53 protein-coding genes, 4 tRNA genes and 2 pseudogenes (1 of these 59 running past the window's edge) are annotated in these 56,009 nt (G+C 58.9%); 27 read left to right on the top strand and 32 right to left on the bottom strand.

Going from position 1 to position 56,009, the window contains the following annotated elements:
• From clpB to H8F23_RS29305, 7 genes and pseudogenes are all read left to right on the top strand, one after another.
• Window positions 1–712, top strand: the 3' end of a protein-coding gene (gene clpB, locus H8F23_RS14525) for an ATP-dependent chaperone ClpB (RefSeq protein ID WP_194934823.1). Its footprint begins 1,853 nt before the window's first position; only the last 712 of its 2,565 coding nucleotides appear in the window; its start codon lies off the left edge, out of view; the stop codon is at window positions 710–712.
• Window positions 713–1,009: 297 nt separating this feature from the next.
• Window positions 1,010–1,085: transfer RNA gene (locus tag H8F23_RS14520), tRNA-Asn, on the top strand.
• Window positions 1,086–1,094: 9 nt separating this feature from the next.
• Window positions 1,095–1,171 (top strand) — tRNA-Pro (locus H8F23_RS14515).
• 5 nt (window positions 1,172–1,176) lie between these two features.
• Window positions 1,177–1,252, top strand: a tRNA-Lys gene (locus tag H8F23_RS14510).
• Window positions 1,253–1,349: 97 nt separating this feature from the next.
• A tRNA-Pro gene (locus H8F23_RS14505) sits at window positions 1,350–1,426 on the top strand.
• Window positions 1,427–1,590: 164 nt separating this feature from the next.
• Window positions 1,591–2,361 (top strand): annotated as a pseudogene (locus H8F23_RS29310) (MCP four helix bundle domain-containing protein); the annotation flags it as partial.
• Complete coding sequence (locus H8F23_RS29305; protein ID WP_407692562.1) at window positions 2,353–3,216, top strand: methyl-accepting chemotaxis protein; 864 nt, start codon at window positions 2,353–2,355, stop codon at window positions 3,214–3,216. The pseudogene H8F23_RS29310 and the gene H8F23_RS29305, both read left to right, overlap by 9 nt.
• 63 nt (window positions 3,217–3,279) lie before the next feature.
• Here the strand turns inward: H8F23_RS29305 and H8F23_RS14495 are convergent, their stop codons facing one another.
• The 5 genes from H8F23_RS14495 to H8F23_RS14475 form a co-directional block, all read right to left on the bottom strand.
• Window positions 3,280–3,687 (bottom strand): HvfA family oxazolone/thioamide-modified RiPP metallophore, encoded by a 408-nt coding sequence (locus H8F23_RS14495; protein ID WP_016986236.1) that lies wholly within the window; start codon window positions 3,685–3,687, stop codon window positions 3,280–3,282.
• 282 nt (window positions 3,688–3,969) lie between these two features.
• Complete coding sequence (locus tag H8F23_RS14490) at window positions 3,970–5,268, bottom strand: NAD(P)/FAD-dependent oxidoreductase (protein WP_016986237.1); 1,299 nt, start codon at window positions 5,266–5,268, stop codon at window positions 3,970–3,972.
• A gap of 63 nt (window positions 5,269–5,331) precedes the next feature.
• Window positions 5,332–5,505: a DUF3094 domain-containing protein gene (locus H8F23_RS14485; RefSeq protein WP_007909875.1), complete on the bottom strand. Its 174-nt coding sequence runs from the start codon at window positions 5,503–5,505 to the stop codon at window positions 5,332–5,334.
• 51 nt (window positions 5,506–5,556) lie between these two features.
• Window positions 5,557–6,084 carry an MOSC domain-containing protein gene (locus H8F23_RS14480; RefSeq protein WP_194934821.1) on the bottom strand — a complete coding sequence of 176 codons (528 nt, stop codon included), beginning with the start codon at window positions 6,082–6,084 and terminating at the stop codon, window positions 5,557–5,559.
• Window positions 6,081–6,707, bottom strand: coding sequence for a DUF1780 domain-containing protein (locus H8F23_RS14475; RefSeq protein ID WP_007909887.1), 627 nt, complete (start codon window positions 6,705–6,707; stop codon window positions 6,081–6,083). Before H8F23_RS14475 ends, H8F23_RS14480 begins: the two co-directional genes overlap by 4 nt.
• Window positions 6,708–6,837: 130 nt before the next feature.
• Here H8F23_RS14475 and H8F23_RS14470 point away from each other — a divergent pair, with 130 nt between their 5' ends.
• The 3 genes from H8F23_RS14470 (at window position 6,838) to H8F23_RS14460 (ending at window position 8,272) form a co-directional block, all read left to right on the top strand.
• The gene (locus H8F23_RS14470; RefSeq protein ID WP_194934820.1) at window positions 6,838–7,305 is read left to right on the top strand and encodes an FAD/FMN-containing dehydrogenase; all 468 of its coding nucleotides are present in this window, start codon (window positions 6,838–6,840) and stop codon (window positions 7,303–7,305) included.
• Window positions 7,302–7,991: an energy-coupling factor ABC transporter permease gene (locus H8F23_RS14465; protein ID WP_194934819.1), complete on the top strand. Its 690-nt coding sequence runs from the start codon at window positions 7,302–7,304 to the stop codon at window positions 7,989–7,991. The genes H8F23_RS14470 and H8F23_RS14465 overlap by 4 nt, the downstream gene beginning before the upstream one ends.
• A gap of 65 nt (window positions 7,992–8,056) precedes the next feature.
• Window positions 8,057–8,272, top strand: a complete 216-nt coding sequence (locus H8F23_RS14460; protein ID WP_007959584.1) for a hypothetical protein — start codon at window positions 8,057–8,059, stop codon at window positions 8,270–8,272.
• Between the two features lie 6 nt (window positions 8,273–8,278).
• Here H8F23_RS14460 and yacG read toward each other — a convergent pair whose 3' ends face one another.
• From yacG to pilB, 5 genes are read right to left on the bottom strand one after another with little or no spacing between them, the layout of a single operon-like run.
• Window positions 8,279–8,479, bottom strand: a complete 201-nt coding sequence (yacG, locus tag H8F23_RS14455; RefSeq protein WP_095048684.1) for a DNA gyrase inhibitor YacG — start codon at window positions 8,477–8,479, stop codon at window positions 8,279–8,281.
• Window positions 8,476–9,099 (bottom strand): dephospho-CoA kinase, encoded by a 624-nt coding sequence (gene coaE, locus H8F23_RS14450; RefSeq protein ID WP_194934818.1) that lies wholly within the window; start codon window positions 9,097–9,099, stop codon window positions 8,476–8,478. The genes yacG and coaE overlap by 4 nt, the downstream gene beginning before the upstream one ends.
• Window positions 9,096–9,968 carry a prepilin peptidase gene (locus tag H8F23_RS14445; protein ID WP_194934817.1) on the bottom strand — a complete coding sequence of 291 codons (873 nt, stop codon included), beginning with the start codon at window positions 9,966–9,968 and terminating at the stop codon, window positions 9,096–9,098. The genes coaE and H8F23_RS14445 overlap by 4 nt, the downstream gene beginning before the upstream one ends.
• Before the next feature lies 1 nt (window position 9,969).
• Window positions 9,970–11,187, bottom strand: a complete 1,218-nt coding sequence (locus H8F23_RS14440; RefSeq protein ID WP_093434875.1) for a type II secretion system F family protein — start codon at window positions 11,185–11,187, stop codon at window positions 9,970–9,972.
• Window positions 11,188–11,189: 2 nt separating this feature from the next.
• Complete coding sequence (pilB, locus tag H8F23_RS14435) at window positions 11,190–12,890, bottom strand: type IV-A pilus assembly ATPase PilB (protein WP_194934816.1); 1,701 nt, start codon at window positions 12,888–12,890, stop codon at window positions 11,190–11,192.
• Between the two features lie 226 nt (window positions 12,891–13,116).
• Here pilB and H8F23_RS14430 point away from each other — a divergent pair, with 226 nt between their 5' ends.
• Complete coding sequence (locus H8F23_RS14430; protein ID WP_093434881.1) at window positions 13,117–13,548, top strand: pilin; 432 nt, start codon at window positions 13,117–13,119, stop codon at window positions 13,546–13,548.
• A 295-nt stretch (window positions 13,549–13,843) separates the two neighbouring features.
• Window positions 13,844–14,200: a BON domain-containing protein gene (locus tag H8F23_RS14425; protein WP_034153878.1), complete on the top strand. Its 357-nt coding sequence runs from the start codon at window positions 13,844–13,846 to the stop codon at window positions 14,198–14,200.
• 272 nt (window positions 14,201–14,472) lie between these two features.
• Here the strand turns inward: H8F23_RS14425 and H8F23_RS14420 are convergent, their stop codons facing one another.
• From H8F23_RS14420 to dksA, 16 genes are all read right to left on the bottom strand, one after another.
• Window positions 14,473–14,769 carry a DUF2845 domain-containing protein gene (locus tag H8F23_RS14420; protein WP_093434887.1) on the bottom strand — a complete coding sequence of 99 codons (297 nt, stop codon included), beginning with the start codon at window positions 14,767–14,769 and terminating at the stop codon, window positions 14,473–14,475.
• Window positions 14,769–17,720, bottom strand: coding sequence for a DUF748 domain-containing protein (locus tag H8F23_RS14415; protein WP_194934815.1), 2,952 nt, complete (start codon window positions 17,718–17,720; stop codon window positions 14,769–14,771). Before H8F23_RS14415 ends, H8F23_RS14420 begins: the two co-directional genes overlap by 1 nt.
• Before the next feature lie 132 nt (window positions 17,721–17,852).
• A complete protein-coding gene (locus H8F23_RS14410) occupies window positions 17,853–18,869 on the bottom strand; it encodes a class I SAM-dependent rRNA methyltransferase (RefSeq protein ID WP_194934814.1) in 1,017 nt (338 codons plus the stop codon).
• A 134-nt stretch (window positions 18,870–19,003) separates the two neighbouring features.
• Window positions 19,004–19,876: an oxygenase MpaB family protein gene (locus H8F23_RS14405; protein WP_194934813.1), complete on the bottom strand. Its 873-nt coding sequence runs from the start codon at window positions 19,874–19,876 to the stop codon at window positions 19,004–19,006.
• A gap of 51 nt (window positions 19,877–19,927) precedes the next feature.
• Window positions 19,928–21,865 carry an acetate--CoA ligase gene (gene acs, locus H8F23_RS14400; RefSeq protein WP_194934812.1) on the bottom strand — a complete coding sequence of 646 codons (1,938 nt, stop codon included), beginning with the start codon at window positions 21,863–21,865 and terminating at the stop codon, window positions 19,928–19,930.
• A gap of 266 nt (window positions 21,866–22,131) precedes the next feature.
• Entirely contained in the window at window positions 22,132–23,796 is a 1,665-nt protein-coding gene (pgi, locus tag H8F23_RS14395) for a glucose-6-phosphate isomerase (RefSeq protein WP_194934811.1), read from the bottom strand.
• Window positions 23,797–24,027: 231 nt separating this feature from the next.
• Window positions 24,028–24,408 (bottom strand): aspartate 1-decarboxylase, encoded by a 381-nt coding sequence (gene panD / locus H8F23_RS14390; RefSeq protein WP_003205654.1) that lies wholly within the window; start codon window positions 24,406–24,408, stop codon window positions 24,028–24,030.
• Between the two features lie 206 nt (window positions 24,409–24,614).
• Window positions 24,615–25,475, bottom strand: a complete 861-nt coding sequence (panC, locus tag H8F23_RS14385; protein WP_038369035.1) for a pantoate--beta-alanine ligase — start codon at window positions 25,473–25,475, stop codon at window positions 24,615–24,617.
• A complete protein-coding gene (gene panB, locus H8F23_RS14380) occupies window positions 25,472–26,272 on the bottom strand; it encodes a 3-methyl-2-oxobutanoate hydroxymethyltransferase (RefSeq protein ID WP_194934810.1) in 801 nt (266 codons plus the stop codon). Before panB ends, panC begins: the two co-directional genes overlap by 4 nt.
• 397 nt (window positions 26,273–26,669) lie before the next feature.
• A complete protein-coding gene (gene folK / locus H8F23_RS14375) occupies window positions 26,670–27,155 on the bottom strand; it encodes a 2-amino-4-hydroxy-6-hydroxymethyldihydropteridine diphosphokinase (RefSeq protein WP_194934809.1) in 486 nt (161 codons plus the stop codon).
• Between the two features lie 4 nt (window positions 27,156–27,159).
• A complete protein-coding gene (locus tag H8F23_RS14370) occupies window positions 27,160–28,560 on the bottom strand; it encodes a polynucleotide adenylyltransferase PcnB (RefSeq protein ID WP_194934808.1) in 1,401 nt (466 codons plus the stop codon).
• A 733-nt stretch (window positions 28,561–29,293) separates the two neighbouring features.
• Window positions 29,294–30,730 (bottom strand): sigma-54-dependent transcriptional regulator, encoded by a 1,437-nt coding sequence (locus H8F23_RS14365; RefSeq protein ID WP_095048667.1) that lies wholly within the window; start codon window positions 30,728–30,730, stop codon window positions 29,294–29,296.
• A gap of 22 nt (window positions 30,731–30,752) precedes the next feature.
• On the bottom strand, window positions 30,753–33,707 hold the full coding sequence (locus H8F23_RS14360; RefSeq protein WP_194934807.1) for a sensor histidine kinase: 2,955 nt from the start codon (window positions 33,705–33,707) through the stop codon (window positions 30,753–30,755).
• Entirely contained in the window at window positions 33,691–33,867 is a 177-nt protein-coding gene (locus H8F23_RS14355; RefSeq protein WP_003176118.1) for a hypothetical protein, read from the bottom strand. The genes H8F23_RS14360 and H8F23_RS14355 overlap by 17 nt, the downstream gene beginning before the upstream one ends.
• Window positions 33,868–33,944: 77 nt before the next feature.
• Complete coding sequence (gene gluQRS, locus H8F23_RS14350) at window positions 33,945–34,841, bottom strand: tRNA glutamyl-Q(34) synthetase GluQRS (RefSeq protein ID WP_194934806.1); 897 nt, start codon at window positions 34,839–34,841, stop codon at window positions 33,945–33,947.
• A gap of 198 nt (window positions 34,842–35,039) precedes the next feature.
• On the bottom strand, window positions 35,040–35,483 hold the full coding sequence (gene dksA, locus H8F23_RS14345; protein WP_008080850.1) for an RNA polymerase-binding protein DksA: 444 nt from the start codon (window positions 35,481–35,483) through the stop codon (window positions 35,040–35,042).
• Between the two features lie 334 nt (window positions 35,484–35,817).
• Here dksA and H8F23_RS14340 point away from each other — a divergent pair, with 334 nt between their 5' ends.
• Both H8F23_RS14340 and sfsA read left to right on the top strand, forming a co-directional pair.
• Window positions 35,818–36,990, top strand: a complete 1,173-nt coding sequence (locus H8F23_RS14340; RefSeq protein WP_194934805.1) for a pyridoxal phosphate-dependent aminotransferase — start codon at window positions 35,818–35,820, stop codon at window positions 36,988–36,990.
• A complete protein-coding gene (gene sfsA / locus H8F23_RS14335; RefSeq protein ID WP_194934804.1) occupies window positions 36,990–37,703 on the top strand; it encodes a DNA/RNA nuclease SfsA in 714 nt (237 codons plus the stop codon). The genes H8F23_RS14340 and sfsA overlap by 1 nt, the downstream gene beginning before the upstream one ends.
• Here sfsA and H8F23_RS14330 read toward each other — a convergent pair.
• The gene (locus tag H8F23_RS14330) at window positions 37,700–38,017 is read right to left on the bottom strand and encodes a Rieske (2Fe-2S) protein (protein ID WP_194934803.1); all 318 of its coding nucleotides are present in this window, start codon (window positions 38,015–38,017) and stop codon (window positions 37,700–37,702) included. The two genes, sfsA and H8F23_RS14330, sit on opposite strands and share 4 nt — an antisense overlap.
• A gap of 166 nt (window positions 38,018–38,183) precedes the next feature.
• On the opposite strand from H8F23_RS14330, the gene H8F23_RS14325 reads away from it, so the two are divergent.
• The 4 genes and pseudogenes from H8F23_RS14325 to H8F23_RS14310 all read left to right on the top strand — a co-directional run bounded on the left by H8F23_RS14325 (window position 38,184) and on the right by H8F23_RS14310 (window position 41,732).
• Window positions 38,184–39,056 carry a heme/hemin ABC transporter substrate-binding protein gene (locus H8F23_RS14325; protein WP_194934802.1) on the top strand — a complete coding sequence of 291 codons (873 nt, stop codon included), beginning with the start codon at window positions 38,184–38,186 and terminating at the stop codon, window positions 39,054–39,056.
• Entirely contained in the window at window positions 39,053–40,090 is a 1,038-nt protein-coding gene (locus H8F23_RS14320; RefSeq protein WP_194934801.1) for a FecCD family ABC transporter permease, read from the top strand. The genes H8F23_RS14325 and H8F23_RS14320 overlap by 4 nt, the downstream gene beginning before the upstream one ends.
• Window positions 40,090–40,857 (top strand): heme ABC transporter ATP-binding protein, encoded by a 768-nt coding sequence (locus H8F23_RS14315; protein WP_194934800.1) that lies wholly within the window; start codon window positions 40,090–40,092, stop codon window positions 40,855–40,857. Before H8F23_RS14320 ends, H8F23_RS14315 begins: the two co-directional genes overlap by 1 nt.
• A 21-nt stretch (window positions 40,858–40,878) precedes the next feature.
• Window positions 40,879–41,732 (top strand): annotated as a pseudogene (locus H8F23_RS14310) (ChaN family lipoprotein).
• 227 nt (window positions 41,733–41,959) lie between these two features.
• Here H8F23_RS14310 and H8F23_RS14305 read toward each other — a convergent pair.
• From H8F23_RS14305 to H8F23_RS14290, 4 genes are all read right to left on the bottom strand, one after another.
• Window positions 41,960–42,760, bottom strand: coding sequence for a Crp/Fnr family transcriptional regulator (locus H8F23_RS14305; RefSeq protein WP_095125442.1), 801 nt, complete (start codon window positions 42,758–42,760; stop codon window positions 41,960–41,962).
• A gap of 16 nt (window positions 42,761–42,776) precedes the next feature.
• Window positions 42,777–43,049: a TfoX/Sxy family protein gene (locus H8F23_RS14300; protein WP_003228231.1), complete on the bottom strand. Its 273-nt coding sequence runs from the start codon at window positions 43,047–43,049 to the stop codon at window positions 42,777–42,779.
• A 287-nt stretch (window positions 43,050–43,336) separates the two neighbouring features.
• Window positions 43,337–43,681, bottom strand: coding sequence for a pentapeptide repeat-containing protein (locus H8F23_RS14295; RefSeq protein WP_007909940.1), 345 nt, complete (start codon window positions 43,679–43,681; stop codon window positions 43,337–43,339).
• A 90-nt stretch (window positions 43,682–43,771) separates the two neighbouring features.
• Window positions 43,772–45,328 (bottom strand): bifunctional aminoglycoside phosphotransferase/ATP-binding protein, encoded by a 1,557-nt coding sequence (locus tag H8F23_RS14290; protein WP_194934799.1) that lies wholly within the window; start codon window positions 45,326–45,328, stop codon window positions 43,772–43,774.
• 118 nt (window positions 45,329–45,446) lie between these two features.
• Between H8F23_RS14290 and mrcB the strand changes: the two genes are divergently transcribed.
• From mrcB to H8F23_RS14275, 3 genes are read left to right on the top strand one after another with little or no spacing between them, the layout of a single operon-like run.
• Window positions 45,447–47,771 carry a penicillin-binding protein 1B gene (mrcB, locus tag H8F23_RS14285; RefSeq protein ID WP_194934798.1) on the top strand — a complete coding sequence of 775 codons (2,325 nt, stop codon included), beginning with the start codon at window positions 45,447–45,449 and terminating at the stop codon, window positions 47,769–47,771.
• A 16-nt stretch (window positions 47,772–47,787) separates the two neighbouring features.
• On the top strand, window positions 47,788–48,537 hold the full coding sequence (locus H8F23_RS14280) for a hypothetical protein (RefSeq protein ID WP_194934797.1): 750 nt from the start codon (window positions 47,788–47,790) through the stop codon (window positions 48,535–48,537).
• On the top strand, window positions 48,537–48,872 hold the full coding sequence (locus H8F23_RS14275) for a YqcC family protein (RefSeq protein WP_116255844.1): 336 nt from the start codon (window positions 48,537–48,539) through the stop codon (window positions 48,870–48,872). Before H8F23_RS14280 ends, H8F23_RS14275 begins: the two co-directional genes overlap by 1 nt.
• 105 nt (window positions 48,873–48,977) lie before the next feature.
• Here H8F23_RS14275 and H8F23_RS14270 read toward each other — a convergent pair whose 3' ends face one another.
• The gene (locus tag H8F23_RS14270; RefSeq protein WP_194934796.1) at window positions 48,978–49,394 is read right to left on the bottom strand and encodes a DUF4124 domain-containing protein; all 417 of its coding nucleotides are present in this window, start codon (window positions 49,392–49,394) and stop codon (window positions 48,978–48,980) included.
• A 399-nt stretch (window positions 49,395–49,793) separates the two neighbouring features.
• Here H8F23_RS14270 and H8F23_RS14265 point away from each other — a divergent pair, with 399 nt between their 5' ends.
• From H8F23_RS14265 to msrQ, 6 genes are all read left to right on the top strand, one after another.
• The gene (locus H8F23_RS14265) at window positions 49,794–51,518 is read left to right on the top strand and encodes an acetolactate synthase 3 large subunit (protein WP_194934795.1); all 1,725 of its coding nucleotides are present in this window, start codon (window positions 49,794–49,796) and stop codon (window positions 51,516–51,518) included.
• 2 nt (window positions 51,519–51,520) lie between these two features.
• The gene (gene ilvN / locus H8F23_RS14260) at window positions 51,521–52,012 is read left to right on the top strand and encodes an acetolactate synthase small subunit (protein WP_003176102.1); all 492 of its coding nucleotides are present in this window, start codon (window positions 51,521–51,523) and stop codon (window positions 52,010–52,012) included.
• A 48-nt stretch (window positions 52,013–52,060) separates the two neighbouring features.
• On the top strand, window positions 52,061–53,077 hold the full coding sequence (ilvC, locus tag H8F23_RS14255) for a ketol-acid reductoisomerase (protein ID WP_007909969.1): 1,017 nt from the start codon (window positions 52,061–52,063) through the stop codon (window positions 53,075–53,077).
• A gap of 149 nt (window positions 53,078–53,226) precedes the next feature.
• Window positions 53,227–54,084, top strand: a complete 858-nt coding sequence (gene pssA, locus H8F23_RS14250) for a CDP-diacylglycerol--serine O-phosphatidyltransferase (protein WP_016983477.1) — start codon at window positions 53,227–53,229, stop codon at window positions 54,082–54,084.
• Between the two features lie 63 nt (window positions 54,085–54,147).
• Complete coding sequence (gene msrP, locus H8F23_RS14245; protein WP_194934794.1) at window positions 54,148–55,161, top strand: protein-methionine-sulfoxide reductase catalytic subunit MsrP; 1,014 nt, start codon at window positions 54,148–54,150, stop codon at window positions 55,159–55,161.
• The gene (gene msrQ, locus H8F23_RS14240; RefSeq protein WP_194934793.1) at window positions 55,161–55,784 is read left to right on the top strand and encodes a protein-methionine-sulfoxide reductase heme-binding subunit MsrQ; all 624 of its coding nucleotides are present in this window, start codon (window positions 55,161–55,163) and stop codon (window positions 55,782–55,784) included. Before msrP ends, msrQ begins: the two co-directional genes overlap by 1 nt.
• Window positions 55,785–56,009 lie beyond the last annotated feature (225 nt).

Genomic DNA, 56,009 nt, shown 5'->3' with positions numbered 1-56,009 from the left:
GGCCGAGTTCCTCTTTGATACGGAAGAGGCGATGGTGCGAATCGACATGTCCGAGTTCATGGAGAAACATTCCGTGGCTCGCCTGATCGGTGCGCCACCGGGATACGTCGGCTACGAAGAGGGTGGTTACCTGACTGAGGCGGTGCGTCGCAAGCCTTATTCGGTGATTCTGCTGGACGAAGTCGAGAAGGCGCACCCGGATGTGTTCAACATCTTGCTGCAAGTGCTCGAGGATGGTCGCCTGACCGACAGCCATGGCCGCACGGTGGACTTCCGCAATACCGTGATCGTCATGACCTCGAACCTGGGGTCGGTACAGATCCAGGAACTGGTCGGTGATCGCGAAGCGCAGCGTGCTGCCGTAATGGATGCACTGACGTCGCACTTCCGTCCGGAGTTCATCAACCGGGTCGATGAAGTGGTGATCTTCGAGCCTTTGGCGCGGGATCAGATCGCGGGTATTACCGAGATTCAGTTGGGCCGTCTGCGCAGCCGTCTGGCCGAGCGCGAGCTGAAGCTGGAACTCAGCCCGGAAGCGATGGACAAGCTTATCGCCGTTGGCTACGACCCGGTGTATGGCGCACGTCCTTTGAAACGGGCAATTCAGCGCTGGATCGAAAACCCGCTGGCGCAGTTGATCCTCTCGGGTCACTTCATGCCGGGCGACACGGCAACCGGCACTGTCGAGAACGACGAAATCGTTTTCAACTGAGCCTGAGCGCCAATGAAAAAAGGAGGGCCCCACATTGTGGGGCCTTTTTTTTCGTTAGGCTGTTGAACTCAAAGGAAAAGGCTTGTAAAGTGCGCCCCGCAGTCAGTCGCCAAGACGGTCTCAGCTCACTGAGTTGAAATCTGAAATAAGTTGCAAATCATTAACTTGAAAGCAATTTAGGGGGTTGACAGAGGTGTTCTAGGTTGTAGAATAGCGCGCCTCAGACACACGAACGCAGCGATGCGAACGAGTGGCTAGATGCAGTAAGTTTCACCGTTGTAAATTGAAATATGTAGTTCCGTGATAGCTCAGTCGGTAGAGCAAATGACTGTTAATCATTGGGTCCCAGGTTCGAGTCCTGGTCACGGAGCCAATTTCAAGCCGGGGTATAGCGCAGTCCGGTAGCGCGCCTGCTTTGGGAGCAGGATGTCAGGAGTTCGAATCCCCTTACCCCGACCATTTTTGGGTCGTTAGCTCAGTTGGTAGAGCAGTTGGCTTTTAACCAATTGGTCGTAGGTTCGAATCCCACACGACCCACCATTTTTGAAACCAGTTTGCGCTGGGATCGAATCTTAAGATCAGAGGCCAAAAGCGCTGATCGAAGAAGGCGATCTTTGAAAGGTCGCCTTTTTTTTACCGGGGTATAGCGCAGTCCGGTAGCGCGCCTGCTTTGGGAGCAGGATGTCAGGAGTTCGAATCCCCTTACCCCGACCATATTAAAAATCCTCGTATCGAAAGATACGGGGATTTTTTTTGTCCGACAAAAACTCATTTCCCCTTCAAGTCATCATACAACCTGCCGATAGCCCGCTAACACGAGGGGACTGCCATGGCTTCGCCCCTTGAATCTGGCCAATACAAGAATAAGGGCGTTCGTCATGTTGCTTCGTCAGTTGAATATTGCTCCCCGGGCAGCCCTGGGGTTCGCCCTGATCGCGGTGTTGGTGGCCTTGCTCGGCGTGTTTGCGCTGGGGCAGATGTCGAGCATTCGCGATAGTGAAGTCGCAGTAGAAAACCAGTGGCTGCCGAGCATTCGTGGCGGCGACGAGATCCGCGAGATCATGCTGCGCATCCGCACCATCTCACTGCGCATGGCGCTGGATCAGGATGCGAACAATATCGCCACCTACCGCAGCCAGATGGACACCCGCGACAAGGAGCTGAGCGAGAAAATCGCCGCTTACGACAAACTGGTCAACACCCCGGAAGGCCAGCAGCTATACGACCAATTCAAAAAGACCTTTGCCGCGTATCGCAGCGGTATCGCTCAATCTTTCGCCCTCGCCGAGCAAGGCAAGCGTGATGAGTTGACCAGGTTGTTGCTGGTCGACATGAAAACCGTCGTCGATGGCTCCGGCAAACAACTCAACGATCTGGCGGATCTGTTCGCCAAACAGGTCGCCGCGGAAAGCCAGAAGTCCGCTGCGCACTACGAAAACTCGCGCATGATTGTCAGCTTGTTCATTGCCTTGGCCGCGCTGGCCACGGTGGCACTGGCGATGATGCTCACTCGCAGTATCGTTCGCCCGCTCAGCAGCGCCGTGAGTGCCGCCGAAAGTGTCGCGCAGGGGGATCTGACCCGGCCGATCGAAACCCATGGCAATGATGAAGTCAGTCGTTTGCTCAAAGCCTTGGCGACCATGCAGCAGAACCTGCGCGAGACGCTGCAGGGTATCAGTGGTTCGGCGACGCAACTGGCGACCGCTGCCGATGAACTCAATGCGGTAACACTCGACAGCACCCAGGGCCTGCAACAACAGAACACCGAAATCGAGCAAGCCGCGACGGCCGTCAACCAGATGACGGCCGCAGTGGAAGAGGTCGCACGCAATGCGGTGTCGACGTCTGACGCGACCCGTCAATCCAGCGAGTCGGCGCATCTGGGCCAGGTGCGGGTCAGTGAGACCGCCACGGCCATCAATGCACTGGCCAGCGACGTGCAACAGACCGGTGAGTTGGTGCAATCACTGGCCAATCAATCGCAGGACATCGGCAAAGTGCTCGACGTGATTCGGGCGATTGCCGAGCAGACCAATTTGCTGGCGCTCAACGCGGCGATTGAGGCGGCACGCGCCGGGGAGAGCGGGCGAGGCTTTGCCGTAGTCGCCGATGAAGTACGCGCGCTGGCCTATCGCACGCAGCAATCGACGCAGGAGATCGAGCAGATGGTCCAGGGCATGCGCAGCGGTTCGAGCCTGGCGCTGGATTCGATGCAGGCCAGTACCGCGCGTGCGACGACCACGCTGGCCTTGGCTGAGCGTGCCGGTGAGGCGCTGCAAACCATTACCGCGTCGGTGCATGAGATCCATGAACGCAATCTGGTGATCGCCAGCGCAGCTGAAGAACAAGCGCAAGTAGCCCGGGAAGTGGATCGCAACCTGGTGAACATTCGTGATTTATCGGTACGTTCGGCCGCCGGTGCCGACCAGACCAGTGCCTCCAGCCACGAGTTGTCGAAACTTGCCAATGCCTTGCAGGGCATGGTGCGGCGCTTCCAGTTGTAAACGGGCAGACGTGAAAATGCCGCGTTTCTCTCAGGAGAAGCGCGGCTTGTTTTTTACTGTCGATCAAGCGCCGTCTTGATCTTTCAGGTGCTCGAACAAGCCTTTTGGCATCTTCTTGCCGTTGGCTTCAAAGTTGGCCTTCACGTTGTTGTAGGCCTCTTGCTCGTCGATGAAACCGTCGTGGTTGGTGTCGATCTTGTCGAAGTCGGACTTCGGCGCGACTTTCAGAAATTCGGCGCGCGAGACCTTGCCGTCACCGTCGCTGTCTGTCTTGGCCATCGAAGCATCGCCGCATTTGCCTTCACCGCATTTGCCTTCCGGCGCTTTCACCGAGGTTTCCGCCGACGCAACCATGTAGCCCTGCGCCAGTGGTTGAGCGGCAAACACCGAACCGGACAACATCAGGCCGCCCGCCAGCGCGGCGCCGATCAGGCCAATGGATTTTTTACCGAGGGTCGAAGTACGGGACATTTACATTCTCCTGGGCTGCACTGCGCAACCACACGTTAAGGACGATTGCCTGAGCAGGTGTTGCTCGGGTGTGGCCATTAAGCGGTGGCGGTGTATCGCGACTGTGTCGCGCAGCGGGGGAGTTTGTAAGCGAAGGGCGATAAGGAGGGCGCAGATACACTACGAGACAGAATCACAAATCAAATGTAGGAGTGAGCCTGCTCGCGATAGCGATTTGTCATTCAACAATGATGTTGACTTACAAATCGCTATCGCGAGCAGGCTCGCTCCCACAGGTTTACATCAATGCAGTTTCAGACGCGGTTCAGTGCCACGGCCAATCTTGCTGCCCAGCATCAGCATCGCCGTGCGGAACGGCCCGTACAGCGCCATCTGGTGCATGCGATACAGCGACACGTAAAACATCCGCGCCAGCCAGCCTTCGAGCATCACGCTGCCGGTGAGGTTACCCATCAAGTTACCCACAGCCGAAAAACGCGACAGCGAGATCAGCGAGCCGTAGTCGGTGTACTTGTACTCCGGCAAGGTCTTGCCTTCGATGCGCAGTTTCAGCGATTTGGCCAGCAGCGACGCCTGTTGGTGTGCGGCTTGGGCACGCGGCGGCACATTGCGATCGGTACCCGGTTGCGGGCACGCGGCGCAGTCACCGAAAGCAAAGATGTTCTCGTCGCGGGTGGTTTGCAGCGTCGGCAGCACTTGCAGTTGATTGATGCGGTTGGTTTCCAGGCCGTCGATGTCCTTGAGGAAACCCGGCGCGCGAATGCCCGCCGCCCAGACTTTCAGGCTGGCCTTGATCTCGTTGCCATCGGCGGTGATCAGGCTGTCGGCGGTCACTTCGCTGACCGAAGCGTTGGTCATCACGTTGACCCCGAGCTTTTCCAGGGTTTTGTGCACCGGCCCGCTGATACGCTCTGGCAGGGCAGGGAGTACCCGTGGGCCGGCTTCGATCAGGGTGATGTGCATGTTTTCCGGTTTGATCCGGTCCAGGCCATAAGCCGCCAGTTCATGGGCGGCGTTGTGCAGTTCTGCCGCCAGTTCCACGCCTGTGGCGCCGGCACCGACAATCGCCACGCTGATCTGCTCGACCACATCGGTTTGCCCGGCATGGGCACGCAGATAGTGATTAAGCAATTGCTGGTGGAAACGCTCGGCCTGTTTGCGCGTGTCGAGGAACAGGCAGTGCTGCGCCGCGCCCTGAGTGCCGAAATCGTTGGTGGTGCTGCCGACGCTGATTACCAGCGAGTCGTATTGCACTTCACGTGCAGGCACCAGTTCTACGCCGTTTTCGTCGTAGGTGGCGGCCAGCTGGATTTTCTTCTGTGCGCGATCGAGCCCGCTCATGCGCCCTAGCTGGAACTCGAAGTGGTTCCATTTTGCCTGGGCAACATAGTTGAGTTCGTCTTCGGAGGAGTTCAGCGATCCGGCGGCCACTTCGTGCAACAGCGGTTTCCAGATGTGCGTCAGGTTGGCGTCGACCAGCATCACACTGGCCGTGCCGCGCTTGCCCAGAGTCTTACCCAGACGGGTAGCCAACTCCAGACCGCCGGCGCCGCCGCCGACAATAACAATACGATGGGACATAGGGATAACTCGCAAGGTTTTTAAAGGAAATCGGTGCGGTTACCCAAGCGAGCGCTAAGCTGCTCATAGCGTCAGGTAACTGATAAATCGGCTCAACAGGCCCAGACCAATGGTCACTGCCAGCACCAGCACGAGGAGCATCCACGGCCGGAAAGGCCGGCGCTCGACTCGATGTTGGGACAGTTGCAGGTACTCTTCGACATGTTTCTGGTCTTCGGGGTTCAGGCGGCTGGTCATATTTGCCTCGTCAGGTAGACGTTGCTGAATGGGCAGAAGCTACAGCGGTTTTTATCCGGGGTTGAACGCAGCATAGCCGCTGTCCGGAACCGGTTCGACGCTCACCCGGTCTTCGAGGCGAATGATCCCGCTTTGTAACACCCGCGCGGTAATTCCGCCATGGCCGCGCACCGCTTGAAAGGTGCCCGGGCCGAGGTTGTGCTGCAGGCGTGCGCAGGGCTGACACCAGCCCGTGGTTTCGAATATTGCCTGACCGATGCGAAAGCGCCGACCCTTGAGACTAAACAAATTGATACCGCTGATAACCAGATTGCGCCGCAGATCTTCAGGCCTGACCGGTTGATCATCAGGGCGCCCCATCAATGCGCTGATCACCGCCAGATGTTCCCACTGGATCAGGGTCACCTGCCGCGCGTTACGCACACCGGGACGGGCATGATCGCCGGTCAGTCCTGCTTCCAGCCGCGCCTCCACGGCATCGAGTTCGATCATCGGCCCGCGCGACTCGGGGCGCACGCCAATCCAGCGCACACATCCAGTCTGCGGTACATCGGCGATCAATTGCTGAAGGGGGGTCACAGGCTGATTCCCACATCAAAAACGATGCTGCGACCGAGGTTGCTGCGCAGAAAATCCGGCGCGTCCGGGTGGGCGAACAGCACGCGGGCGAAGGTCGGGCCGACGAGCGACAGCGAGCGCCAGCCCTGACGCAGGTATTCGGTGGGCGGGGGGAAATGGCTGTTCAAATCCAGTACTTCTCGTTTGAGGCTGGCGAAGGCGATGATGTCCAGTTCGCCGAGATCCATGCCGCGTTCTTTGTAGTTGTGTGCTTTTTTGCGCAGGGTCGGCGCCAGTCGCAGCAGGAATTCATTGGCCGGGATCCGTTTCGGCTTGGCTTCGCGGCGCACCAGTTGGCTGAGGGAAAAGGCGCTACGTCGTCGCTGCAATTCATCGCGCCATTCGTCGTTAAGCCGACGGCCCTCGTCGAGCACGAAGAACACCTCGAAATTGGCATCGCGAAACAGCACGTCCGGCGGTTCGCCGGCCGGCGCGAATTCGTCGGCGCGGTAGGGAATGTTCAGGCCTTGCAGCAGGCGCTGGCAGACCCAACGCTCACGCTCCCATTTGCGGGCATTGGACAGAAAGGCGTTGGCCTGCTCGGCCGCGATGGTCAGCAGGCGTAAATAATCTGAGTCATCCATAAGCCCAAGCTTAGCGTTCAAATGCGACAAGCTGAAAGCGTTCCGCGGCAAAGTGCATCAGTGGGCAGTGGAGAAGGGCGGTGTAGACTCATGGAAATCGATTATTTGCGCCAAACCGTGAGGACTCATCGTGAAATTTCGCTGGCTGCTGCTGTTTGCTGTTTTTCCGCTGTGTGCCCATGCGCTCGAAACCGGTGAGCGTCTGGCTCCCTGGACGTTGCTCGATCAGTACGAGCAACCCTTCACCCTCGATAACAGCACCACCTCGCTGCTGGTGGCACGGGATATGGACGGCGCCAAGCTGATCAAGGAAGCGTTGAAGGACCAACCCAAGGGCTATCTGGAGGCCCGTCACGCAGTGTTCGTTGCCGACATCCAGCGCATGCCGGCGCTGATTGCCAAAATGTTTGCCGTACCGGCGATGCGCGACTACCACTATCGGGTCATGCTGGATCGAGAAGGACGGGTTGCGTCGCGCTATCCCGGCGCGGAAGGCCAGGTATTGTGGTTGCAACTCAAGGACGGTCGATTGCTCTCGCAACGTGAGTACGCCAACGCGGGTGACCTGCGCGAGGCACTGGAGAAGGCGCGTCCATGATCGGCGTCGAGGTGCTGGCGACTGAAAGTCTGTTGCTGGGCTGGCTGATTTATCTGCCGGTTTTGCTCTGGGCGATCGCGCGTGCGCCGTGGGTCGAGTTGTTCAGCGACAGCCGGCGTCAGCATCTGCTGTTCGGCACCGTGTTTGCGTTGTTTCTCTTGTGGTTGATGCGCAGGGATTTCGACACGGGCGTGTCGTATCACTTCCTCGGCATGACGGCGGTAACCCTGTTGCTGGACTGGCCGCTGGCGATCGTTGGCGGGCTGGTGGCGCAGATCGGCCTGGTGCTGCTCGGGCGTCAGGATCTCGCAGCGATGGGGGTCAATGGCGCCTTGTTCATTTTGCTGCCGGTGCTGGTCACCGAGTGTGTGGCGATCCTCGTCGAGCGTGCTCAGCCACGCAATCCGTTCGTGTACATCTTCTGTTCCGGCTTCTTTGCCGCCGCGCTGTCAGCCCTGTTGTGCCTGATCCTGAGCCTGACGCTGCTGTGGTACGACGGCCTCTTCGCCATGCCGGAATGGCTGGAAGACTTCATCGGTTACGTGTGGCTGATCATTTTCCCCGAGGCGTTCATCAACGGCATGATCGTCAGTGCCCTGGTGGTATTCAGCCCGGAATGGCTGGAGACCTTCAACCGCACACGCTACCTTTCGGCGCCGTGGAAGGACGACGATCCGAAGTCTTGATCCACATCAAACCCGCTGCGCGCGGGAAATTTCATGCTCGCGCAAATCCCTTCAGGAGCATCGGCATGAGTGTTTACGAGTGGGCCAGGCAGGAAACCCGGCAGAGTCTGGAGATGGCGCAGGAAGTGGGTTTTGACCCGGGGTTGAGTTTGCGCGCCTTGCTCAGTGCGGTGGTGCAGCAGAGCAAGGCCGTGCGCAACGCCGAAGACCTGGCCGACGAGTTGCGCTTTCTGGCGGAAAACCTCGACGACGATCAGGACTACGGCTTTATGCGGCCCTGATCGAGATCAGTGACGCGGATCGAAGTCGCCGGAAAACAGTTCGTCCTCGGCATCCGGTGCGACCGGAATCTTGTGTTCTTCCGACGCCCAGGCGCCGAGGTCGATCAGCTTGCAGCGATCAGAGCAGAACGGCCGAAACTTGTTTTCGGGGATGAATTCCACGGGGGCGCCGCAGGTCGGGCATTCAACGGTGGGGATCTGGCTCATGCTTGGCCTCCGGATAAAGTCAGGTAAAAGTGATGCAGACGCTCGACCTCGCTGTGCAGCCAGGCGAGGTCGCGGTCGTTGACCACTACGTCGTCGGCGCGGCTCACTCGCTCTTCGCGGCTCGACTGAGCCTTGAGGATCGCCTGAACCTGCGCTTCGCTGGTCTGGTCTCGCTGCAAGGTGCGTTCGATCTGCAATTGTTGCGGAGCGTCGATCACCAGAATGCGCTGGGTCATCGCGTATTGCCCGGATTCGATCAGCAGCGGCGACACCAGAATCGCGTAAGGCGATTTTGCCTGCGCCAGGTGATGAGCGATTTCCTCGGCGATCAACGGATGCAGCAGGGCTTCGAGCCAACGGCGTTGCTCCGGCACTTCAAAGATCAGTTTACGCAGGGCGGCGCGGTCCAGCGTGCCATCGGCCTGCAGCACACCGGGGCCGAAGTGTTCGGCAATCTGCGCCAGCGCCGGACGCCCCGGCTCAACCACCCAGCGTGCCGCGTGATCGGCATCCACCACGTGGACACCCAGATCAATGAAGTGCTGAGCCGCTGCGCTTTTGCCGCTGCCGATGCCGCCAGTGAGGCCGAGAATCCAGGGTTTTTCCACAGGGGTATTCATTTCAAACCGACAAACTGCCAATAGAAGGCGGTTATTTGACCACCCCAGAGCAAGGCAATCCAGCCGGCAATTGCCAGATAAGGGCCGAAGGGGATTGGCGTCGAGGTTTTCTGCTCCCGCAGGCGCAACAAAATCACCCCGATAATGGCGCCGACCAGTGATGACAACAGAATCGTCAGCGGCAGAATCTGCCAGCCGCCCCATGCCCCCAGCAGCGCCAACAGCTTGAAATCACCATGACCGATGCCGTCCTTGCCGGTCAGCAGCTTGAACAGCCAGAACACTGACCACAGCGCCAGATAACCGGCCACCGCCCCCCACAACGCATCGTGCAAGGTCACGAACAGGCCGAAACTGTTGACGATCAACCCCAGCCACAGTAACGGCAGCACCAGCACATCGGGCAATAGTTGATGCTCGGTGTCGATCAGACTCATCGCCAGCAGACCCCAGGTGAGGACGATCAGCAGGCACGCCGGCCAACCGAAGCCCAAGTGCCAGGCGATGAAGGCCGAAAGCAGCCCACAGGCCAGCTCGGTCAACGGATAACGTTTGCTGATCGGAGCGGAGCACGCTGAACAGCGCCCGCGCAGCCATAGATAACTGAGCAGGGGAACGTTCTCCCACGGGCGAATCCGGTGGGCGCAATGCGGGCATTCGGAGTGCGGCAGCATCAGGTTGTAGATGGGTTGCGAGGCCTCGCCGGGCAAACCGAGCACATCGTGTGCCTGTTGGCGCCAGTCGCGTTCGAGCATTTTTGGCAGGCGCCAGATCAGCACATTGAGGAAGCTGCCAATCACCAGACCCAGCAGCAGGGCGGTGCCGACAAACGCTAACGGATACACGGCAAACAGTTCGTCGATAGGCATGTCAGATCGCTGAGCCGAGTTGGAAGATCGGCAGGTACATGGCCACCACCAGCCCGCCGACGATCACCCCCAGCACGACCATGATGAACGGCTCCATGAGGCTGGTGAGGTTGTCGACCATGTTATCCACTTCTTCCTCGTAAAAGCCCGCTACCTTGTCGAGCATGTCATCCAGGGCGCCGGACTCTTCGCCAATCGCGGTCATTTGCACGGCCATGCTGGGAAAGACCCCGGTGCTGCGCATCGAGAAATTCAGCTGCATACCGGTGGACACGTCCTGGCGAATGCGCAGCACGGCTCGCTTGAAGACCACGTTGCCGGTGGCGCCGGCCACTGAGTCGAGGGCTTCCACCAGCGGCACACCGGCGGCAAATGTGGTGGACAAGGTTCGAGCGAATCGCGCCACGGCGGACTTGTACATCAGTGTTCCCACCAGTGGCAGTTTCAGCAGCCAGGTGTCTTTGCGATCGCGCAAGGCCTGGGATGTTTTTAGCGCGTGGCGGGTGCCGAAAATCGCTGCGACCAGTGCAGCGAGAATCGCCCACCACCATTGCTGCATGAATTCCGACAGGCTGATCACCATCAGGGTGAACGCCGGCAGTTCGGCACCGAAACCGGAAAACACTGACTGAAATTGTGGCACTACTTTGACCAGCAGAATCCCGGTGACAACAGCCGCGACCAGCACCACGGCGGTGGGATAGGTCATGGCTTTCTTGATCTTGGCTTTGAGGCTTTCGCTTTTTTCCTTATAGGTCGCGACGCGTTCGAGCAGGGTGTCGAGGGCGCCGGACTGTTCGCCGGCATCGACCAGGTTGCAATACAACTCGTCGAAATACTGCGGTTTCTTGCGCAGGGCTGCGGCGAAGCTGTTACCGGCCGCGACCTCCTGTTTCACGTCGTCCACCAGTTTGCGCATGGCCGGGTTATCAAAGCCTTCGCCAATAATGTCGAACGACTGCAACAGCGGGACGCCGGCTTTCATCATGGTCGCCATCTGCCGGGTGAACAGGGCAATGTCCCGGGCCTTGATGCGTTTGCCAAAGCTCAGCAATGACGCGGATTTCTTGCGCACCTTGCCGGGATTGATCCCCTGTTTGCGCAGTTGTGCCTTGATCAGCGCCGGGTTCTGGCCGCTCAGTTCACCGGTGACTTTGCTGCCTTTTCTGTCGGTGCCTTCCCAGGCATAAATACTGATTTTTGCTGCCTTGACCGCCATGTTCAGTCCTTGGTGACCCGGTTGATTTCTTCAAGGCTGGTGATGCCTTGCATGGCCTTGTGCAGCCCGGAGGTGCGCAGGTCGTCGAAGCCGTCGCGGCGCATCTGCAGGTCGATTTCCAGCGAGTTGCCTTCGGCCATGATCAAGTGTTGCAGCTCCGGTGTGTTTTTCACCACTTCATAAATCCCCACGCGTCCTTTGTAACCGCCGTTGCAGTGATCACAACCGACCGGCTCGTAGATCGTGAAATGGCCGATGCGTTCCTCGGGGAAGCCTTCCTTGAGCAAGGTTTCGCGCGGGATCTCGATGGCTTTCTTGCAGTGGCTGCACAGTTTGCGCGCCAGGCGCTGGGCGATGATCAGGCTGACCGAGGTGGCGATGTTGAAACCGGGAATGCCCATGTTGTGCAGGCGCGTCAGGGTTTCCGCAGCGCTGTTGGTGTGCAGGGTCGAGAGCACCAGGTGACCGGTCTGCGCGGCTTTGATGGCGATCTCGGCGGTTTCCAGGTCGCGGATTTCACCGACCATGATCACGTCCGGGTCCTGACGCAGAAACGAGCGCAATGCCTGGGCAAAGTCGAGCCCTTGTTTGGGATTGACGTTGACCTGGTTGATGCCTTCCATATTGATCTCCACCGGGTCTTCGGCGGTGGATATGTTGATGTCGACGGTGTTGAGGATGTTCAGGCCGGTGTACAGCGACACGGTTTTCCCCGACCCCGTGGGCCCGGTGACCAGAATCATGCCCTGTGGCTGCTTGAGAGCGGCCATGTACAGATCCTTTTGCTCGGGCTCATAGCCGAGGGCGTCGATGCCGATCTGTGCGCTGGACGGGTCGAGAATCCGGATCACCACTTTTTCGCCCCACAGGGTCGGCAGGGTGTTGACCCGGAAATCGATTGATTTGCTTTTTGACAGGCGCATCTTGATCCGCCCGTCCTGAGGTTTGCGCCGTTCCGAAATATCCAGGCTGGCCATGACTTTCAGGCGCGCGGCGATGCGCCCGGCCAGTTGAATCGGCGGTTTGGCAACCTCGCGCAGGATGCCGTCGGTGCGCACCCGCACCCGGTAGTTTTTTTCGTAAGGCTCGAAGTGCAAGTCGGAAGAACCGCTTTTGATCGCGTCGAGCAGCATCTTGTGCACGAAGCGCACCACCGGCGCATCGTCGGCGTCGAGGCCGCCGATGGCGTCCTGCTTGCTGTCGTCGACGGATTCGACATCGACCCCGTCGAGATCGACATCGGCCATGTCCTCGAGACCGCTGGTGTGGGTGTCGAAGAATTTTTCGATGGCATCGGTAAGTTTGTCGTCCTCGACCAGAATGGCTTCGGTGCTCAGCCCGGTGCTGAATTGAATGTCGTTGATCGCTTGATGATTGCTCGGGTCGGAAATGCCCACGAACAGCTTGTTGCCACGCCGCCACAAGGGCAGGGCGTGATGCTGACGCACGAGTTTTTCGCTGACCAGGCCTTTGGGTTGGGTTTCCTTGTCGAGGCAATTGAGATCAAGGAACGCCATGCCGAAATGCTCGCTGGCAATCTCGGCCACTTGCCAGCTCTTGACCAGTTTGTTCTGCACCAGATAGCTGACCAGCGACAGGCGATTGCGCTGGGCCTGTTGCCAGGCTTGCTGGGCGCCTTTTTCCGTGATCAGTTCGGCCTGGACCAATTGCTTGGCCAGACCGCTCAGAGCGATGTCATTCATGGGGATTCCGCACGCTTGCCGTTCATGACTTATAGCCTAGTCAAGTGACAGCGCCAAACACGGCGGGTGCAGGTGACAAAAAGTGTCAGATAGTGCGGTTACAGGTTGTAGGAATTGGCGTTGCAAGCGCTTTGCGCCTAATGAACGGGGCTTTGCAGGCATTGGCATGGCCTATGCTCCGTCCCTTGCAGATCATGAGAATTCGACTCATGCATGGAGCGTGTCTATGAAAAAACAACAAGGTTTTACCCTGATCGAGTTGCTGATCGTGGTGGCGATCATCGGGATTCTGGCGACCATCGCGTTGCCGCAATATTCCAAATATCAGGCACGGTCGAAGGTGACGGCGGGGCTGGCGGAAATCAGTGCGCTGAAGGTGCCGTTTGAAGACACCATCAATCAAGGCACTGATCCGACCCTGACCCTAGTGGCGGGCAGTGCCACCGCTGCGACTTCCAACTGCACACTGGCCGCTTCCGGCACGGCATCCACCGGTGCCGGGACCATCACTTGCACATTGCTCAATGCTCCGGGTCCGGTGCTGAGCAAAACCATCACCCTGACACGTTCCTCAGGGACCGGCGCAGGTGTGTGGACTTGTGGTACCACCGTTGCTCCGGACTATTCGCCTAAAGGCTGCACTGCCACCGGTACATAAGCTGACGTGTGCTGGCCAGAATGCTCCGCTCTGCGGGGCATTTTTATTGTCTGGCACTTCACAAAAGCTTCAATAATTTCAGCGCCTTAGGAACTTTCCAAAAAACCGCAACTTGCATGTGAATATTCCACGAGTCATGCATTTTGCATGAATCCGGAATTTTCAGATATCTGTAACTTATTGATTTATATGTGTTTTGTGTCTTTCAAAAAGTTGGCACAGCGTTCGCAACTACCTTGGTAACCCTGCTGACAAGACAACCAGCAGACTTTCCAGAAAAACAGGAGTTACTCGTATGAAGAAGTTCGCTATCACTGCCGCTGCTGCTACCGCGCTGACCCTGACCATGGCTTCCGGTGCATTCGCACAATCCGCCCAGGCTACTCAGGCTCCAATGACTCTGGCTGCCGGTGAAGTCACCAAGGCGAAAGAAGCTACTTCCGACACCTGGATCACCACCAAAGTCAAAAGCGATCTGGTCACTGAAAAAGGCATTCCAGGTACCGACATCAAAGTAGAAACCAACAAAGGTGTGGTTTCCCTGTCGTCGACTGTTGCGGTAACTGATGCTCAGAAAGCGACCGCTGTCGCTATCACCAAGAAAATCAAAGGCGTCAAAGCGGTCTCCGCTGACGGCCTGAAAGCCGAGTAAGGCATGACTTCTCGCCTGGACCGGGAGAAGGCGCGACAGACGGGCCGAGCAATACGTCTGCCGCAACTTTAGAGTTCATGCGAACGGTCACACGGATGTGACCATTACGGGCCCCGGCACTTGTGTCGGGGCCTGTTCTATTTCAGGAGCACTACAAAACAGCTGTAGGAGTGAGCCTGCTCGCGATAGCGGTGAGTCAGTCAGCTATTTCATTCGCTGGTAGACCGCTATCGCGAGCAGGCTCACTCCTACAGGGGGAATCGGCGTCGGGTTTAGTTACCGCGTTTGCTGTTGATCTGCCGCAGGCGATTGCCTTCGAAGCGCAGGTATTGGTACATGCCGTTGCTCGGACCGTAGGTCCATTCCTCGACCTGAAACTCCTCGCGGCGGTTGGCGCTGCGCTTGTAACCCAAGACATCACGGCTGACCGGCTCACCACACTTTTGCAGGACTTCGCTGGAACGGTCGCCCAGGCTGATCAGTTGACTGCCGCAGCGCAGGGTATCGGACGCCGAGGCGTGGCTGGCCGCGAAGGTCATTGCGATCAAGGCCAGCCACTGCAGTTTCATCATTCAGCATCCAGGTGCATTTGCGTCACCACGCGGCCATCGCTCTCGGCTTCACCGAGACTGGCGTCGATGAAGTACACGCGGTCGTCTGCCAGTTGGCCTTTATCGACCAGATAATCCTTGATGCTGCTGGCACGGTCCTGACCCAACTGACGCAACAGCACATCGCTGCCACTCCAGAACTTGATCACGCCTTCGCGCATCTTCGCCGTGCGTTCTTCCTTGCCCAGATCCTTCCATTCGGCTGGCGGCTGGGTTTTCAGACGGGTGCGGTAAATGCCTTCGAGCAGTGGACCTTTTTCGCTGTCCGGCACTTGCAGCAACGACGCTTGCGCCGGGACTTTATCGCCGCGACGCTGGAGCATCTTGTAGTAGTTGTACTGGTATTCACGCTCCAGACGCTGCTCGGCGAGCAATGGACCATCGCTGCTCTGCGCGGCAGTGCCTTCGATTTCCAGACGCAGGGCCGGGCGCTCCTTGAGCGCCTGAGACAGTTTGATCAGCGCCGCTTCGGCATCCTTGTTCAACTCGCTGGAACCCGGGGCAAACGACACCGTGCCAAGGTCTTCCGAACCGCCGCCACTGATCAGCCCGCCAATCATTTTGAAGGGCGCAGCAGCGGCTTTGACGATCAGGTTGCGCAGGGTCTGCCAGACAATCGGCATCACGCTGAACTGCGGGTTGTTCAAGTCGCCGGTCACCGGCAATTCGATGGAGATCTTGCCGTCGACGTCCTTGAGCAAGGCAATCGCCAGTTTCAGTGGCAGGCTCACAGCATCAGGGCTGTCGACTTTCTCACCGAGCTGCAGTTGCTCGACCACCACTTTGTTCTCGGCTTTGAGCTGGCCCTTGGTGATCAGGTAATGCAGGTCGAGGTTGAGCCGGCCCTTGCGGATGCGGTAACCGGCGAATTTGCCGGAGTAGGGCGTCAGCGTGGTCAGCTCGACACGTTTGAAACTGGTGGCGATGTCGAGGCTGGCCATTGGGTCGAACGGATTGACCGCGCCCTTGATGGTCACCGGTGCATAGCGGTCGACCTTGCCTTTGATGTCGACACTGGCCGGTTTCGCCTGACGGCTGTCGATGGTGCCGATCTGGCCATTGAGTTGCTGCACGGCGGTAGCGAAATTCGGCGTCAGGCTGAAGTCGGCGAAGTTGGCCGAACCGTCGTTGATGGCGATGCCGCCGATGTGAATGCCCAGCGGTTTCTCGTTGCTGGCCGGTTTCGCTGCTGCGCTTTTGGCGCCGCTGTCGGCGGGCTGCGGGATCAGCAGGTCATCGATGTTGGTGGTGCGATCATCGTTGATCATGAACCGCACATACGGCTGGAACAGGTTGACCTTGTCAATCGACAGGCTGTCGCCGTGCTGATAGTTCAAGCCTTCGACCACCACCTGCTGCCACTTGAGGAAATCGCGGGTTTTCAGGGTGTCGAGGGTGTGCAGTTGCTCGATCTGCGCGCGCCCGGTGACGCTTAGGGCCAGCGGCTCGGTGCTCTTGAGATTGACCTTGAGATCACTGCCGAGCATGCCGCTGCGCAGTTCCAGGCGAATGAACGGGTTGATGTAAGACTGCGCGACCCGCAGGTCGATGTCCTGGGTTTTTACATTGAGCTGGGCGTTGACCGGAGCGAGATTGACCGTGCCGTCAGCCGTGATCTTGCCTTGCTTGCCCACACCGCTATCGAGTTTGAGCTTGAAGGGCGAGCCGTTGAGGCTGTCGAAATCCTGCAGATCGACATTCAGCGGGGTGATATCCAGTGCTACTGCCGGTTTGGCCGAGCGGTCGGCCAGATGCACGGTGTAGTTGCGCAATTGCACGTCTTTGAGCAGCACTTGCCATGGCTTGCTCGGCGCAGTGGCTTCTGGCTTCGGCGAGTCGGCAGCGGCCGGCGTGCTGGCAGGTTCGGCGGCGGCTTTGGCCGCCGGTTTCGACGGTTGGCTGGCAAACAGTTTCTGCCAGTCCAGTTGGCCGTCGGCTTCCAGTGCGGCCCAGGTTTCCAGTTTGTTGCTGCGGATCTTGCCGACCACCACTTGCTGTTTGGCCAGATCGACCGAGGTTTCGCTGACGTCGAGACGCTCGAGTTTCGCCAGTGGCCGCCCGTCCGGAGCTTTGATGGCGAATGGCGCGATGCTCACGGCGACGTTGTTCAGCAGCAGTTCGGTTTCTTTCGACAGATTGAGTTTGTAGTCGGTGCTGAGGCTGATCACGCCGTCTTCGAGCACCAAGGGCACCGCGTCACGTACATAAGGCCAGAAGCCTTTCATCTTGCCATCGGTGACTTTCAGCGTGCCTTCGGAGGTGAACGGAATCAGGCTGAAATTGCCGCTCCAGTCGATTCTGCCGCCGTAGGGGCCAAGGGCGACGAGGGTCATGTCGGCGCTGTCTTCCGGCAGGGTGCTGAGGTTTTTCAGTTCGAAGCTGAGGTCGTCGTAGAGAAACTCGATGGGTTCGCTTGGACGCACATCCTCAAAGTGCACCACGCCGCCGGCCAGTTTGATGCTGTCGATGCGCAGCGGGAAGGGTTTGGCGTTCGGGTCGGTCGGTGTCGGCTCGCTGGCTGGCACGTTGAACAGACCGAGCAGGTTTAGCTTGCCGTCTTTGGCGAAGAGAATTTCGGTTTTTGGCTTGTCCAGCTGGACGTCGGCCAAGTGCACAGCTTTTGTCCACAAGCTGTCGAGTTGCAGGTCGGCGTACAGGCGTTCGAAACCGACCTGTTCCTTGCCCGGCTCGCCGATAACCAGGCCCCACAGGGTGACTTCAAGGCTGAACGGGTTGAGCTCGATGCGCTGGATATGCGCAGGCACCGTCGCGTAATTGGCCAGTTGTTGATTGGCCACACGCAGGGCGATGCCCGGCAAAATCAGAAACCCCAGCAAGCTGTAGAGGGCCAGAGCAGTCAACAAGGCGCCAATCGCGCGAATCAATCCTTTGGGCATGTGCGGCTTCATCTGTCTGAATCGGAGTGCCTTGGAGTATGGCACGCGATTCTGGTTCCGAAGTACATCGCATGGAGCAGGATTGTTCAGATTCTTCTGTAGGAACGCTTTCCATGTGGGAGCGGTGTCCGCCGCTCGAGCGCTTCAGAGCTGCAGGATCAGGGTTTTCAGCGGCGGTTGCTGATCCATCGACGGGAAGTCGGCGCCTGGGGTCATCACGCTCCACTCACGCACCGGTCGCCCGGCCTTCTCGGCACAGCGCAGCACCTGCTCGCGCCAGTCGTCCATGCTGACTTTCGCCAGATTGTTGCAGCAGATCAGCACGCCATTGTCGGCGGTGGTCAGCAGGGCCGGTTTGAGCAGGCTCTGATAGTCACGCAGCAAATCGACAGTGCCGAATGCGCTCTTGGCCCACGCTGGCGGATCAAGCAGCACCAGGTCGTATTGGCGCTGTTCCAGACGCTGATAGCTCGGCAGCTTCTGTCCACGGCGCTGACTGATTGGCAGACCGGCGAGCTGCCGGATCGCCGGAAAGTAATCGGACTGGATGAACTGCATCTCGGGCAACTGCGGGTTGAGCAGACCGTTTTCGCGACCGACCGCCAGATTGCCTTCGGCGAAATCCAGATTGCACACTTCACGCGCACCACCGGCAGCTGCACTGAGGCCGACGCCGCAGGTGTAGGCGAACAGGTTGAGCACGGATTTGCCTTGGGCGTGATCCTTGACCCAGCCACGGGTGTTGCGCAGATCGAGGAACAGCAGCGGATCCTGCCCGGCATGGCGGCCGCGCACACGGTAGTTCAGACCCCATTCGTGGCCGACCAGATCGGCCAGCGCTGCGTCATCGGCTTTGTAGACGCTGTCTTCCCGGTCGATGCGCGAGTTGCCTCGGGATCGGTCGTTGTAAACCAGCAAGGTTTCCATCCCCAGGCTCTGATTGACCATGGCGTGCAGTTGCAGCAGGTCGTCACGTTCCAGCGTCTGGTGAAAGCTTTGCACCAGCAGCTGTGGGCCGTAGCGGTCGATGGTCAGACCGCCGGCGCCTTCCTGGCTGCCGTGGAACAGCCGATAGCAATCTGTGCCCTGGCTGTGTAGCTCAGCGAGCAAGTCCTGGCGTTGATCGAGGGCGGCGCGCAGCGCCTGATTCAAGGAAGACATGCGGGCGCCTTGCTGGAGAGAATTGGGGCGCGGGAGTTTAGCAGCTTGGCGGGCTATCGAGTTGTGCCCTTCGCGAGCAGGCTCCCACATGGGAATGCATTCCAAATGTGGGAGCGAGCCTGCTCGCGAAGCATTCAGGTCAGCAAACCCATTCTTCGTTTAGCCCGTTGCACCGAGCCGTTACGCATTGCCCAGCGCAGCATCGGTGCGCTGCGTCTGACGCTGGCGCGAATCAGTTGCCGTTGCAGCGAACTCTGCCGCACCTCGAGCATGTCGCTGGCCCAGTCCGGCAACAGGTCGATCCCGGCCTTCATCATCAGGTCGCCAAACGGTCGCGCCAGAACACTCGGCGCCGGTGCGTCGAGCAACAAGCGCAACACTTCGCGGCTGCGCTCATCGCACAGTAACTGCGGGCGCATGCGTTGCAGGTAGTCGGCGACGGCCTGCCGCGATTTCGGCACATCCCGCGCGCCCAGGCGTTCGGCTATCACGGCGATTTCCGTGTAATAACGATCCTGATCTGCCCCCGACAACTGCGGATTGCGATAACGCAAATGCGCCGCCAGAAAGTTACTCACTTCCGCCACATGCACCCAGGTCAACAAATCCGCATCGCTGGCTGCGTAGGGCCGGCCATCAGGCGCCGTGCCGACCACCTGCAAGTGAATGGTGCGCACTTTCTCGATCAACCAGTCGGCGTCCCGGCGCGAGCCAAACGTGGTACCGGATACAAACTGGCTGGTGCGCCGCAAACGCCCGAGCATGTCTTCACGAAAGTTCGAATGATCCCAAACCCCGGCCAGCGCCAGCGGATGCAAAGCTTGTAGCAACAACGCGCTGATACCGCCGATCAACATGCTGCTGAAATCGCCGTGCACCTGCCAACTGATCGAGTCCGGACCAAACAGGCCGGGATCGCCCTTGGGGTTTTCCAGGTCGAGCTGACCAAGCGACAGCCCGGTCAGGCTCATGAGTTGCTGTTCGATACGGCTGCGGATGAATTCCATGACCACTCAGTGAGAAAGGCCAGGCGCGACCGGTTGACCGCGCCCGGGGTGTTACTGATTGAGGCGCTTGTCGATCAGGCCTTGCACCACGCTCGGATCGGCCAGGGTCGAGGTATCACCGAGGCTGTCGAGTTCGTTGCAGGCGATCTTGCGCAAGATGCGCCGCATGATCTTGCCTGAACGGGTTTTCGGCAAGGCCGGCGCCCACTGGATCAGATCCGGTTTGGCAAAGCTGCCGATTTCCTTGCTGACGTGGGCCAGCAATTCTTTCTTCAACTCGTCATTGGGTTCGGTGCCGTTCATGGGGGTGACGAAGGCGTAGATGCCCTGACCTTTGACGTCGTGGGGGTAACCAACCACGGCGGCCTCGGCGATGCTGTCGTGCAATACCAGTGCGCTTTCCACTTCGGCGGTGCCGATGCGGTGACCGGAGACGTTGATCACGTCATCGATGCGCCCGGTGATCCAGTAATCGCCGTCCTCATCGCGGCGTGCGCCGTCGCCGGTGAAGTAGTAGCCGGGGTAGGGTTTGAAATAGGTGTCGACCATGCGCTGCGGGTCGCCATAGACGCTGCGGATCTGCGCTGGCCAACTGGACTTGATCGCCAACACGCCGCTGCCGGCGCCTTTGATTTCCTTGCCGTGCTCATCGAGTAGCACCGGTTGCACGCCGAACATCGGTTGCGTGGCGCAGCCCGGTTTGATCCGTTGGGCGCTGACCAGTGGGCTGAGCATGATGCCGCCGGTTTCGGTCTGCCACCAGGTGTCGACGATGGGGCAGCGCTGTTCTCCTACGACGTTGAAATACCATTCCCACGCTTCCGGGTTGATCGGCTCACCGACGCTGCCGAGCAATCTGAGGCTGGCGCGCGAGGTTTCCTTCAACGGTTCGGCGCCTTCACGCATCAACGCGCGCAGGGCGGTCGGCGCGGTGTAGAAAATGTTGACCTTGTGTTTATCAATCACCTGCCAGAAGCGTGAACTGTTCGGATAGCTCGGCACACCTTCGAACATCAGTGTGGTCGCACCGTTGGCCAGCGGGCCGTAGACGATGTAGCTATGGCCGGTGACCCAGCCGACGTCAGCAGTGCACCAGAACACTTCGCCGTCGCGGTAATCGAGCACGTACTTGAAGGTCATCGCCGCTTGCAGCAGATAGCCGCCGGTGGTGTGCAGCACACCTTTGGGTTTGCCGGTGCTGCCGGAGGTGTAGAGGATGAACAGCGGGTCTTCGGCGTCCATCGGCTCCGGTGGGCAATCGTCGCTGACCTCGCGCACGGCCTGGTGATACCAGAGGTCACGACCCTCGACCCAATCGACTTTGCCTTGGCTGCGTTCGACCACCACGACGGTGCTGACGTCGGGGCAACTTTGCAGGGCTTTGTCGACGTTCTGCTTGAGCGGGACGAACTTGCCACCGCGCACGCCTTCATCGGCGGTGATCACCGTGCGGCAATCGGCATCGAGGATGCGGTCACGCAGGGAGTCAGGGGAGAAACCGCCAAACACCACCGAATGGATTGCGCCGATCCGCGCGCAGGCGAGCATGGCGTATGCGGCCTCGGGGATCATCGGCATGTAGATGCACACCCGATCGCCCTTTTTCACGCCACGGCTTTTCAGCACATTGGCCAGACGGCAGACGTGGTGATGGAGTTTTTTGTAAGTGATTTGCGCCGATTCGGCGGGGTCGTCGCCTTCCCAAAGCAGGGCGGTCTGATCGCCGCGCTTGTCCAGGTGGCGGTCGATGCAGTTGTAACTGACGTTCAGCTTCGCACCGGCAAACCAGGCGGCTTCACCGGTTTTCAGGTCGTAGCGCTGAACGGTCTGCCACGGCGTGCTCCAGTCGAGGAACCGCGTGGCCTGTTCGGCCCAGAAGGTGCTGGGGTGTTCAATGGATTCGCGGTACAGGCGCCGATAGTCTTCCTGACTCAACTGAGCAGCCCGGCGGACGGCATCGGCTTTGGGGAACGTGCTGATATCGAACATGACGGTTCCTTATTCTTGTGGTGCGACAGGAATAAAGATGCGCCGAGCGGGCAAAGGGTTCAAGCCGGATCAGGAATCTGATGGCTGAAGCTGATTCTGAATGCCCCCAAAACAACTGTAGGAGTGAGCCTGCTCGCAATAGCGGTGTGTCATTCAACATCATTGCTGACTGATACACCGCTATCGCGAGCAGGCTCACTCCTACAAGGGATCTCTGTGCCCACAGGGTTTGGGTTGAGCCAAACCTTGTGGGCCGAACCCTCAAATCACCCGCGGTGACGACCGCGGAAGTAGTTGATCAAGCCCTGAGTGGAAGGGTCATCAGCAGTGGTTTCATCGCTGCCGACCAGACGGTTGTAAACGCCTTTGCCCAGTTCCTTGCCCAGTTCCACGCCCCACTGGTCAAAGGCGTTGATGCCCCAGACCACGCTTTGCACGAACACTTTGTGTTCATACATCGCCACCAATGCGCCGAGCCGACGCGGGCTGATGCGCTCGACCACAAGGGTGTTGCTCGGACGGTTGCCCGGGATCACCTTGTGCGGCGCGAGCTTGTGCACTTCATCTTCGCTCATGCCCTTGTCGCGCAACTCCTGCTCGGCTTCCGGCAAGGTCTTGCCGAGCATCAGCGCCTGGCTCTGCGACAGGCAGTTGGCGTACAGCCACTGATGGTGGTCGGAAACCGGGTTGAAGCTGACGATCGGCACGATGAAGTCGGCCGGAATCAGTTGGGTGCCTTGGTGCAGCAACTGGTGGTACGCATGCTGACCGTTGCAGCCGACGCCGCCCCAGATCACCGGACCGGTATCGGTCGACACCGGCGTGCCGTCCTGACGCACGCTCTTGCCGTTGGATTCCATGTCCAGCTGTTGCAAGTGTTTGGTGATGTTACGCAGATAGTGGTCGTACGGCAGGATCGCGTGGCTTTGCGCGCCCCAGAAGTTGCCGTACCAGACGCCGAGCAGAGCCAGCAGCACCGGCATGTTCTGTTCGAACGGCGCGGTCTGGAAATGCTGGTCCATGGTGTAGGCGCCGGACAGCAGTTCCTTGAAGTTGGACATGCCGATGGCCAGGGCGATCGGCAAACCGATGGCCGACCACAGCGAATAACGACCACCGACCCAGTCCCACATCGGGAAGATGTTTTCTTCGCGGATACCGAACGCTACGGCAGCAGCGTTGTTGCTCGATACGGCGATGAAGTGACGATACAGCTCGGCTTCCGAACCGCCCTGCGCCAGGTACCAGGCGCGCGCAGCCTGAGCGTTCTTCAGGGTTTCGAGGGTGTTGAAGGATTTCGACGAAACGATGAACAGCGTGGTCTCGGCGCGCAGTTTCTGCGTCAGCTCGTGGAACTCACTGCCGTCGATGTTCGCCAGATAGTGGCAACGCACGCCTTTCTGTGCGTAGGACAGCAGCGCTTCGGAAACCAGCTCAGGGCCGAGGAACGAGCCACCGATACCGATGTTCACCACGTCGGTGATCGGCTTCTCGGTGTAACCGCGCCACAGACCGTCGTGGATTCGGCCGACCAGATCGGTAATCTGGTTCAGGACCTTGTGGACTTCCGGCATCACGTTGACGCCGTTGACCGACAGTTTGTCGCCTACCGGGCGGCGCAGGGCGGTGTGCAGCGCCGGGCGGCCTTCGGAGGTGTTGACGATTTCGCCTTCAAACAGCGCTTTGATCGCGCCCTTGAGATCGACTTCATTGGCCAGACCGACCAGCAGATTGCGGGTCTGGGCGTTGATCAAATTCTTCGAATAATCGAGAAACAGTCCGCAGCTGCTGAGGGTGAACTGATTGAAGCGCTGTGGATCGGCGTTGAAGGCTTCGCGCATGCTGAAATCCTGCATGGCTTGGCGGTGATCTTTCAACGCTTGCCAGGCGGGCAGAGCGGTAACGTCTTGAGGAGTGAGGTAATACGCCATCGCTGCGGTTTTCCTTTTTACTTGAACGGCCTTTTGAACACTGAACAGACCCGGCACGCCATGTTTGGGCATGGGATCAACTGCGTCGACACGATTTCTGGACACAGGGCGAATACAGTAAACCTCGCGCTGCGTTCTGTCTTGACTTTGTCTGACCAGATCCCTGTACTTTTTTAACATCGAGACCGGGAACTGGCCGACAAACGGAGGGGGAGCGGGGCGATTTCGTGATCAGGCGAGCTGAACCGGGATGGCGTTGCTGGTGTGACTCAGCTCGTTGCCTGGCGCCATGTAGAGCATGCGCGGCTTGAAATTGACCAGTTCCGCTTCGCTGTAATGGGCGTAGGCACAAATGATCACACGGTCGCCAACCTTGGCCTTGTGCGCTGCGGCGCCGTTGACGGAGATCATCCGCGAGCCTTCTTCGCCACGAATCGCGTAGGTGGTGAAACGCTCGCCGTTGTCGACGTTATAAATCTGGATCTGCTCGTATTCACGAATGCCGGACAAGTCCAGCCACTCGCCATCGATGGCGCACGAACCTTCGTAATCGAGCACCGCATGAGTGACTTCGGCGCGGTGCAGTTTGGCCTTGAGCATGATCGCGTGCATGAGGGATTTTCCCAGGATGGAATCGAACGGCGGGCAGTGTGCCCGAAGGCTTTTAAGGCGGCAATACAGCTGAAACCAGATCTTGAAAACACAAAAAAACCTGTGGGAGCGAGCTTGCTCGCGAAGGCGTCATGTCAGTCGATATTTACGTCAGCTGACAGATTGCATTCGTGAGCAAGCTCACTCCCACAGGTTATCGGTGAGGCTTAAACCGGCGTATCGAGATTCAGGTGCAGGTTATCGATCAACCGCGTGGTGCCGAGGAACGCCGCCACCAGAATCACCAGATCACGGTCTTCAGCCGTCGCCGGACGCAACGTCAGCGCATGGCGGATTTCCAGGTAATCCGGGCGCAGGCCCGCGGCTTCGAGCTGTTGCAACTGAGCACTGATCAGCGCCGGGAAATCGCGCTCACCTTGCTTGATCGACTCGGCAATGTTGCTCAGCGAGCGATAGACCACCGGTGCCACTGCGCGCTGTTCTTCGCTGAGGAAGCCATTGCGCGATGACAGCGCCAGGCCGTCGGCGGCACGCACAGTCGGTTCGCCGATGATCTGGATCGGCATGTTCAGGTCATGCACCAGCGCGCGGATCACCGCCAGTTGCTGGTAATCCTTCTGGCCGAAAATCGCCAGATCCGGCTGGACCATGTTGAACAGCTTGCTCACGACGGTCGCCACACCCTCGAAATGCCCCGGACGGCTGGCGCCGCACAGGCCTTCGGACAATTGCGGCACGCTGACCCGAGTCTGTCCGGCCATGCCGTCGGGGTACATTTCTTCGACCGTCGGGGCGAAGAGCAGGGAGCAACCGGCTTCGAGCAGTTTTTCCTGGTCCGCCGCCAAGGTGCGCGGGTACTTGTCGAGGTCTTCGCCGGCACCGAACTGCAGCGGGTTGACGAAAATACTCGCGACCACGAAGTCCACACGTTGGGTGGCTTTGGTGATCAGTGCAACGTGACCGCTGTGCAGGTTGCCCATGGTCGGCACGAAGCCGATACGCTTGCCTTCGCTGCGGGCGCGGGCTACGGCGGCGCGCAGTTCGCGTACGGTTTTAACGGTGTTCATGCAGAGAATCCGTGTTCGATGCCAGGGAACGTGGTGGCTTTGACTTCGTTGACGTAAGCCTTCAGCGCGGACTGGATGCTGTCCTGGCCGTGCATGAAGTTTTTGACAAATTTCGGCACGCGGCCGGTGATCGACAGGCCGAGCATGTCGTGCAGTACCAGGACCTGGCCGTCGGTGGCGTTACCGGCGCCGATGCCGATGACAGGGATCTTCACGGCCTGGCTGATTTCAGCGGCCAGTTCGCTTGGTACGCATTCGAGCAGCAGCATGGCGGCGCCGGCCTGTTCCAGCGAAATCGCATCGGCACGCATCTGCCGCGCCTGATTTTCGTTACGGCCCTGCACTTTATAGCCGCCGAGAATGTTCACTGCTTGCGGAGTCAGGCCCATGTGCGCGCATACCGGTACACCGCGCTCGGCGAGCAGACGGATCGACTCGGCCAGCCACAGCTGACCTTCGACCTTGACCATGTGCGCACCCGCCTGCATCAGCATGGCGCTGTTAGTCATGGTCTGTTCAAGGGTGGCGTTGGCCATGAACGGCAAGTCAGCGAGGATCAGGGCATCGGTATTGCCGCGTTTGACGCAAGCGGTGTGGTAGGCCATTTCTGCGATGGTCACCGGCAAAGTGCTGTCGTGACCTTGCAGGACCATGCCGAGGGAGTCGCCCACCAGCAGCACTTCGACACCAGCCTCGTTGCAGGCGTGGGCGAAGGTCGCGTCATAGCAGGTCAGCATGGTGATCTTTTCACCTTTCTGCTTGAGGCTCTGGAGCGTGGTCAGGGTGATGGCTGGCATGTAAAAAATCCTCGTTCAGGCGCTCTGGAAACTACTGCGAGTAACGCGCGTGATTCTTCATCTACTCAGGCGCACGCTCTTTTGTCGTGCTTATAAGGCCTGGATTGCGCCCGTATGTGCCGGGTTGGCGGCAGCGGGACGCCTATAGTCGTGATGAGCCAACAGGAAGTCAATTGCGTGTGTTACCGCATTGTTACGAGGGGAGTGTTACCGGCGTTACTGATGCGTTTCAGCGCTGCGGCGGGCCTGATTCGACGAATTTTTGTCCGACAAAATCCTGAGGGTAAAACGCTATTCCCTGTAGGAGCTGCGGAACGCTGCGATCTTTTGATCTTGGTTTGAAAATCAAAAGATCGCAGCCTCGTTTCACTCGACAGCTCCTACAGGGGGACTTGTGTCAGGGGGTAGTGAGGCGTTCCAGGCCGACGAACGGGCAGGCGGCGAGCAGATCGGCGAGGGTGCGCCCATCTGCAAGACGCAGATCCTGCGGGGCCAGTTCGGCGAGCGGGTACAACACGAAGGCGCGTTCCTGAATCTGGTAATGCGGGACTTTCAGGCGTAGCTCGTCGATCAAACGATCACCGAACAGCAGAATATCCAGATCCAGCGTACGAGGCCCCCAACGCTCAAGGCGTTCGCGACCTTGATCGTTCTCGATGGCTTGCAATGCATCCAGCAATTCTATCGGTGCGAGTGAGCTGTCGAGCGCAGCGACCGCGTTGGTGTACCGCGGTTGGCCTGGCAGCAACGAGTCGCTTTGATAGAAGGCGGAAACGCCCGCGAGTGTGGTCTGCGGCAGTTGCCCCAGCGCCTCGACGGCGCTGCGCAACTGTTCGGCCGGGTCAGCGAGGTTGCTGCCCATGCCGATGTAGATGCGTTCCATGCCTTTATTCGCCTGTAGCGCTCGGGGCGCCGGCGCGTTTGCGCTTGGAACCACTGCTGCGGCGACGTTTGCGCGGAGCACCGCTGGCGTCATCGCCCTTGCCGCTGAGGTCGCGGATCATGTCGCGACGTTCGCTGTCGTTGGCGTCCTGATAATCCGTCCACCATTCGCCCAGGCCGTCGGTTTCTTCGCCTGCGCTCTCACGCAGCAGGAGGAAGTCGTAACCTGCGCGGAAACGCGGGTTGTCCAGCAACAGGTCGGCACGTTTGCCGCTGCGGCGTGGCAGGCGCTCCTGCATGTCCCAGATCTCGCGGATCGGCATAGTGAAGCGTTTCGGAATCGCAATGCGCTGGCATTGTTCGGCAATCAGCTCGTGCGCGCCTTCCTGCATCGCTGGAATCGGCGGCATGCCACGTTCCTGCAAGCGCAACACGCGAGCCGGCAAAGCCGGCCACAACAGTGCTGCAAACAGGAACGCCGGGGTCACCGGTTTGTTCTGCTTGATGCGCAAGTCGGTGTTGGTCAGCGCTTCGCTGATCAGTGTGTGGGTGTACTCCGGGTTATGTTCCAGCGCATCGGCACTGGCCGGGAACAGCGGGGCGAACAGTTGCAGATCGACCAGCATTTCGAAGGTGATCGCGCCGTGCCCGGAGAGGAACAGCTTGAGCACTTCTTCGAACAGACGCGCCGACGGAATCTCGCGCAGCATCGGTGCCAGTTCGCGGATCGGCTGCACCGTGTGTTTCTCGATACCGAAGTTGAGCTTGGCGGCGAAACGCACGGCGCGCAGCATGCGTACCGGGTCTTCCTGGTAGCGCTGCTTCGGATCGCCGATCAAACGGATCAGGTGGTTGCGTATATCGTGTACGCCGTTGGCGTAATCGAGGATGCGCTCGCTGACCGGATCGTAATACAGGGCGTTGATGGTGAAGTCGCGGCGTTGCGCGTCTTCTTCCAGGGTGCCGTAAACGTTGTCGCGCAGAATGCGCCCGCTCTCGTTACGCGAAGACTGGTTGCTGTCTTCGTCGTCTTCGTTGACCGGGTGATTGGCGCGGAAGGTCGCGACTTCGATGATTTCGCGACCGAAATGGATGTGCACCAGTTTGAAGCGACGGCCAATGATCCGCGCATTGCGGAATTCGGCACGGACTTGCTCGGGGGTGGCGCTGGTGGCGACGTCGAAATCCTTGGGCGTGATGCCCAGCAGCATGTCACGCACGCAACCGCCGACCAGATAAGCCTGGTAACCGGCACCTTGCAGGCGTTCGACGATATTCACCGCATAGCGGCTGAATTGCGTTTTCTGCAGCGAATGTTGGCCGCTGTTGAGCACTTCAGGGGTGCTGCGGATGTGTTGCGTACGACGCACGGGAGATCGGAATGACTGGAACAGCTTCTTCAGCATGGGATGCACTGTTTGAAGGAATGTTCGGCCATACCAAAGAATGACCGCATGATGGGCGCAGATTCTAGCATTTAGTCGGGGGATGGTGTAGGACACGGCCGATTTGAGCTGCAAGCCGCAGGCTACAGGCATCGCGCACGATAAAAAGGGGGGATTTTGCTACGAGGAGAAACTACAAGGGGAGCCGAAGCTCCCCAAGAAGTAGTTGCGTGCTCTTTTTATTATTGATTCGGGCTTCTTGTTTTTGTTGAGTGCCCTCGCCACGAAGTGTTTCCTTCGTGACCCTCCCAATCGGGAGCCAAGAGCAAACGGATTGCTTTGGTCGCTGAATTGCAGTGATCTCTCGATCCAACCAGTACAGGCTCTGTCTTAGGACAGTTTTTGTTGTTCTCGGCCTGGTCGTGGGGCAAGCCCCAAATACAACGCCTCTCCAAAAGAATCAGTTAGCTGCGCCTCTCGCCGTCTTGTTTTTATTGTGCGTGAGTCGATTCGTCTTATTTTTATTGTCTTGTGCATTGCTTGTTATTGTTCTTGTACCAAACATATAGCAGGGGCCGTGCCAACTTTTGCGAAACCCAATAAAACAAGGGGTTAGGTCGATATAACCGTTTTGTCGGGGCGAAAAAAAGCCGGGGTTTCGTTACCGATAACCCCGGCTTCTGTTACGTGAAAGGATCGCGGTAACAGTTTTTTCACATCCTCAAGCGTTACCCGCACACTCGACAGGTAACGTTCAGCTCTCGCTGGCGACCCCGGTCTTGCGCCGTGGGATGCCCAGACGCTGACGGCGTTCCCACAGACATTTACGGCTGACGCCCAGTTTGCGCGCCAGTTCGGTCTCGGTCATGTGGTCCTGATGCTCGAGGACGAAGTGCTGGAAGTAGTCTTCCAGCGACAGGTCTTCGGTCGGCTCATGGCTGCTGTTGCTGGCGTTACCCGCCGTTTGCGGTGGCAGACCGATGAACTCGTCGTCTTCCAGATCGCTGAGTTCGATGTCGATGCCCAGCAGGTCGGCGGAGATTTCCGGGCTTTCGCTGAGAATCACCGCGCGCTCGACTGCGTTTTCCAGCTCACGCACGTTACCCGGCCAGGAATAATGACGAATCGCCTGTTCGGCATCCGCGGCAAATTTCAGGTCGGTACGGTTGATGCGCGCACTTTGGCGAGCGAGGAAAGCCGTGGCGATCTCGTTGACGTCGGCGCCGCGCTCGCGCAGGGCCGGCAGTTTTAACGCGATCACGTGCAGACGATAATAAAGGTCTTCACGGAACTGGCCGATTTTCGCCAGGCTCTTCAAGTCGCGGTGAGTCGCAGCAATCAGGCGCACGTCGACTTTTTGCGACTGCACCGAACCGACCCGGCGAATTTCGCCTTCCTGCAACACACGCAGCAGGCGGGCCTGAGCTTCCAGTGGCAGCTCACCGATTTCGTCGAGGAACAAAGTGCCGCCGTCCGCCGCTTCGACCAGTCCAGCACGCCCGGCGCTGGCGCCGGTGAATGCGCCTTTCTCGTGGCCGAACAGTTCGGACTCGATCAGGCTTTCCGGAATGGCTGCGCAGTTCACCGAGATCATCGGCGCCTTGGCGCGTTTCGACAGGTTGTGCAGGGCGCGGGCTACCAGTTCTTTACCGGTGCCGGACTCGCCCTGGATCAACACATTGGAATCGGTCGGCGCGACTTTACGGATCTTGCTGTACAAGTCCTGCATCGGTGGGCAGGAGCCGATGATGCCAATCTCTCCGTTGCTGTTGTCGACGGCGGATTTGCCGCTGCCATTGGCCGGTTTACTGGCAACTGCTTCGCCAGCAGCCGGTGCCGATTGGCGATCACGCAGGATCCGCGCGACAGCCTGAAGCATTTCATCGTGGTCGAAAGGCTTGGCGATGTAGTCCACCGCGCCCATCTTCATCGAGTCGACCGCCGAGCGCAGGCTGGCATAGCTGGTCATGATCAGCACCGGAGTGCCCTGGCCGAGCTTGATCAGCTCAGTGCCCGGCGCGCCCGGCAAACGCAGATCGCTGACGATCAGATCGAACGTAGGAATGGTGAAGCGTTCTTGTGCTTCCTGCACTGAACCGGCTTCGCTGACCTGGTACTGGTTGCGTTCCAGCAGGCGGCGCAAGGCGGAGCGGATAATTGTTTCGTCTTCGACGATCAAAATGTGCGGCATTGATTCGATACTCTCGACGGTCTCAGTTCACAGCGGACGTCGCTTCGACATGACGCGGTAAGGTCACCCGGATACGGGTGCCGCGTTGGCTTTGTACATCAGCCGGGCTGTCGATGGTGATTTGTCCATAATGCTCTTCAACGATGGAATAGACCAGTGCAAGGCCCAGACCGGTGCCTTCGCCAGGATCCTTGGTGGTGAAGAAGGGTTCGAACAATCTATCCATGATGTTCTTCGGAATACCGCTGCCTTCGTCTTCGACGATCAGATCGACCGTGTGTTCGCCGGCTTCGCTCTTGACCCGTACCGCACTGTGCGGCGGCGAGGCGTCGCGGGCGTTGGAGAGCAAGTTGATCAGTACCTGGGCGAGTCGCTGCGGATCGCCTTCGACCCAATGATCAGGATCGCAGAGGTTGTAGAACTGCACCTCGAAATTGCGTCGGTTCAGGGCCAGCAGGCCGATCGCATCTTGAGCGACCTCTGCCAGACAAACGGGCTCGTCACTGTGCTGGTGGCTGCCAGCGTGGGCGAAACTCATCAGCGACTGGACGATGCGCGACACACGTTTGGTCTGTTCGAGAATCTGCCCGCTGATTTCCGTCAGTTCACCGTCATCTTCACGCTCTTCGCGCAGGTTTTGCGCAAGACAAGCGATGCCGGTGATCGGGTTGCCGATTTCGTGAGCCACACCCGCCGCGAGACGACCAATGCTGGCCAGACGCTCGGAGTGCACCAGTTTGTCTTCGAGCATCTGCGTTTCGGTCAAATCTTCGACCAGTAGCACCAGGCCGCTGTTACCCGGTGCCAACGGTTCGTCGATTGCCGCTTTGTGCAGGTTCAGCCAGCGCGTCTGACCGTCGAGGGCCAGGTGCTGTTTGTGCAAATGCTCGTCGGGCAGGTTGATGAAACCCTGGAGTAACTCTTTCCACGGCTCGCCGATGGTACTCAGGCGCGAACCCACCACGCGTTGCGCGGCGATTCCGGTGAGTTCTTCCATGGCCTTGTTCCACATCAGGATCTCTTGATCCTTGGCCAGCGAGCAGACGCCCATCGGCAGTTCCTGCAAGGTTTGGCGGTGGTAACGGCGCAGGGCGTCGAGTTCGGCGGCCAGACCTGTGAGGCGCGAGTGGTAATCCTCGAGGCGGCTTTCAATGAAGTGAATGTCTTCGGTCACATAGTTTTCGCCGCCAGCCTTGTAGGGCAGGAAGGTTTCCACCATGTCCTGCGCCACGCTTGGGCCCATCAGACCGGAAAGGTTGGCCTCGATACGGTCACGCAAACGGCGCAGTGCATAAGGACGGCGTTCGTCAAAGGGTAGATAGAGGTCACGCAACGCTTGCTCGACTTCTTTCTGCGCAGCCTTGGCGCCCAGCGGTTTGGCCAGTTGTGTGGCGAATTCCTGTGGCGAGGCCGCATGCAGTTCACGGCGCTGCGGACGACGGACGTTGTCTACCGCACAGGCTTCGGCAGCGCTGGCCTCTTCGGGACTGGCGTTGGTGAACAGTGAGATCAGGGTGAACATCAATACGTTGGCGGCGAGCGAGGCGATTGCAGCCATGTGCCAACTGGTGTCGTCGAGCACGTAAATCATGTTCAGCAGCGGGATGTAGAAACCCTGCAGATTGCCGACCAGCGGCAGCAGCATGGTCACTACCCAGACCAGAATTCCCGCCAGCAGACCGGCGATAAAGCCGCGACGGTTGGCGGTCGGCCAGTACAACACCGACAACACCCCGGGCAGGAATTGCAGGGTCGCGACAAACGCGACGATGCCGAGATTGGCCAGATCCTGCTCGGCGCCAAGCATCAGGTAGAAACCGAAACCGGCCATGATGATTGCGACGATCAGCGCGCGGCGGGTCCACTTCAGCCAGCGGTAGATGTTGCCTTCGGCCGGCGGCTGGTAGAGCGGCAAAACCAAGTGGTTCAGCGCCATGCCCGACAGCGCCAGCGTGGTGACGATGATCAGCCCGCTGGCCGCCGATAAACCGCCGACATAGGCGAGCAACGCCAGCGGTTTGCTGTTGGCGGCGATGCCGATGCCGAGGGTGAAGTATTCCGGGTTGGTTGTGGCGCCGAGTTTGAGGCCGGCCCAGAGAATCAGCGGCACCGCCAGGCTCATCAGCAGCAGAAACAGCGGCAGACCCCAGCTCGCACTGACCAGCGAGCGCGGGTTGAGGTTTTCGGTAAAGGTCATGTGATACATGTGCGGCATCACGATCGCCGAGGCAAAGAACACCAGCAGCAGCGTACGCCACGGGCCTTCCTGTAACGGCGTGTGCAGCGCGGCGAGGGCAGTCTGGTTTTGCAGCAGCCAAATCTCAAGCTGTTGCGGGCCGTCGAACACGCCGTACAACGCATACAGGCCGACGCCGCCAAGGGCGACCAGTTTGATCACCGATTCGAAGGCAATCGCAAACACCAGTCCTTCGTGCTTCTCACGGGTGGCGATATGCCGGGAACCGAAGAAAATCGTGAACAGGATGATCAGCGCACAGAACGCCAGCGCGACGCGACTCTGGATCGGCTCGCCGGTCAGAATGCCAATGGAGTCGGCCACCGCCTGAATCTGCAACGCCAGCAGCGGCAGCACACCGATCAGCATGAAAATCGTGGTCAGCGCACCGGCCCAGGTGCTGCGAAAGCGAAATGCAAACAGATCGGCCAGCGAAGACAGTTGATAAGTGCGGGTGATCTTCAGGATCGGATAGAGCAACACCGGCGCCAGCAGAAACGCGCCGGACACGCCGAGGTAACTGGACAGAAAGCCGTAGCCGTACTGATAGGCGAGGCCGACCGTGCCGTAGAACGCCCACGCACTGGCGTAAACCCCCAGCGACAAGGTGTAGGTCAGCGGGTGGCGAATGATCGCCCGCGGGATCATGCCCCGTTCGCTGATCCAGGCGACGCCGAACAGCACCGCCAGGTACGCGGCGCTGATCAGGATCATCTGGGTCAGGCTAAAGCTCATCGGCATCTTTTTGGCTCTGCAGGATGAAGGTCACGACAATCAGGATCAGCCAGAGCAGATAGGGGCGATACCAGGCGCCCGTAGCGTCGATCCACCAATCCATGATGGCGGGGGAAAACAGATAGATCCCCACGACTAAAAGCAGGACCAAGCGATAGATGTACATCCCGGCCTCTCTTTTTTATGCGTGTGCCCGAAAACGTGCGGCGATGGTAACGGATGGGCGCACGACTGCAAGTGTCGTCATAGCAGTTGCGCTTCGGGCAGGGTCAGTGTGCGCGGGATCTTCGTGGCATCCCAGTGTGCGCTGCCCCACTTGAGTAATTCTTGCGGCGAGGCATGAGCCAGTTCGACGCCGGGGTTTTGCCCCAGAGCGCGCAGCGCCCTCAGCAGCAATGGCGTGGCTTGATCTGCTTCCAGCGGTGGCGAGCGGTAAGACTTGCCGAGTTTGTTGCCGTCCGGTTGGGTAATCAGCGGCAGGTGCAGATAGCGCGGCTGGCGCAACCCCAGCAACTCTTGCAGATAGAGTTGGCGCGGCGTCGAGTCGAGCAGGTCGGCACCACGCACGATGTCGGTGATACCTTGCCAGGCATCATCCAGTACCACCGCCAGTTGATAGGCGTAGAGACCGTCGCGGCGGCGGATCACGAAATCGCCGACGTCACGGCCCAGATGCTGGCGATATTCGCCCTGCACGCGATCAATAAAGTGGTATTCCAGTTCGGGTACGCGCAGGCGGATAGCGGCGTCTTGCTGATCGTGGCCGGCATTGCGGCACAGGCCCGGATAAATGCCGTTGTACGCTTCAAGCTGTTTGCGCGAGCAGGTGCAGGCGTAAGCGAGGCCGTGATTGAACAGGCTGTTGAGGACATCCGCGTAGGCGTCGTGGCGATCGCTCTGGCGCACCATGTCGCCGTCCCATTCAAAGCCGTAGCTTTCCAGCGCCTTGAGAATCGCCGCTTGTGCGCCGGGTTCTTCGCGGGGCGGGTCGAGATCTTCCATGCGCACCAGCCAGCGACCGCCGACCGAGCGAGCGTCGAGGTAGGAGGCGAGGGCGGCAACCAGCGAACCGAAGTGCAAATGGCCACTGGGGGTTGGGGCGAAGCGGCCGATGTAGGCAGGGGATGTTTTGGCAGTCATGGAGACGAAGCTACTTTTCAGGCTATACGCAGGTCAACCTGCAGGAGTGAGCCTGCTCGCGATAGCGGTGTGACATTCAACACCGATATTGACCGACCCACCGCTATCGCGAGCAGGCTCACTCCTACAAAAGGCAAAGGCAAAAGGCAGAAACAAAAACGGAGCGTTCGCACGCTCCGTTTTTCGTTCAGGTCAAGATTACTTGCCGACCTGCTTTTCCTTGATTTCCGCCAGGGTCTTGCAGTCGACGCACATGTCGGCAGTAGGACGTGCTTCCAGGCGTTTTACACCAATCTCGACGCCGCACGAATCACACCAGCCGTACTCTTCGTCTTCGATCAGTTGCAGTGTCTTGTCGATTTTCTTGATCAGCTTGCGTTCGCGGTCGCGGGCGCGAAGTTCGAGGGCGAACTCTTCTTCCTGGCTGGCACGGTCGGCCGGATCCGGGAAATTGGCAGCTTCGTCCTTCATGTGGTCAACGGTGCGGTCAACTTCCTGCATCAACTCCTGTTTCCACTTGTTCAGGACCTTGGTGAAGTGCGCGCGCATTGGGGCGCCCATGTACTCTTCACCTTTCGCCGGAACATAAGGTTCGAAACCGCTGATCGTCTGATTCTGCTGTTGCTTTGCTTGGGTGGGCATGAAATGGACCGCCTCTACTCTTGTAATCCATTGCGCAGGATTGCTCCATCACCGACACCTGCCGGCCCTGCGGCTGCAAGCGGGCGAACTTACCAGATCAAATCGGCCTGCGCTACTCCCGGATGTCGAGGCCCCGGCGGGTGGCGCTTGCAAATGTTTGGCAAGCCGTGTCTGGTGGTGTTGAAGACCTGTTCAATCACTGATTTTAGTCAATCCTGGAGCGTACGCTCGTATCGTTACAGTCCAGCGTTCTTGAGGCTGTGACCGCTGCGGGTTCTCGCTCGTTCCGGCAGATGGGTAGAATCGTCTCTTTTTCCCTGCCGAAGGAAAACCAATGGCTCAGCCCTACAGTGCGCGCAGTCGTGCGATCGAACCGTTCCATGTGATGGCGCTGCTGGCGCGGGCCAATGAATTACAGGCTGAAGGCCACGACGTGATCCACCTGGAAATCGGCGAGCCGGACTTCACTACTGCCGAGCCGATCATTCGTGCCGGGCAGGCCGCTTTAACGGCGGGCAAGACCCGTTACACCGCTGCGCGCGGCATTCCTGAATTGCGCGAGGCGATTTCCGGTTTTTACCAATCGCGCTATGGCCTGAACATCGATCCGCGGCGGATTCTGATCACGCCGGGCGGTTCCGGAGCGCTGTTGCTGGCCAGCGCTTTGCTGGTCGATCCAGGTAAACACTGGCTGCTGGCGGATCCCGGTTACCCGTGTAACCGGCACTTTCTGCGCCTGGTGGAAGGTGCGGCGCAGCTGGTTCCTGTAGGGCCGGACGTGCGCTATCAGTTGACTCCGGATCTGGTTGAGCGCCATTGGGATCATGACAGCGTCGGTGCACTGGTCGCTTCACCAGCCAACCCGACCGGCACCCTCCTGACCCGCGACGAACTGGCCGCGTTATCCACAGCCATCAAGGCTAAACACGGGCATTTGGTGGTAGACGAGATCTACCACGGTCTGACCTACGGCACCGATGCCGCCAGCGTACTGGAAGTCGACGACAGCGCTTTTGTGCTGAACAGTTTTTCCAAGTATTTCGGCATGACCGGCTGGCGTCTCGGCTGGCTGGTGGCGCCGGACGCTGCCGTCAGCGAGCTGGAAAAACTGGCGCAGAACCTCTACATCAGTGCGCCGAGCATGGCCCAATATGCGGCGTTGGCCTGTTTCGAACCGGACACCATCGCCATTCTGGAAGAGCGCCGGGCCGAATTTGGTCGTCGCCGTGATTTCCTCCTGCCAGCGTTGCGCGAGTTGGGTTTCAACATCGCCGTGGAGCCGGAAGGCGCTTTCTATCTTTATGCCGATATCAGCCAGTTCGGCGGCGATGCCTTCGCGTTCTGCCGTCATTTCCTTGAAACCGAACATGTAGCGTTCACCCCTGGTCTGGATTTCGGTCGCTATCAGGCCAGTCACCATGTGCGTTTTGCCTACACGCAAAACCTCCCTCGCTTACAGGAAGCGGTGGAGCGTATTGCCCGTGGTTTGAAGAGCTGGCAAGGCTGATGCGCTTTTATCCTGCTCTGGAAGAGGCGCGACTGATCCGTCGTTACAAGCGTTTTCTCGCCGATATCGAAACCGTTGGCGGCGAGTTGCTCACCATTCACTGCCCCAACACTGGTTCGATGCTCAACTGTCAGGTCGAAGGCGGGCAGGTCTGGTTCAGTCGCTCAAACGACCCCAAGCGTAAATTGCCCGGTACTTGGGAAATTGGCGAAACCCCGCAGGGTCGGTTGTTTTGCGTGAATACCGCACGGGCCAACGGTTTGGTCGAGGAGGCGTTGCAGGCCGGCGTCATCAGCGAGTTGAACGGCTTTACCGCGTTGAAACGTGAAGTCGCGTACGGGCAGGAAAAGAGCCGTATCGACTTCCGTCTCGAATACCCCAGTGGCCCTGCGTATGTAGAGGTGAAAAGCGTCACCCTCGGTTTCGACGGCACCGCCGTGGCGGCGTTTCCCGATGCGGTGACCCAGCGCGGCGCCAAGCATTTGCGTGAATTGGCGCATCTGGCGCGGGACGGCATTCGGGCGGTGCAGTTGTATTGCGTCAATCTGACCGGGATTGACGCGGTACGGCCGGCGAAGGAAATCGATTCGGCCTACGCCGATGCCCTTCTCGAAGCGGTCGCTTGTGGCGTTGAGGTTCTGGCGTATGGCGTGCGACTGGACCATGAAGAGATGGTCATCGACCGGCGTCTCGACGTGCTGCTTAACGGCTAAACATCGATCCACAGCCCTTGCGCATCTTCCCGGCAAGGAATGGCGGTGAGTGCTTGCCCGGCGCAAGGCCCGGCGACGCATTCACCGTCCTCGATCAGAAACAGTGCGCCGTGGGTGGCGCACTGGATCAGGCTGTTGCTCGGGTCGAGAAACCGGTCGGGTTGCCATTCCAGCCCCACGCCCCGGTGCGGGCAGCGATTGAGGTAGACGTAGGCTTGGCCGCTGCGGCGCACGGCGAACAGCTTGTTGCCGTCGATCTCGAACCCACGACTTTTCGCTTCGGCCAGATCGGCGCCTGCGCAGAGAAGCTTCATGACTATCCTCTAGTGTCCGCTCGTGTCTGGATATGTCCGAGCTTGACGTTTAAATGCAAACAATTATCAAATGGCGGCCTTCACCCGCAGGCGTCTGGCAGATGTCGAGGATACTTGGCCTGCCATTCGGATGCCCGGGAAAAAACCTTATTCAAGGAAGCTGTGTATGCGCCTGAGTACTCGCGTTGCCGTGCTGTGTGTCGGACTTTTGGTCAGCCACCAGGCTGCAGCGGCCGATTTGCCGCAACGTTGGGTCAGTGCTGGCGGTGCGCTGTCGGAGTGGGTGAGTGCGTTGGGTGGGGAGTCGAAACTGGTCGGTGTCGACACCACCAGCCAGCATCCGGAGTCGTTGAAGGCGCTGCCAAGCATTGGTTATCAGCGCAGCCTTTCCGCTGAAGGCATTCTCAGCCTGCGTCCGGACATTCTCATCGGCACCGAAGAAATGGGCCCGCCACCGGTACTGTCGCAAGTAAAAGCGGCCAAGGTTCAGGTGGCGTTGTTCTCGGCTCAGCCAGATCTGCCAACGCTGGAGAAAAACGTTACTCATTTGGGCCAATTGCTCGGCGCGCAGGCTCAGGCCGCGCAACTGCTGCAAAGTTATCAACAGCAACTCGATGCGCAGAAGGCTCGGGTTACCGAAGTGCAGACCAGACAAAAAGCGCCGGGTGTGCTGCTGTTGCTTGGACATGCCGGTGGCAAGCCATTGATTGCGGGCAAGGACACCGCGGCCGACTGGCTGCTGCAACAGGCCGGCGGGCATAACCTGGCGACTCACACCGGATACAAGCCGTTTTCCGTGGAATCCCTCGCCGGCCTCGATCCTGAAGTGCTGGTGTTCGCCGACCGTGCATTGACCGGTGAGGCGGCGAAAGCGGCGTTGTTCAAGGAAAACCCGATTCTCAATTCAAGTCGCGCCGCCAAGGCCGGGCGTGTGCTGGAGCTGGATCCGACCCTGCTGGTCGGTGGGCTCGGGCCGCGTTTACCGGCCGCGCTGAAAAGCCTGACTGACGGTTTCTACCCGGCCAAGAGCGGCCAATGACCACACTGGTAAAACCCCGGGGCTTGTTCATTGGCCTGACGCTCCTGTGTTTATTGGCGATCTGGCTATCGTTGGCACTCGGGCCCGTCAGTCTGCCGCTGTTCGACACGTTGCGTGCTGCGCTACGCATGCTTGGTGTGCCGTTGGCACCGGACGGACTGGAGCAGGCTGAACTGATCCTTGGGCAGATTCGTCTGCCGCGAACGCTGTTGGGACTGGCAGTGGGCGGTGTGCTGGCGTTGTCCGGCGTGGCGATGCAGGGCTTGTTTCGTAATCCGCTGGCCGATCCGGGACTGGTCGGTGTTTCCAGCGGCGCGGCATTGGGCGCAGCGATTGCGATTGTCGGCGGTTCTTTTTTTGGCGGCCTGCCGGATTGGTTCGGGCCGTATCTGCTGTCGGTCTGCGCGTTTCTCGGCGGTCTCGGCGTGACGGCGCTGGTGTATCGACTGGGTCGCCGTAATGGCCAGACCAACGTCGCGACCATGTTGCTGGCGGGCATCGCACTGACGGCGCTGGCCGGTTCGGCGGTGGGGCTGTTCACTTATCTGGCGGATGACGCGACCTTGCGTACGCTGACGTTCTGGAACCTGGGCAGTCTCAACGGCGCCAGTTACGCGCGGTTGTGGCCATTGCTGATCATCAGCGCCGCTGTCGCATTGTGGTTGCCGCGTCGGGCGAAAGCGCTGAATGCCTTGCTGCTCGGGGAGTCTGAGGCAGGGCATCTGGGGATTGACGTCGAACGGCTCAAGCGTGAATTGGTGTTCTGTACAGCGCTGGGGGTTGGCGCAGCAGTGGCGGCCGCCGGGATGATCGGTTTTGTCGGGCTGGTGGTACCGCATCTGGTACGTTTGCTGGCGGGGCCGGATCACAAAGTGTTGCTGCCGGCCTCCGTGCTGGCGGGGGCGAGCCTGTTGCTGTTGGCTGATCTGGTCGCGCGGCTGGCGCTGGCGCCGGCAGAGTTGCCGATCGGTATTGTTACCGCGTTTATTGGTGCGCCGTTCTTCCTTTATTTGCTGTTGCGAGGGCGTGCCTGATGTTGCGTGCGCAGAATCTGCACATCCAGCGTGGTCGCAAGGCTGTGCTCAGCGATGTCTCGTTGCAGCTCGAACCGGGCGAAGTGCTCGGTGTGCTCGGGCCGAACGGTGCTGGTAAAAGCACATTGCTGGGCGCGTTGTGCGGTGAGTTGGCGGCGAGTACTGGGAAGGTTTCACTCGACGGGCAAGCGTTGAGTCACTGGCCTGGCCCACAGCGCGCGCAACGATTGGCGGTGTTGCCTCAGGTGTCGACGCTGGATTTTGCCTTTCGCGTCGAAGAAGTGGTGGGCATGGGCCGTTTGCCTTGGCAAAGCGGTCGGGCCCGGGATGATGAAATCATCGCGGCGGCATTGGCGGCGGCGGATGCCGGGCACTTGAGCGGTCGCAGTTATCTGGCGTTGTCCGGTGGCGAGCGTCAGCGGGTGCATCTGGCGCGGGTATTGGCGCAGCTTTGGCCGGGGCAGGCCGGACAGACGCTGCTGCTGGATGAACCAACGTCAATGCTCGATCCGCTGCATCAACACACGACACTGCAGGCCGTACGCGAGTTTGCCGATCGTGGCGCGGCGGTGTTGGTGATCCTGCATGATCTGAATCTGGCGGCGCGTTATTGTGATCGCATTCTGCTGCTGGAAGGTGGGTGTCCGGTGGCGCTGGATACACCGCAGCAGGTTTTGCGACCGGACACGCTCCAGGCTGTATTCGGTCTTGAAGTGTTGGTGCAGTCGCACCCGGAGCGCGGGCATCCGCTGATCATCGCCCGCTGACAGGATCATTAAGGTGATGGCATGCGTGGGTTGTGGCGGTTGGCGGTGGTGTTACTTGCGGGGTGTCAGCATGTTGCGGCGCCACCGCCGATCAGTGGCGAGATTCGCGACCTGCACAGCGGTCAGGTGCTGACGGCACAGCAGTTGCTGAGGGGGCTTGCCGAGCCTGAGCGGCTGATCATTGGTGAGCAGCATGACAACGCCGATCATCACGCCGCGCAATTATGGCTGTTGCGCTCGCTCGGTGAACAGCGGTCGCAGGGCAGTCTGCTATTGGAAATGCTCACGCCGGATCAGCAGCCTCGCGTTGATCAAGTGCGTCAGGCGAAAACGCCGCCCGCTGACCTGCCGGGCGCATTGGCCTGGGAGGACGGCTGGGACTGGAATTTCTATGGGCCGATCGTCTCCGCTTCGCGCTGACTCAGCCGTATCCACTGCTGGCGGCGAATCTGGATAGCGCTGAAATCCGCACCTTCTATCGTGATCCGCCGGTGTTAAAGGGGGCGCGCAGCAATACGGAGTCCGTGAAAGCCGTTTTGCTGGAGCAGATCAGCGATTCCCACTGTGGTCTGCTGCCCGAATCACAGATGCCGGCGATGCTCGCCGTTCAGCAACAACGTGATCGGCGTATGGCAGAGCGTCTGTTGGCGGCTCCTTCACCTTCAATCTTGCTGGCCGGTGCGTGGCATGCGCGCAAGGATGTCGGCGTGCCGTTGCATGCTGTGGATCTGGGCGCCGCCCAGGCACCCACCGTGTTGATGCTGGCAGAGCAGGGCGCCGAAGTGACCGCCGCGATGGCCGACTACGTTTGGTACACGCCGGCAACGCCAAAGCAGGATTACTGTGAGCAAATGCGTAAACAGTTCGGCAAATGACTTTTCCACAGGCAAAAAAAGACCCGGTAAAAACCGGGTCAAATAACCGTGATTAGCCTGATGAGGAGATAATCTGAGAGTCCGAACCAAGGGCTTTTCAGAATATCGACTGATCTCGCGACCAGTTGTGATAATCATAGCGATTCTCATTACCGAGTCAACAACTGTTTTTCCGTTTCTTTGAAATCGTCTGGAAAATGGTCGGTACGCCCCGCAAACAAAGACTTTTAGCGTTGACCTTCAGTCGGTGTCATTTGCGTGATCTGCCGATTCAACTGGCCGATCCGCCGTGCCATGCTCTCGATCAGGCTGTGGGCGATCTTTGGATTGGTGCGGGTCATGCTCAAAAAATGATCACCGGGAATCAGCATCACCGTGCTCGGTTCTCGTGCGATCACCGTGGCGTTGCGTGGCTCGCCGGTAAACACGGCCATGGCACCGAAAATCTCGTCTTTGGCCACATCTCCCACCTTATGCCCGTCTACAAACGCTTCGGCATGCCCGTCGATGATCACGAACACGTGATCAGCCGCGTCCCCCTGGTTGATGAGAATTTCACCCGCCTCGACCCGTTTGAAGCCATTGGTGCTGCGAAACTCGCGCGGTTTCAGTTCCGCGACGGCATGGGCAAGGATCGCCATCTGCCCCAGCAGATACTCTAGAAACTGGTCTGTCCGATGAGCGTCGGCATACACATGCTGGAAAACCTCACGGCGCCAATAGGGCGTCAAGCGCAACGCCCCGTCACTGCACAAACGGCAATCAGCCCAGTCCTCACCTTGCTGAAGGCCGATCAAATCGCCGTCCTGCCAATAAAACAGCGGACGGGCGCCGATACAGCCGTTGATCATCCCTTCATTCAGCATGAATAGCTGATCGGCGGGTAACTGCGTCAGCAAATCATCCGCCGCCTCCAGTTCCAGCATCGGCCCGCAAGGCGCCAAATCGCGCAGCCACAGTGCGGGCAAGCTCTGCAAGCGGTTGATCAAGGCATCGGCGCAGGCCGATTGTTCCCCCAGTAAATACATGACGGTCAATGCCCGCTCAGTTCTTGTGGCGCGAGGAAATGGCTTCGAGTTGCTTGTTGAGGGCGTCCTTGCGTTCGGCGGGGATGTCGTTCCAGTGCACATCCATCAGCGCGCCTTCGATCGCATACAACAACACCTTCGATGCGCGAAACCCGCGGGTACGCACGGCCCGGTAGGCGTCCACCGCGCCCAGGCGACGCAAGTCCGAGGCGCTGTGGATGCCCACGGCATGCAGCCATTGCGCCGACGTCTTGCCAAGATTCTTCAGGTGTTGCAGTTCATCATTCATCAAGCCTCCTTGCGACGGCCGAATGGTGCGTGGGCGAGCTTCTCAGGAGTGTAGCCATCAGTAGGAAAAGCGTGATTGTTTGGTCGGATTCAACGCAAACGCTTCTAAGAAAGGGTGCTTGAAAGGCCTGCGAACGCAGAAAGAAGGGGAAAAAACACATATCAATGTAGGAGTGAGCCTGCTCGCGATAGCGGACTGGCAGGCACACATGTGTTGAATGTTAGACCGCTATCGCGAGCAGGCTCACTCCTACAGGGGAGGCGTCGTGTCAGCGAGGGATAAGCCTGTCAGCGAGTGCGATAACGCAAACGCGTACCGAAATTCATCGACATCAGAATCTCGTCAGCACTCAGTTCCGGCGGGAAGTAAGCCCCGGAAATCTGCGCGTGAGCCAGGCTCGCGCCTTCCAGCGACGCGTTGCGGAAATCGATGCCACGCAGATCGGCAGAGCGGAAGTACGCGTCGCGGAAATCCACGCCATCGGCATTCAGTTCACGCAAATCAAGACCACGGAAATCGCCGCCGACCATGTCGATCGGGCCATCTTGTGGGCGCTCTTTGTTGAAACCTGTGATGTCGTCTTTGTGCAGCAAGGCATATAGCGGGGTGTCGAGAAGTTTCGGCTGGCTCATGTCATATCACCGTTGGTTTTATGACGCCAGTATAGTGCCACTATTTGACGGCCGTGAAGCAAGCGTGGGCTTCACGGCCGAAATAGTTTCTTACAGGCCAGGCAGGCGTTGACGAATCTGCGCGACCACGGTGTCCAGCGTGCCGGATTCATTGGTCTGTACGCGTTTGCTGCGCAGGATTTCTTCCGGCGTCAGCGCTTCGCGATTGGCCTGCTGCGCTTCGATCACCGCCAGGGTGGCATCGGACGGATCCTTTTGGTCGGCCTGACGGATCGCCAGCCAGCTCTCGATCACCGCTTGTGGCGCGTTGCAATCGAGGATCAGGAATGGCGTGCCGGTGGCTTCGGCAATTTTTGCCGCGTTGTCGCGTTGTTCGCGCTTCAGGTAAGTCGCGTCGATCACCACCGGGAAACCGGCGTGCAGGATCACTTCAGCGATTTCATGCAGACGCGCGTAAGTGGCGGCGCTGGCGTCGGCACTGTAAATGCCGGCCTGCACATCATTAGCAACAGTTTGCTCACCGAACAGACGCTTGCGTTCTACGTCCGAACGCAGGCGGATGGCACCCAGCGCTTCGACCAGACGCATGGCCACGTGGCTCTTGCCGACAGCGGAAACACCGTGGGTGATTGCCATGAAGCGCGATGGAATGGTGCTGTAGCTTTCCGCCAGGTTGGCGTAGTTGCGGTACTGGCGCAGGGTGGTGGCGCGCTGCACCGGGGTCGCGTCAGCCGGCATGCTGAACAGGGCAACCTTGGCACGCACCAGTGCACGGTAGGCTTTATAGAAGTTCAGCACTTCCAGGCCCTGATAGTCGCCAGTCAGCTCCAGATATTGGCTGATGAAGCGGCGCGCCAGGGATTTCAGACCACGGTCTTCCAGGTCCATCGCGAGGAAACCGGTGTCGGCCCAGACGTCAGTGAAGCGGAACGGTTCGTTGAACTCGATGCAGTCGAAGATCACCACTTTGCCGTCGATGACCGTGGCGTTGCCCAAGTGGATATCACCGTGGCATTCACGGGTGAACCCTTCGGCCTTGCGCTGGGCGAACAGTGGCTTGAGACGCTCGAAGCTGCTTTCGGCCCAGGCTTTCAGTGCGTCGAGTTGCAGCAGGTCATTTTTGTCGCTGAGGAACGGCAGGATCTGTTCGAAGTTTTGCGACACTGGCGCCATCACGCTTTCCGGGGTGCCGGCGTCGTGTGCGGCCGGGACTTTTGGCGCGCTGAGGTGGAAGTGCGCGATCTGCTGCGCCATCTCATCAATGTGCTGGGTGGTCAGTTCGCCATTGGCTTGCAGGGTGCTGAGCAAACCGGTCTGCGGGAATTGGCGCATTTTCAGCAGGTATTCGATGGCCGGGCCGTCACCGCCCAGTTGCGGTGCTTCGACGCTGCCAGTGACTGGTAACACTTCCAGATACAAATCATCGGTCAGGCGTTGGTTCAGACGCAGTTCTTCGGCGCAAAAGTGCGCGCGCGATTCGAGGCCAGTGAAGTCGAGGAAGCCGAAATTAACCGGCTTCTTCACTTTATAAGCGAAGGGACCGGTGAGGATCACCCACGAGATATGGGTTTCGATGACCTGAAACCCTTCGACAGGGTGCGGGTAGAGGGCCGGGTTTTGCAGGGCAGCGATCAGAGACTGGCTCACGGGCGATCCTTCAGAGACTGGGGGAAATTCGAGGCCGCCATTATGGCCGCTCGCCAGCCCGACGCAAACCTCGGAGCGCTCCTGTTGAGGATGAATAAAGTGCGTATAATCCGCCGCCATGACTCGAACTCGATCCCCCCGTACCAAGAAAAAACCACCCTCCAAGGGCCTTAGCCCATGGTTGAGCTGGGCCATTAAACTCAGTCTGGTCGGCCTTGTCGTGCTGGCTGGCTTCGCCGTTTACCTCGATGCCGTGGTGCAGGAGAAGTTCTCCGGCAAGCGCTGGACCATCCCGGCCAAGGTCTACGCGCGGCCGCTCGAGCTGTTCGTCGGACAAAAGCTCAGCAAGGACGATTTCCTTACCGAACTCGATGCCCTCGGTTATCGCCGCGAAGCCGTGAGCAATGGTCCCGGCGCGGCAGCCGTTAGCGGCAACACCGTCGATCTGAATACCCGTGGCTTCCAGTTCTATGAAGGTCTGGAAAAGCCGCAGCCAGTGCGCGTGCGTTTCTCTGGCGATTATGTGGCTGAGCTGTCGGCGACCAACGGTTCGAAATTGTCTGTGGTACGCCTCGAACCGCTGATGATCGGCGGTATTTATCCGAAGAATCTTGAAGACCGCATTCTGATCAAGCTCGATCAGGTGCCGCCATATCTGCTCGAAACCCTGGTTGCCGTGGAAGACCGCGATTATTACAGCCACTGGGGCGTGTCGCCGAAGTCGATTGCCCGGGCTGTCTGGGTCAACACCTCGGGCGGCAAGATGACGCAGGGCGGCAGTACGCTGACCCAGCAGTTGGTGAAAAACTTCTACCTGACCAATGAACGCAGCCTGACCCGCAAGCTCACCGAAGCGATGATGGCGATGTTGCTGGAGCTGCATTACGACAAGAAGGAAATCCTTGAGGCCTACCTCAACGAAGTCTTTGTCGGACAGGACGGTCAGCGTGCGGTCCACGGTTTTGGTCTGGCCAGTCAGTTCTTCTTCGGTCAGCCGTTGTCCGAGCTGAAACTGCATCAGGTAGCGTTGCTGGTCGGCATGGTCAAAGGCCCGTCTTACTACAACCCGCGTCGCAACCCGGAGCGCGCACTTGAACGGCGTAACCTGGTGCTCGATGTGCTTGAGCAACAGGGCGTGGCGACGGCCGAGCAGGTCGAAGCGGCGAAAAAAATGCCATTGGGCGTAACCACGCGCGGCAAGCTCGCCGACAGCTCGTTCCCGGGCTTTATCGATCTGGTCAAACGTCAGTTGCGTGAAGACTATCGCGACGAAGACTTGACCGAAGAAGGCCTGCGCATCTTCACCAGTTTCGACCCGATCCTGCAGATGAAAGCCGAGGCGTCGGTCAACGACACCTTCAAGCGTCTGGCCGGGCGCAAAGGTTCTGATGATGTGGAAGCGGCGATGGTCGTGACCAATCCGGAAACCGGCGAAGTGCAGGCGATGATCGGCAGCCGTCAGGCCAGTTATGCCGGTTTCAACCGTGCGCTGGATGCCGTGCGACCGATCGGCTCGTTGATCAAGCCGGCGGTGTATCTGACTGCACTGGAGAAACCAAGCCAGTACACACTGACCAGTTGGCTGTCGGACGACCCGTTGTCGGTCAAAGGCGCGAACGGTCAGGTGTGGAAACCGCAGAACTACGACCGTCGCTCCCACGGCACCGTGTTCCTTTATCAGGGGCTCGCGCATTCCTATAACCTGTCGACTTCGCGTCTGGGTCTGGAAGTCGGTGTGCCGAATGTGCTCAAGACCTTGGGACGTCTGGGGGTGACGCGCGAATTTCCGGCATTCCCGTCGATGTTGCTCGGTGCCGGTGGCATGACGCCGATTGAAGTGGCGACCATGTACCAGACGCTGGCCAACGGTGGTTTCAATACGCCGATGCGCGGCATTCGCAGTGTGCTGACCGCCGAGGGCGAACCGCTCAAGCGTTATCCGTTCCAGATCGAGCAGCGTTTCGATCCGGCGTCCATCTATCTGATCCAGAACGCCATGCAGCGCGTGATGCGTGAAGGTACCGGCAGCTCGGTTTATAACGTGCTGCCCAAGACTCTGACGCTGGCGGGCAAGACCGGTACCAGTAACGACTCCCGGGACAGCTGGTTCGCCGGTTTCAGTCAGGATCTGCTGGCGGTGGTCTGGCTGGGGCGCGATGACAACGGCAAGACGCCGTTCACCGGGGCCACCGGTGCGTTGCAGGTCTGGACCAGTTTCATGCGCAAGGCCGATCCGCTACCGCTGGACATGCCGCAGCCGGACAATGTCGTACAGGCTTGGGTCGATTCGCGTACCGGGCAGGGCTCCGATGCCAACTGTCCGGGGGCGGTGCAGATGCCGTATATTCGCGGCAGCGAACCGCCACCCGGCGCCGCGTGTGCGGGCGAAACGCCTGCCTCCGGCGAGTCGGTGATGGATTGGGTCAAGGGCTGGATGAATTAAGCAAAGAGGGTTTCAAGTGAACAAGTGGTTGATTCCAGCGGTGACCGCCGTGGCTTTGCTGAGCGGCTGCTCTACCGTACAGCGTGGTTCGATTCCGGTTGTTGACTCCGGTACTGCGGTGTCCAACAGCGAACGTATTTCGGCCAATGGCGGCTTCCGTCAAACGACGGTGAAGCGTCCAGCACAGGGCCAGACCCAGGCGATTCCGCAAGGTGACACTGGCGTGGTGGTGATGGTGCCGGGCGGTGGTGCCGCCGTATCGACACCGATCAGCTCTTCGCCAATCGTGCCGGGCCCGGCGTCCGGTGGCATCACGCCTGGGCCTTACAACCCATCAGCAGTTGAATCGGCGCCGATCAACTCGGGCACTTACAACATGCCTTCGACGCCGAGCGGAATTCCTTCGGCCAGCACTGGCGGTGGACTTTCCGCCGACGAGCAACTGGATGGTCCGGTGCTCGCCTTGCTGACAACAGCGCAGCAACAACAGGCCGGCGGTGACCTCAACGGTGCGTCCTCCAGCCTGGAGCGTGCTCAGCGTGTTGCCCCGCGTGAGCCGCAAGTGCTTTATCGCTTGGCGCAGGTGCGCATGGCCCAAGGTGATGCACCGCAGGCCGAGCAATTCGCTCGTCGCGCGCTGACCATGGCCAACGGTCGTCCGGACCTGCAGGCCAATCTGTGGGAAATCATCGCCCAGTCCCGTGAGAAACAAGGCGATTCAGCGGGCGCTGCTCTGGCCCGTCAGAAGGCCAAGGTCTCGCTGTGATGGATGCCCGGTTCCCGAAAATCGCCGATCAGCTGTTGCTGATCGAGCGTGAACTGCGCACTCAAGGCTGGTGGGACGAGGTTCAGCCGTCGGTGGAAGCGTTGAGCAGTGTCGAGCCGTTTTCGGTCGATACGCTCGACTTCGAGCAATGGCTGCAATGGATCTTCCTGCCGAAGATGAAATATATCCTTGAGCAGGATCTGCCGTTGCCGAACGCCTCGGGCATCCAGGAAATGGCTGAAATGGTCTTCGCCCAGCGCAACCTGGGTGGCAAGGATCGGCAGCTTCAAGTGTTGCTCAAAGAGTTTGACCTGTTGATCACTGCCTCGCGCTAGTACCGATTCTGTGTAGGAGCTGCCGAAGGCTACGATCTATTGATCTTTAAAGTCAAAAGATCGCAGCCTCGTTTCACTCGACAGCTCCTACAGTCCTGCAGATGCCTATTGGCAATTCTCGGCTATCTGTTTCTGAGCCTCGACAATGCGTTCCTGGCGCTGCGCATCATCCAGCCGTCGCATCTGTCCCTCCACCTCTTCCCTCAAACGCGGATTGTTCTGCAATTGCGCAAGATTCGTCCGTGCCTGTTCGCAAAACTGTTTGAGCTGCTCCTGTTGGTCCGCGACCTGTTTCTTCACCTTGTCGTCGATAGCCTTCTGATCACCGAGCGCGCCACTGCCCGGCATTGCCGCAGGTTTCGGCGGGGACGAGGAGGGCGTCTGCAAGGTCGTCGACGGCTGACCTGGTGGCGGCTGCGCATCGAAGTGCGTAACACCCTGGGCATCGACCCATTTGTAGATTTGAGCGGCCATGCACCACGGGCTGAGACCGATCAGCAGAGTAAGGAGGAGCGTTCGCATGCTGATTCCTTAGCAAAATTGCGCAATTGACACTAACAGAGTAGCGGTTTTCAGGTTTTTTCTTGCGTTCTCATGTGCTTACCCACAATTAACCACACAGACGACTTGACTTGGAGAGGGCGAAACAGAAGAATCCAAAGTCCGCTGTAGAGGGACTGCCAGAAGCAGACCCACTCGGTAGATCATGAGGCGCACATCCGCGCCGACCTGTTACACCCGCAACGCGTTACCTCGCGCTGGGTGGGAAAGGCCCGCAACACTTGGGACGATCCCAATACTTGCTCAGTCAGTGCTGACGTAGTCGGCGACCACCGTCGCTCATGCTCTGCCGAGAAGTAAACCTATTAAGACCCGCCCCTTTTTTGTGGACGGTATTCTGGCGTTTTAGAGGTGAACAACGTGGAGCTTTTATCTGGCGGTGAGATGCTCGTCCGCTTTTTGCGTGACGAAGGCGTCAAATATATCTACGGGTACCCGGGTGGTGCTCTCCTGCATGTTTACGATGCCCTGTTCAAAGAACCGGAAGTGACTCACATCCTGGTTCGTCACGAACAAGCGGCAACCCATATGGCTGACGGTTATGCCCGTGCCACCGGTAAAGCCGGCGTGGTATTGGTGACGTCCGGTCCTGGCGCCACAAACGCCATCACCGGTATCGCGACCGCCTATATGGACTCGATTCCAATGGTGATCATTTCCGGTCAGGTGCCAAGCACCATGGTCGGTACCGACGCGTTCCAGGAAACCGACATGATCGGTATCTCCCGGCCGATCGTGAAGCACAGCTTCATGATCAAGCACGCCTCGGAAATCCCGGAAGTCATGAAGAAGGCGTTCTACCTGGCGCAATCCGGTCGTCCGGGCCCGGTCGTGGTCGATATCCCGAAAGACATGACCAACCCGGCCGAGAAGTTCGAATACATCTTCCCGAAGAAAGCCAAGCTGCGTTCCTACAGCCCGGCCGTTCGTGGTCACTCCGGGCAAATCCGCAAGGCGGCAGAAATGCTCCTGGCGGCCAAGCGCCCAGTGCTGTACTCCGGCGGCGGCGTCATCCTCGGCAACGGTTCAGCGCCGCTTACCGAACTGGCGAAAATGCTCAACCTGCCCGTGACCAACACGTTGATGGGCCTGGGTGGTTTCCCGGGTACTGATCGTCAGTTCATCGGCATGCTCGGCATGCACGGCAGCTACACCGCCAACCTGGCGATGCACCATGCTGACGTGATCCTCGCGGTCGGCGCGCGTTTCGACGATCGCGTGATCAACGGCGCGGCGAAGTTCTGCCCGAATGCCAAGATCATTCACATCGACATCGACCCGGCTTCGATTTCCAAGACCATCAAGGCCGACGTGCCAATCGTGGGTCCGGTGGAGAGCGTCCTGACCGAAATGGTCGCGATCCTCAAGGAAATCGGCGAGACCCCGAACAAAGAGTCCGTGGCCAGTTGGTGGAAGCAGGTGGATGAATGGCGCGGTGATCGCGGCCTGTTCCCTTACGAAAAGGGCGACGGCAGCATGATCAAGCCGCAGACCGTGATCGAAACCCTCTGCGAAGTGACCAAGGGCGATGCCTTCATCACTTCCGACGTGGGCCAGCACCAGATGTTCGCGGCGCAGTACTACACGTTCAACAAGCCGAATCGCTGGATCAACTCCGGTGGTCTGGGCACCATGGGCTTCGGTTTCCCGGCGGCCATGGGCATCAAGTTGAGCTTCCCGGATGACGACGTTGCCTGCGTCACCGGTGAAGGCAGTATCCAGATGAACATCCAGGAACTGTCGACCTGCCTGCAATATGGCTTGCCAGTCAAAATCGTCATCCTGAACAACGGTGTTCTGGGGATGGTTCGTCAGTGGCAGGACATGAGCTACGGCAGCCGTCACTCGCACTCCTACATGGAATCGCTGCCTGACTTCGTCAAGCTGGCTGAAGCCTACGGCCACGTTGGCGTACGCATCACTGAATCGAAAGATTTGAAGTCGAAGATGGCAGAAGCGTTCGCCATGAAGGATCGCCTGGTGATCATCGATGTTTCGGTCGACACCAGCGAGCACGTCTACCCGATGCAGATCAAAGACGGCTCGATGCGCGATATGTGGCTGAGCAAGACGGAGCGTACTTAATCATGCGGCACATTATTTCCTTGCTTCTGGAAAACGAACCCGGCGCTTTGTCTCGCGTAGTCGGCCTGTTCTCGCAGCGCAACTACAACATCGAAAGCCTGACTGTGGCCCCGACCGAAGACCCGACCCTGTCGCGTCTGACGCTGACCACTGTGGGTCACGATGAAGTCATCGAGCAGATCACCAAAAACCTGAACAAGCTGATCGAAGTGGTCAAGCTGGTGGACCTCTCGGAAAGTGCTCACATCGAGCGCGAACTGATGCTGGTCAAGGTCAAGGCCACTGGCGCCCAACGCGCCGAGATCAAACGCACCACCGATATTTACCGTGGACAGATCGTCGACGTCAGCGCCAGTGTGTATACCGTTCAACTGACCGGTACCAGCGACAAGCTCGACAGCTTCATTCAGTCCATCGGCACCGCATCGATTCTGGAAACCGTCCGTAGCGGCGTGACCGGCATTGCTCGCGGCGACAAAGTACTCAGCATCTAAACCAAATTAGCGAATGGCCTGAACGGCCTGGATATAAAGGGGAAATTCATGAAAGTTTTCTACGATAAAGACTGCGACCTGTCGATCATCCAGGGCAAGAAAGTTGCCATCATCGGTTACGGTTCCCAGGGCCACGCCCAAGCGTGCAACCTGAAAGACTCCGGTGTCGACGTTACCGTTGGTCTGCGTAAAGGTTCGGCCACCGTTGCCAAAGCCGAAGCTCACGGCCTGAAAGTGACCGACGTTGCTTCCGCTGTTGCTGCCGCCGACCTGGTCATGATCCTGACCCCGGACGAGTTCCAGTCGTCGCTGTACAAGAATGAAATCGAGCCGAACATCAAGAAGGGCGCCACTCTGGCCTTCTCCCACGGTTTCGCGATCCACTACAATCAGGTCGTTCCGCGTGCCGACCTCGACGTGATCATGATCGCGCCGAAAGCTCCGGGTCACACCGTACGTTCCGAGTTCGTGAAAGGCGGCGGTATCCCTGACCTGATCGCGATCTACCAGGACGCCTCGGGCAACGCCAAAAACGTTGCACTGTCCTACGCTGCCGGCGTTGGTGGCGGTCGTACCGGCATCATCGAAACTACCTTCAAGGACGAGACTGAAACCGACCTGTTCGGCGAACAAGCCGTTCTGTGCGGCGGTACCGTTGAGCTGGTCAAAGCCGGTTTCGAAACCCTGGTTGAAGCTGGCTACGCGCCAGAAATGGCCTACTTCGAGTGCCTGCACGAACTGAAGCTGATCGTTGACCTCATGTACGAAGGCGGTATCGCCAACATGAACTACTCGATCTCCAACAACGCTGAGTACGGCGAGTACGTGACTGGTCCGGAAGTGATCAACGCCGAATCCCGTCAGGCCATGCGCAACGCCCTGAAACGTATTCAGGACGGCGAATACGCCAAAATGTTCATCAGCGAAGGCGCAACCGGCTACCCTTCGATGACCGCCAAGCGTCGTAACAACGCCGCTCACGGTATCGAAGTCATCGGCGAGCAACTGCGCTCCATGATGCCGTGGATCGGTGCCAACAAGATCGTCGACAAAGCCAAAAACTAAGTCGTCGTCCCTTGTATGAAAAAACGCGGCCTCGGCCGCGTTTTTTCGTTTAAGGCGGTGGTTCTGGTATAAAGCTGCAGCGTTTGTGGCCGAACTGTCGTCCTCAAGCACCTGTCGAATTTTCTTCAAACCGTTGCAAGGTAATGTCCATGAGCGAACGTCCCGAAGAGCCGAACAAGGCTTCTGACGCCGAAAGCCTGTTGCCCATCGATGAGCACATCGAAGAAGGGCACGACGCAGAAGGTCGTAAAGTCCGGCATCGTGGTATCTATCTGCTGCCGAATCTGTTCACCACTGCGAACCTGTTCGCAGGGTTTTACTCCATCATCAACTCGATGAGCGCCCAGGCTGCGTTGAGTGCCGGTGATTCGGCTAACGCGAGCAAGTATTTCGCGTTCGCCGCGATCGCTATTTTCGTCGCCATGGTGCTCGACGGCCTGGACGGTCGTGTCGCGCGCATGACCAATACGCAAAGTGCCTTTGGCGCCGAGTACGACTCGCTGTCGGATATGGTCGCGTTCGGTGTTGCACCGGCGTTGCTGGCATTCGGTTGGGCGTTGGGCGACATGGGCAAGGTTGGCTGGATGGTCGCCTTCATCTATGTAGCCGGCGCGGCGTTGCGTCTGGCGCGTTTCAACACGCAGGTTGGCACGGCTGACAAGCGTTACTTCATCGGTCTGGCCAGTCCGGCGGCTGCCGGTGTGGTGGCGGGGATTGTCTGGGCATTCAGTGATTACGGGATCCAGGGTTCGAAGATGTCGTTCCTGGTCGCGTTGATGGTGGCGGCTGCCGGCATGCTGATGGTCAGCAACATCAAGTACAACAGCTTTAAAGAGCTGGATCTGAAAGGGCGCGTACCGTTCGTTGCAATTCTTGCCGTCGTGCTGGTGTTCGCTGTGGTGTTCAGCGATCCACCGCGCATTCTGTTGCTGGTGTTCCTCGCTTACGCGGCATCCGGCCCGGTTCAGTACCTGTTGCATCTTCGTCGGCACAAAAAAGCCGAGTGATGTAATTTCCCGCATACTCCGCAGTCTATGGGTGCATCTGTCCTCCAAAGCTGCGGAGTTGCCATGTTGATCAAAGTCCCCAAAGCGTCCGACTGCCACGAGTCGGATGTTACGCCTGAATCCATTTATCTCTCTCGCCGCCAATTGCTGGGGGCCACTGCTGCCGGTATCGCCGTCAGTAGCCTGCCGCGCTGGGCCAACGCCGACGATGCCGCGCGTTATGCCGATGTCGAGCCGGGCAAGGCACCTGCATGGTTCACCGAGAAGCTGCCTTCTACTAAATGGGGGGCGGTCAACGTCAAGGATGAGGCGATCACGCCTTATAAAGATGCCACTCACTACAACAACTTCTATGAGTTTGGTACCGACAAGGGTGATCCGGCAGCGAATGCCGGTTCGCTGAAAACCGAACCATGGAGCGTAGTGATCGACGGGGAGGTGGGTAAGCCAGGGCGCTATGTGCTGGAAGACTTCATGAAGCCGTACCAACTGGAGGAGCGTATCTATCGTTTGCGCTGTGTCGAGGCGTGGTCGATGGTCATTCCGTGGATCGGTTTTCCAATCTCGGCGCTGCTCAAGCAGGTCGAGCCAACGTCCAATGCCAAATACATCCGGTTTGAAACCTTGCAGGATCCCAAGAGCATGCCTGGCCAGCGTTCTGGTTTTGCCCTGATCAATTGGCCCTATGTAGAAGGCTTGCGGCTGGATGAGGCGATGAATCCACTGGCGATTCTGGCGGTGGGTATGTATGGCCGCGAGTTACCGAATCAGAACGGTGCGCCTCTGCGCTTGGTGGTGCCATGGAAGTACGGCTTCAAGAGTGTTAAATCCATCGTCCGTATCAGTCTGGTCAGCGAGCAGCCGAAGACGACCTGGCAAAGCATTGCAGCGGATGAGTACGGCTTCTACGCGAATGTGAACCCGACGGTTGATCACCCACGCTGGACCCAGGCGCGAGAGCGGCGATTGCCAAACAGTCTGTTCAAGCCAAATGTGCGGGATACGCAGATGTTCAACGGCTACTCGGATGAAGTCGCTTCTTTATATACAGGGCTCGATCTGCGGAAGAATTACTGATGCGATTCCCGTACTGGCGTATAGGCGTTTTCATTGCGGCGGCAGTCTGGCCGATGCTGTGGTTGTATCAGGCTCTTGGGGATTTGCTCGGGCCCGATCCTGGCAAAGTGCTAGTGGATCGGTTGGGCTTGGGTACGTTGGTGTTGTTGTTGATCACTCTGAGCATGACACCGATGCAAAAGCTCACCGGCTGGGCTGGGTGGATTGCAGTGCGCCGACAGTTGGGGCTCTGGTGTTTTGCCTATGTGGCTTTGCATCTGTGTAGTTATATGGCGTTTATTCTGGGTTTCGATTGGTCGCAGCTGACTGTCGAGTTGCGTAAGCGGCCCTACATAATAGTGGGGGCTTTGGGTTTTCTCGGATTGTTGGCGCTGGCGGTGACGTCAAATCGCTACAGTCAGCGTCGTTTGGGTTCGCGCTGGAAGAAGCTGCATCGTCTGGTCTATGTGATTCTTGGTCTGGGTTTGCTGCATATGCTGTGGATCGTGCGTGCTGATCTCGAGGAATGGGCGATCTATGCCTTTGTAGGTGCGGTGCTACTGTTGCTGCGTATTCCGCCAGTGATGCGTCGGATCCCGCGGTTGCTGACTAAAAAGCAGGTTTTGCAAGAAAAGCGAAATTAACGGTTGACGGCAGATTCAGGATGTCTATAATTCGCCCCACTTCCGGCGCAGTCGAAACGGAAAACTCCTTGAGATTCAATGAGTTATGCAGGTTTCGGCAGCAGGTTGCTTCAGTTCATCGAAGCCAGAAGGAAGTTGAAAAAGAGGTGTTGACAGCAGCGTGTAACGCTGTAGAATTCGCCTCCCGCTGACGAGAGATCGGAAGCGCAAGTGGTTGAAGTTGTT

The sequence above is a fragment of the Pseudomonas neuropathica genome (genome assembly GCF_015461835.1).
GTDB lineage: Bacteria > Pseudomonadota > Gammaproteobacteria > Pseudomonadales > Pseudomonadaceae > Aquipseudomonas > Aquipseudomonas neuropathica.
Note: the sequence above shows the minus strand (reverse complement) of the source record. Positions and strands in the feature narration are given on the sequence as shown.

Coding starts and splice junctions, on each gene's coding strand:
- H8F23_RS14460 (WP_007959584.1), top strand. CDS start 8,057: ATGAGTGTTTACGAGTGGGCCAGGCAGGAAACCCGGCAGAGTCTGGAG.
- pssA (WP_016983477.1), top strand. CDS start 53,227: ATGAGCGAACGTCCCGAAGAGCCGAACAAGGCTTCTGACGCCGAAAGC.
- H8F23_RS14360 (WP_194934807.1), bottom strand. CDS start 33,707: ATGCCGATGAGCTTTAGCCTGACCCAGATGATCCTGATCAGCGCCGCG.
- H8F23_RS14485 (WP_007909875.1), bottom strand. CDS start 5,505: ATGACCAGCCGCCTGAACCCCGAAGACCAGAAACATGTCGAAGAGTAC.
- msrP (WP_194934794.1), top strand. CDS start 54,148: ATGTTGATCAAAGTCCCCAAAGCGTCCGACTGCCACGAGTCGGATGTT.
- acs (WP_194934812.1), bottom strand. CDS start 21,865: ATGTTCGATATCAGCACGTTCCCCAAAGCCGATGCCGTCCGCCGGGCT.
- H8F23_RS14370 (WP_194934808.1), bottom strand. CDS start 28,560: ATGCTGAAGAAGCTGTTCCAGTCATTCCGATCTCCCGTGCGTCGTACG.
- H8F23_RS14340 (WP_194934805.1), top strand. CDS start 35,818: ATGGCTCAGCCCTACAGTGCGCGCAGTCGTGCGATCGAACCGTTCCAT.
- yacG (WP_095048684.1), bottom strand. CDS start 8,479: ATGAGCCAGATCCCCACCGTTGAATGCCCGACCTGCGGCGCCCCCGTG.
- H8F23_RS14445 (WP_194934817.1), bottom strand. CDS start 9,968: ATGCCTATCGACGAACTGTTTGCCGTGTATCCGTTAGCGTTTGTCGGC.
- ilvN (WP_003176102.1), top strand. CDS start 51,521: ATGCGGCACATTATTTCCTTGCTTCTGGAAAACGAACCCGGCGCTTTG.
- panD (WP_003205654.1), bottom strand. CDS start 24,408: ATGCACGCGATCATGCTCAAGGCCAAACTGCACCGCGCCGAAGTCACT.
- H8F23_RS14475 (WP_007909887.1), bottom strand. CDS start 6,707: ATGGATGACTCAGATTATTTACGCCTGCTGACCATCGCGGCCGAGCAG.
- H8F23_RS14465 (WP_194934819.1), top strand. CDS start 7,302: ATGATCGGCGTCGAGGTGCTGGCGACTGAAAGTCTGTTGCTGGGCTGG.
- mrcB (WP_194934798.1), top strand. CDS start 45,447: ATGACTCGAACTCGATCCCCCCGTACCAAGAAAAAACCACCCTCCAAG.
- H8F23_RS14495 (WP_016986236.1), bottom strand. CDS start 3,687: ATGTCCCGTACTTCGACCCTCGGTAAAAAATCCATTGGCCTGATCGGC.
- msrQ (WP_194934793.1), top strand. CDS start 55,161: ATGCGATTCCCGTACTGGCGTATAGGCGTTTTCATTGCGGCGGCAGTC.
- H8F23_RS14405 (WP_194934813.1), bottom strand. CDS start 19,876: ATGGAATTCATCCGCAGCCGTATCGAACAGCAACTCATGAGCCTGACC.
- H8F23_RS14355 (WP_003176118.1), bottom strand. CDS start 33,867: ATGTACATCTATCGCTTGGTCCTGCTTTTAGTCGTGGGGATCTATCTG.
- H8F23_RS14430 (WP_093434881.1), top strand. CDS start 13,117: ATGAAAAAACAACAAGGTTTTACCCTGATCGAGTTGCTGATCGTGGTG.
- H8F23_RS14440 (WP_093434875.1), bottom strand. CDS start 11,187: ATGGCGGTCAAGGCAGCAAAAATCAGTATTTATGCCTGGGAAGGCACC.
- H8F23_RS14275 (WP_116255844.1), top strand. CDS start 48,537: ATGGATGCCCGGTTCCCGAAAATCGCCGATCAGCTGTTGCTGATCGAG.
- coaE (WP_194934818.1), bottom strand. CDS start 9,099: ATGAATACCCCTGTGGAAAAACCCTGGATTCTCGGCCTCACTGGCGGC.
- H8F23_RS14425 (WP_034153878.1), top strand. CDS start 13,844: ATGAAGAAGTTCGCTATCACTGCCGCTGCTGCTACCGCGCTGACCCTG.
- dksA (WP_008080850.1), bottom strand. CDS start 35,483: ATGCCCACCCAAGCAAAGCAACAGCAGAATCAGACGATCAGCGGTTTC.
- H8F23_RS14270 (WP_194934796.1), bottom strand. CDS start 49,394: ATGCGAACGCTCCTCCTTACTCTGCTGATCGGTCTCAGCCCGTGGTGC.
- gluQRS (WP_194934806.1), bottom strand. CDS start 34,841: ATGACTGCCAAAACATCCCCTGCCTACATCGGCCGCTTCGCCCCAACC.
- pilB (WP_194934816.1), bottom strand. CDS start 12,890: ATGAATGACATCGCTCTGAGCGGTCTGGCCAAGCAATTGGTCCAGGCC.
- H8F23_RS14300 (WP_003228231.1), bottom strand. CDS start 43,049: ATGAATGATGAACTGCAACACCTGAAGAATCTTGGCAAGACGTCGGCG.
- H8F23_RS14420 (WP_093434887.1), bottom strand. CDS start 14,769: ATGAAACTGCAGTGGCTGGCCTTGATCGCAATGACCTTCGCGGCCAGC.
- pgi (WP_194934811.1), bottom strand. CDS start 23,796: ATGGCGTATTACCTCACTCCTCAAGACGTTACCGCTCTGCCCGCCTGG.
- H8F23_RS14325 (WP_194934802.1), top strand. CDS start 38,184: ATGCGCCTGAGTACTCGCGTTGCCGTGCTGTGTGTCGGACTTTTGGTC.
- H8F23_RS14295 (WP_007909940.1), bottom strand. CDS start 43,681: ATGAGCCAGCCGAAACTTCTCGACACCCCGCTATATGCCTTGCTGCAC.
- sfsA (WP_194934804.1), top strand. CDS start 36,990: ATGCGCTTTTATCCTGCTCTGGAAGAGGCGCGACTGATCCGTCGTTAC.
- panB (WP_194934810.1), bottom strand. CDS start 26,272: ATGCCAGCCATCACCCTGACCACGCTCCAGAGCCTCAAGCAGAAAGGT.
- H8F23_RS29305 (WP_407692562.1), top strand. CDS start 2,353: ATGCAGCAGAACCTGCGCGAGACGCTGCAGGGTATCAGTGGTTCGGCG.
- H8F23_RS14410 (WP_194934814.1), bottom strand. CDS start 18,869: ATGTCTTCCTTGAATCAGGCGCTGCGCGCCGCCCTCGATCAACGCCAG.
- H8F23_RS14365 (WP_095048667.1), bottom strand. CDS start 30,730: ATGCCGCACATTTTGATCGTCGAAGACGAAACAATTATCCGCTCCGCC.
- H8F23_RS14320 (WP_194934801.1), top strand. CDS start 39,053: ATGACCACACTGGTAAAACCCCGGGGCTTGTTCATTGGCCTGACGCTC.
- H8F23_RS14415 (WP_194934815.1), bottom strand. CDS start 17,720: ATGAAGCCGCACATGCCCAAAGGATTGATTCGCGCGATTGGCGCCTTG.
- panC (WP_038369035.1), bottom strand. CDS start 25,475: ATGAACACCGTTAAAACCGTACGCGAACTGCGCGCCGCCGTAGCCCGC.
- folK (WP_194934809.1), bottom strand. CDS start 27,155: ATGGAACGCATCTACATCGGCATGGGCAGCAACCTCGCTGACCCGGCC.
- H8F23_RS14490 (WP_016986237.1), bottom strand. CDS start 5,268: ATGTCCCATCGTATTGTTATTGTCGGCGGCGGCGCCGGCGGTCTGGAG.
- H8F23_RS14315 (WP_194934800.1), top strand. CDS start 40,090: ATGTTGCGTGCGCAGAATCTGCACATCCAGCGTGGTCGCAAGGCTGTG.
- ilvC (WP_007909969.1), top strand. CDS start 52,061: ATGAAAGTTTTCTACGATAAAGACTGCGACCTGTCGATCATCCAGGGC.
- H8F23_RS14305 (WP_095125442.1), bottom strand. CDS start 42,760: ATGTATTTACTGGGGGAACAATCGGCCTGCGCCGATGCCTTGATCAAC.
- H8F23_RS14330 (WP_194934803.1), bottom strand. CDS start 38,017: ATGAAGCTTCTCTGCGCAGGCGCCGATCTGGCCGAAGCGAAAAGTCGT.